Origin of the sequence: Mesorhizobium sp. M0227 (assembly GCF_040321855.1) — a bacterium.
Classification (GTDB): Bacteria; Pseudomonadota; Alphaproteobacteria; order Rhizobiales; family Rhizobiaceae; genus Mesorhizobium.
In genome coordinates this window covers 56370-113307 of the sequence record NZ_JAMYSJ010000014.1, presented here as the reverse complement: position 1 = coordinate 113307, position 56938 = coordinate 56370, and the positions used below count along the sequence as shown (strand labels likewise).

General features: G+C 63.3%; 51 protein-coding genes, 1 other RNA gene and 1 pseudogene (1 of these 53 running past the window's edge). 36 read left to right on the top strand and 17 right to left on the bottom strand.

The features are described 5' to 3' along the window. Positions 1-518: the final stretch of a cystathionine gamma-synthase family protein gene (locus tag NKJ00_RS20120; RefSeq protein ID WP_023813181.1), read on the top strand. 766 nt of this gene lie to the left of the window's left edge; only the last 518 of its 1284 coding nucleotides appear in the window; its start codon lies beyond the left edge, outside the window; it ends in the stop codon at positions 516-518. 147 nt (positions 519-665) lie between these two features. Then, positions 666-1109, top strand: a complete 444-nt coding sequence (locus NKJ00_RS20115; protein WP_023813180.1) for a CHRD domain-containing protein — start codon at positions 666-668, stop codon at positions 1107-1109. Positions 1110-1161: 52 nt separating this feature from the next. Here NKJ00_RS20115 and NKJ00_RS20110 read toward each other — a convergent pair whose 3' ends face one another. From NKJ00_RS20110 to NKJ00_RS20100, 3 genes are all read right to left on the bottom strand, one after another. Further along, positions 1162-2811: a thiamine pyrophosphate-binding protein gene (locus NKJ00_RS20110; RefSeq protein WP_023813179.1), complete on the bottom strand. Its 1650-nt coding sequence runs from the start codon at positions 2809-2811 to the stop codon at positions 1162-1164. Next, complete coding sequence (locus tag NKJ00_RS20105; RefSeq protein WP_128303462.1) at positions 2808-3983, bottom strand: CaiB/BaiF CoA transferase family protein; 1176 nt, start codon at positions 3981-3983, stop codon at positions 2808-2810. The genes NKJ00_RS20110 and NKJ00_RS20105 overlap by 4 nt, the downstream gene beginning before the upstream one ends. 99 nt (positions 3984-4082) lie before the next feature. Further along, entirely contained in the window at positions 4083-5015 is a 933-nt protein-coding gene (locus tag NKJ00_RS20100; RefSeq protein WP_352611300.1) for an alpha/beta fold hydrolase, read from the bottom strand. Between the two features lie 182 nt (positions 5016-5197). Here NKJ00_RS20100 and NKJ00_RS20095 point away from each other — a divergent pair, with 182 nt between their 5' ends. Both NKJ00_RS20095 and NKJ00_RS20090 read left to right on the top strand, forming a co-directional pair. Beyond that, on the top strand, positions 5198-6205 hold the full coding sequence (locus tag NKJ00_RS20095) for a ribonuclease T2 family protein (RefSeq protein WP_352611298.1): 1008 nt from the start codon (positions 5198-5200) through the stop codon (positions 6203-6205). A gap of 80 nt (positions 6206-6285) precedes the next feature. Further along, positions 6286-6897 carry a hypothetical protein gene (locus tag NKJ00_RS20090; protein WP_352630892.1) on the top strand — a complete coding sequence of 204 codons (612 nt, stop codon included), beginning with the start codon at positions 6286-6288 and terminating at the stop codon, positions 6895-6897. A gap of 4 nt (positions 6898-6901) precedes the next feature. Here NKJ00_RS20090 and NKJ00_RS20085 read toward each other — a convergent pair whose 3' ends face one another. Beyond that, positions 6902-8188 (bottom strand): GGDEF domain-containing protein, encoded by a 1287-nt coding sequence (locus NKJ00_RS20085; protein WP_352630911.1) that lies wholly within the window; start codon positions 8186-8188, stop codon positions 6902-6904. A gap of 265 nt (positions 8189-8453) precedes the next feature. Between NKJ00_RS20085 and ettA the strand changes: the two genes are divergently transcribed. The 4 genes from ettA (at position 8454) to NKJ00_RS20065 (ending at position 13297) form a co-directional block, all read left to right on the top strand. Then, a complete protein-coding gene (ettA, locus tag NKJ00_RS20080; protein WP_013530923.1) occupies positions 8454-10103 on the top strand; it encodes an energy-dependent translational throttle protein EttA in 1650 nt (549 codons plus the stop codon). Positions 10104-10149: 46 nt separating this feature from the next. Then, complete coding sequence (gene tam, locus NKJ00_RS20075) at positions 10150-10917, top strand: trans-aconitate 2-methyltransferase (RefSeq protein WP_352630891.1); 768 nt, start codon at positions 10150-10152, stop codon at positions 10915-10917. Positions 10918-11103: 186 nt separating this feature from the next. Further along, the gene (locus NKJ00_RS20070) at positions 11104-12225 is read left to right on the top strand and encodes a beta-ketoacyl-ACP synthase III (protein WP_352630889.1); all 1122 of its coding nucleotides are present in this window, start codon (positions 11104-11106) and stop codon (positions 12223-12225) included. A gap of 454 nt (positions 12226-12679) precedes the next feature. Then, positions 12680-13297 carry an MOSC domain-containing protein gene (locus NKJ00_RS20065; protein WP_352630888.1) on the top strand — a complete coding sequence of 206 codons (618 nt, stop codon included), beginning with the start codon at positions 12680-12682 and terminating at the stop codon, positions 13295-13297. A 47-nt stretch (positions 13298-13344) separates the two neighbouring features. Here the strand turns inward: NKJ00_RS20065 and NKJ00_RS20060 are convergent, their stop codons facing one another. Together NKJ00_RS20060 and NKJ00_RS20055 are read right to left on the bottom strand one after the other, a co-directional pair. Beyond that, positions 13345-14184: an SDR family oxidoreductase gene (locus NKJ00_RS20060; RefSeq protein WP_352551759.1), complete on the bottom strand. Its 840-nt coding sequence runs from the start codon at positions 14182-14184 to the stop codon at positions 13345-13347. Between the two features lie 132 nt (positions 14185-14316). After that, positions 14317-15279 (bottom strand): D-amino acid aminotransferase, encoded by a 963-nt coding sequence (locus NKJ00_RS20055; RefSeq protein ID WP_352630887.1) that lies wholly within the window; start codon positions 15277-15279, stop codon positions 14317-14319. A 150-nt stretch (positions 15280-15429) separates the two neighbouring features. Here NKJ00_RS20055 and NKJ00_RS20050 point away from each other — a divergent pair, with 150 nt between their 5' ends. Further along, on the top strand, positions 15430-15933 hold the full coding sequence (locus NKJ00_RS20050; protein WP_352630886.1) for a hypothetical protein: 504 nt from the start codon (positions 15430-15432) through the stop codon (positions 15931-15933). A 6-nt stretch (positions 15934-15939) separates the two neighbouring features. Here the strand turns inward: NKJ00_RS20050 and NKJ00_RS20045 are convergent, their stop codons facing one another. After that, positions 15940-16254 carry a DUF2293 domain-containing protein gene (locus tag NKJ00_RS20045; protein WP_127260329.1) on the bottom strand — a complete coding sequence of 105 codons (315 nt, stop codon included), beginning with the start codon at positions 16252-16254 and terminating at the stop codon, positions 15940-15942. After that, positions 16251-16790: a tRNA (N6-threonylcarbamoyladenosine(37)-N6)-methyltransferase TrmO gene (gene tsaA, locus NKJ00_RS20040; protein ID WP_352630885.1), complete on the bottom strand. Its 540-nt coding sequence runs from the start codon at positions 16788-16790 to the stop codon at positions 16251-16253. Before tsaA ends, NKJ00_RS20045 begins: the two co-directional genes overlap by 4 nt. Positions 16791-16912: 122 nt before the next feature. Between tsaA and NKJ00_RS20035 the strand changes: the two genes are divergently transcribed. Together NKJ00_RS20035 and metF are read left to right on the top strand one after the other, a co-directional pair. Further along, complete coding sequence (locus tag NKJ00_RS20035) at positions 16913-17935, top strand: ArsR/SmtB family transcription factor (protein ID WP_128303474.1); 1023 nt, start codon at positions 16913-16915, stop codon at positions 17933-17935. After that, positions 17932-18849 (top strand): methylenetetrahydrofolate reductase [NAD(P)H], encoded by a 918-nt coding sequence (gene metF / locus NKJ00_RS20030; RefSeq protein ID WP_352442219.1) that lies wholly within the window; start codon positions 17932-17934, stop codon positions 18847-18849. Before NKJ00_RS20035 ends, metF begins: the two co-directional genes overlap by 4 nt. 471 nt (positions 18850-19320) lie before the next feature. Here the strand turns inward: metF and NKJ00_RS20025 are convergent. Further along, positions 19321-20237, bottom strand: a pseudogene (locus tag NKJ00_RS20025) (DMT family transporter). 209 nt (positions 20238-20446) lie between these two features. Here NKJ00_RS20025 and NKJ00_RS20020 point away from each other — a divergent pair. After that, the gene (locus tag NKJ00_RS20020; RefSeq protein WP_013530936.1) at positions 20447-21667 is read left to right on the top strand and encodes an alanine racemase; all 1221 of its coding nucleotides are present in this window, start codon (positions 20447-20449) and stop codon (positions 21665-21667) included. A gap of 109 nt (positions 21668-21776) precedes the next feature. Here NKJ00_RS20020 and NKJ00_RS20015 read toward each other — a convergent pair whose 3' ends face one another. Together NKJ00_RS20015 and NKJ00_RS20010 are read right to left on the bottom strand one after the other, a co-directional pair. Further along, complete coding sequence (locus NKJ00_RS20015) at positions 21777-22958, bottom strand: lytic murein transglycosylase (protein ID WP_128303477.1); 1182 nt, start codon at positions 22956-22958, stop codon at positions 21777-21779. Between the two features lie 123 nt (positions 22959-23081). Next, on the bottom strand, positions 23082-23876 hold the full coding sequence (locus NKJ00_RS20010; RefSeq protein ID WP_352630884.1) for a glycoside hydrolase family 25 protein: 795 nt from the start codon (positions 23874-23876) through the stop codon (positions 23082-23084). 229 nt (positions 23877-24105) lie between these two features. On the opposite strand from NKJ00_RS20010, the gene NKJ00_RS20005 reads away from it, so the two are divergent. Then, complete coding sequence (locus NKJ00_RS20005) at positions 24106-25485, top strand: serine hydrolase domain-containing protein (protein ID WP_352630882.1); 1380 nt, start codon at positions 24106-24108, stop codon at positions 25483-25485. A 22-nt stretch (positions 25486-25507) separates the two neighbouring features. Here NKJ00_RS20005 and NKJ00_RS20000 read toward each other — a convergent pair whose 3' ends face one another. The 5 genes from NKJ00_RS20000 to NKJ00_RS19980 all read right to left on the bottom strand — a co-directional run bounded on the left by NKJ00_RS20000 (position 25508) and on the right by NKJ00_RS19980 (position 32071). After that, positions 25508-25816: a HigA family addiction module antitoxin gene (locus tag NKJ00_RS20000; RefSeq protein WP_023813159.1), complete on the bottom strand. Its 309-nt coding sequence runs from the start codon at positions 25814-25816 to the stop codon at positions 25508-25510. Positions 25817-25825: 9 nt separating this feature from the next. Next, on the bottom strand, positions 25826-26122 hold the full coding sequence (locus NKJ00_RS19995) for a type II toxin-antitoxin system RelE/ParE family toxin (protein WP_127296024.1): 297 nt from the start codon (positions 26120-26122) through the stop codon (positions 25826-25828). Positions 26123-26231: 109 nt separating this feature from the next. Beyond that, positions 26232-26915 carry a class I SAM-dependent methyltransferase gene (locus NKJ00_RS19990; RefSeq protein WP_352630881.1) on the bottom strand — a complete coding sequence of 228 codons (684 nt, stop codon included), beginning with the start codon at positions 26913-26915 and terminating at the stop codon, positions 26232-26234. Then, positions 26912-28210 carry a BtaA family protein gene (locus NKJ00_RS19985; RefSeq protein ID WP_352630880.1) on the bottom strand — a complete coding sequence of 433 codons (1299 nt, stop codon included), beginning with the start codon at positions 28208-28210 and terminating at the stop codon, positions 26912-26914. The genes NKJ00_RS19990 and NKJ00_RS19985 overlap by 4 nt, the downstream gene beginning before the upstream one ends. Positions 28211-28243: 33 nt before the next feature. Next, positions 28244-32071 carry a hydantoinase B/oxoprolinase family protein gene (locus NKJ00_RS19980; protein ID WP_352630879.1) on the bottom strand — a complete coding sequence of 1276 codons (3828 nt, stop codon included), beginning with the start codon at positions 32069-32071 and terminating at the stop codon, positions 28244-28246. A 195-nt stretch (positions 32072-32266) separates the two neighbouring features. Between NKJ00_RS19980 and NKJ00_RS19975 the strand changes: the two genes are divergently transcribed. From NKJ00_RS19975 to NKJ00_RS19945, 7 genes are all read left to right on the top strand, one after another. Continuing rightward, positions 32267-32527: a hypothetical protein gene (locus NKJ00_RS19975; protein WP_081734943.1), complete on the top strand. Its 261-nt coding sequence runs from the start codon at positions 32267-32269 to the stop codon at positions 32525-32527. Between the two features lie 164 nt (positions 32528-32691). Then, on the top strand, positions 32692-33411 hold the full coding sequence (locus NKJ00_RS19970) for a J domain-containing protein (protein ID WP_023813154.1): 720 nt from the start codon (positions 32692-32694) through the stop codon (positions 33409-33411). Next, a complete protein-coding gene (locus NKJ00_RS19965) occupies positions 33408-34163 on the top strand; it encodes an N-acetylmuramoyl-L-alanine amidase (RefSeq protein WP_352630878.1) in 756 nt (251 codons plus the stop codon). Before NKJ00_RS19970 ends, NKJ00_RS19965 begins: the two co-directional genes overlap by 4 nt. A 208-nt stretch (positions 34164-34371) precedes the next feature. After that, complete coding sequence (locus NKJ00_RS19960) at positions 34372-35097, top strand: lytic transglycosylase domain-containing protein (protein ID WP_127296019.1); 726 nt, start codon at positions 34372-34374, stop codon at positions 35095-35097. Positions 35098-35147: 50 nt separating this feature from the next. Beyond that, an RNA gene (rnpB, locus tag NKJ00_RS19955) (RNase P RNA component class A) lies at positions 35148-35557 on the top strand. Between the two features lie 177 nt (positions 35558-35734). Beyond that, on the top strand, positions 35735-36010 hold the full coding sequence (locus tag NKJ00_RS19950; RefSeq protein WP_023813151.1) for a type II toxin-antitoxin system ParD family antitoxin: 276 nt from the start codon (positions 35735-35737) through the stop codon (positions 36008-36010). 118 nt (positions 36011-36128) lie between these two features. After that, on the top strand, positions 36129-36308 hold the full coding sequence (locus NKJ00_RS19945) for a type II toxin-antitoxin system RelE/ParE family toxin (RefSeq protein ID WP_352442232.1): 180 nt from the start codon (positions 36129-36131) through the stop codon (positions 36306-36308). 8 nt (positions 36309-36316) lie between these two features. On the opposite strand, the gene NKJ00_RS19940 is transcribed toward NKJ00_RS19945, so the two are convergent. Next, the gene (locus tag NKJ00_RS19940; protein ID WP_352611278.1) at positions 36317-37432 is read right to left on the bottom strand and encodes a cystathionine gamma-lyase; all 1116 of its coding nucleotides are present in this window, start codon (positions 37430-37432) and stop codon (positions 36317-36319) included. 410 nt (positions 37433-37842) lie between these two features. Between NKJ00_RS19940 and mraZ the strand changes: the two genes are divergently transcribed. From mraZ to ftsZ, 16 genes are all read left to right on the top strand, one after another. Beyond that, entirely contained in the window at positions 37843-38301 is a 459-nt protein-coding gene (gene mraZ, locus NKJ00_RS19935) for a division/cell wall cluster transcriptional repressor MraZ (RefSeq protein ID WP_352611276.1), read from the top strand. After that, complete coding sequence (rsmH, locus tag NKJ00_RS19930) at positions 38298-39332, top strand: 16S rRNA (cytosine(1402)-N(4))-methyltransferase RsmH (protein ID WP_352611274.1); 1035 nt, start codon at positions 38298-38300, stop codon at positions 39330-39332. The genes mraZ and rsmH overlap by 4 nt, the downstream gene beginning before the upstream one ends. 3 nt (positions 39333-39335) lie before the next feature. After that, complete coding sequence (ftsL, locus tag NKJ00_RS19925; RefSeq protein ID WP_023813147.1) at positions 39336-39731, top strand: cell division protein FtsL; 396 nt, start codon at positions 39336-39338, stop codon at positions 39729-39731. Continuing rightward, a complete protein-coding gene (locus NKJ00_RS19920; protein WP_352611272.1) occupies positions 39728-41437 on the top strand; it encodes a peptidoglycan D,D-transpeptidase FtsI family protein in 1710 nt (569 codons plus the stop codon). Before ftsL ends, NKJ00_RS19920 begins: the two co-directional genes overlap by 4 nt. Positions 41438-41491: 54 nt before the next feature. Beyond that, the gene (locus NKJ00_RS19915) at positions 41492-42946 is read left to right on the top strand and encodes a UDP-N-acetylmuramoyl-L-alanyl-D-glutamate--2,6-diaminopimelate ligase (RefSeq protein ID WP_352611271.1); all 1455 of its coding nucleotides are present in this window, start codon (positions 41492-41494) and stop codon (positions 42944-42946) included. Then, complete coding sequence (locus NKJ00_RS19910) at positions 42943-44400, top strand: UDP-N-acetylmuramoylalanyl-D-glutamyl-2,6-diaminopimelate--D-alanyl-D-alanine ligase (RefSeq protein WP_352442236.1); 1458 nt, start codon at positions 42943-42945, stop codon at positions 44398-44400. The genes NKJ00_RS19915 and NKJ00_RS19910 overlap by 4 nt, the downstream gene beginning before the upstream one ends. A gap of 18 nt (positions 44401-44418) precedes the next feature. Further along, positions 44419-45501: a phospho-N-acetylmuramoyl-pentapeptide-transferase gene (gene mraY, locus NKJ00_RS19905; RefSeq protein ID WP_013530954.1), complete on the top strand. Its 1083-nt coding sequence runs from the start codon at positions 44419-44421 to the stop codon at positions 45499-45501. Between the two features lie 8 nt (positions 45502-45509). Beyond that, positions 45510-46910: a UDP-N-acetylmuramoyl-L-alanine--D-glutamate ligase gene (murD, locus tag NKJ00_RS19900; protein ID WP_128303493.1), complete on the top strand. Its 1401-nt coding sequence runs from the start codon at positions 45510-45512 to the stop codon at positions 46908-46910. Next, on the top strand, positions 46910-48061 hold the full coding sequence (ftsW, locus tag NKJ00_RS19895; RefSeq protein ID WP_128303494.1) for a putative lipid II flippase FtsW: 1152 nt from the start codon (positions 46910-46912) through the stop codon (positions 48059-48061). Before murD ends, ftsW begins: the two co-directional genes overlap by 1 nt. 1 nt (position 48062) lies before the next feature. Then, positions 48063-49190, top strand: a complete 1128-nt coding sequence (murG, locus tag NKJ00_RS19890) for an undecaprenyldiphospho-muramoylpentapeptide beta-N-acetylglucosaminyltransferase (RefSeq protein ID WP_128303495.1) — start codon at positions 48063-48065, stop codon at positions 49188-49190. Beyond that, entirely contained in the window at positions 49187-50593 is a 1407-nt protein-coding gene (gene murC / locus NKJ00_RS19885) for a UDP-N-acetylmuramate--L-alanine ligase (protein ID WP_023813140.1), read from the top strand. Before murG ends, murC begins: the two co-directional genes overlap by 4 nt. Then, the gene (gene murB, locus NKJ00_RS19880; RefSeq protein ID WP_031213597.1) at positions 50590-51555 is read left to right on the top strand and encodes a UDP-N-acetylmuramate dehydrogenase; all 966 of its coding nucleotides are present in this window, start codon (positions 50590-50592) and stop codon (positions 51553-51555) included. The genes murC and murB overlap by 4 nt, the downstream gene beginning before the upstream one ends. A 313-nt stretch (positions 51556-51868) precedes the next feature. After that, entirely contained in the window at positions 51869-52795 is a 927-nt protein-coding gene (locus NKJ00_RS19875; RefSeq protein WP_352442238.1) for a D-alanine--D-alanine ligase, read from the top strand. Continuing rightward, entirely contained in the window at positions 52783-53724 is a 942-nt protein-coding gene (locus NKJ00_RS19870; RefSeq protein ID WP_352442239.1) for a cell division protein FtsQ/DivIB, read from the top strand. Before NKJ00_RS19875 ends, NKJ00_RS19870 begins: the two co-directional genes overlap by 13 nt. Further along, positions 53721-55028, top strand: coding sequence for a cell division protein FtsA (gene ftsA, locus NKJ00_RS19865; protein ID WP_352442240.1), 1308 nt, complete (start codon positions 53721-53723; stop codon positions 55026-55028). Before NKJ00_RS19870 ends, ftsA begins: the two co-directional genes overlap by 4 nt. A gap of 68 nt (positions 55029-55096) precedes the next feature. Continuing rightward, positions 55097-56779 carry a cell division protein FtsZ gene (gene ftsZ / locus NKJ00_RS19860; protein WP_352611270.1) on the top strand — a complete coding sequence of 561 codons (1683 nt, stop codon included), beginning with the start codon at positions 55097-55099 and terminating at the stop codon, positions 56777-56779. Positions 56780-56938 lie beyond the last annotated feature (159 nt).

The window sequence follows — 56938 nt, the reverse complement described above, 5'->3', positions numbered from 1 at the left end:
GCGGCAAGGCGGTCACCAAGCCGATCAAGGCGCTGCGCGGCGCGATCGGCACGCAGCTCGACCCGCATTCCTGCTGGATGCTCGGCCGCTCGCTGGAGACGCTGTCGATCCGCATGGAGCGGGCCAACGACAATGCGCGGCTGGTCGCCGAATTCCTGCGCGACCATGCCAAGGTCGAGAAGGTGCATTACCTGCCGTTCCTGGGCGAGGACACGCCGGCTGGTCGCACCTACAGGGCGCAATGCACTGGTGCCGGCTCGACCTTCTCCTTCGATATCAAGGGCAGAGAGAAGGCGGCTTTCGCCTTTCTCAACAACCTGCAGATCTTCAAGCTGGCGGTGAGCCTGGGCGGAACGGAATCCTTGGCCAGCCACCCCGCGGCCATGACGCATTCGGGCATACCCTTCGAGGTGCGCGAGCGCATCGGCGTGCTGGAGACCACGGTCAGGCTGTCGATCGGCGTGGAGCACCCGGACGATCTGATCGCCGACCTGACGCAGGCGCTGGCGGCGGTCTGACGCTCCCCGTATCCGGGGTATCGCGCGGTCCATTAGTTTGCACGTAAGTGTTACTCGCGCGCAGCCATTCGCTCTTATAAGCGTTGTGCCGATACATCCGCGCGCCGGGGAGCCGTGGCTGGATGTCATCAGCAAACGGAGATCCTCATGCGTATCCAATCCTTGGCGCCGATGCTTTCGGCACTGGCCATCTCGGCGTCCTTCCTTACGGCAGCGCCGGCCCTGGCCGAGACGGTGAAGCTGAAAGCGACGCTCGACGGCGCCCAGCAGAACCCGCCGGTGACCACAAAAGGCAAGGGCACCGCAGCTCTTACCTTCGACACGGCCACGAAGAAACTCAGCTGGAACGTCAAATATTCCGGCCTCAGCGGGTCGGCGACCGCCGGGCATATTCACGGCCCAGCCGCGATGGGTGAAAACGCCGGGGTGGCGATCCCGTTCAAGGGCAAGCTCAAGAGCCCGATCAAAGGGTCGGCCGTGCTGACCGACGCGCAGGCCGCCGACCTGATGGGCGGCAAGGATTATGTCAATTTGCACACGGCAGCCAACAAGGACGGCGAAATCCGCGGACAGATCGAGGCCGCGAAATAGCGCAAGCCGCATGACGAAAAGGGGCGGGCGACCGCCTCTTTTTTTGTTTGGACTACGCCTTGTCGCGTATCTGCGTCATCGTCTTGGTCGGCGTGATCGCTTCGGGGTCGAGGCGGATTTCCACGATCGCCGGCTTGCCGCTGGCGCGGGCACGTTCGAAGGCGGGAGCGAAATCGGCGGTCTTGTCGACCGTTTCGCCATGGCCGCCATAGGCGCGGGCGAGAGCCGCGAAGTCGGGGTTCTTAAGATCGGTGGCGACGACGCGGCCGGGATATTCGCGCTCCTGATGCATGCGGATGGTGCCATAGATGCCGTTGTTGACGACGACCACAATGATAGGCAGGTCATACTGCACGGCGGTGGCGAATTCCTGCCCGTTCATCAGGAAGCAGCCGTCGCCGGCGAAGGCGACCACGGTGCGCTCCGGAAACAGCTCTTTGGCAGCGACGGCCGCAGGCGTGCCATAGCCCATCGAGCCCGATGTCGGCGCACCTTGAGTGGCGAAGCGGCGGAAGCGGTGGAAGCGATGCACCCAGGTCGCGTAATTGCCGGCGCCGTTGGTGAGAATGGCGTCGTCGGGCAGCATCTTTTCGAGGTAGTTCATGATCGGGCCCATCTGGACCGAGCCGGGGCCGCCTTCCGGTGGCGTCGACCAGTCGAGATAGGAGGCATGCAGCTTTGGTGTCTCGGCTGCCCAAGTCGGCTCAGAGGCCGGCTTGCGCTTGGCGAAAGCGTCGATGAAGGCAGAAGGCGAGGCGTTGATCGCCAGTGTCGGCCTGTAGACGCGGCCGAGCTCGCCAGCGTCGGCATGGACATGGACCAGTGTCTGGTCGGGGTAGGGGCTTTTCAGCAGCGTGTAGTCCGAGGACGGCATTTCGCCCATGCGGCCGCCGATCAGGAGCACGAGATCGGCCTGCTTGATCGCTGTGGCCAGCTTGGGGTTGATGCCGATGCCGACATCGCCGGCATAGTTCGGATGTAGATGATCGAACAGCATCTGCCGGCGGAAGGAACAACCGACCGGCAGCGACCACGCCTCGGCGACCGTGCGCATTTGCGCCACCGCCTCGGCGTCCCAGCGCGTGCCGCCGAGGATGACGAACGGCCGCTTGGCCTTAGCCAGCAGCTTTTCCAGCGCATCGAGCTCCGCTTCGCCCGGCCGTGTCTCAACCGGCGTGTGCGGCAAGGCGATAGGTGCTTCGACGATGCTGGTCAGCATGTCTTCGGGCAGCGAGATCACCACCGGGCCGGGCCGGCCCGATGTCGCCACCGCGAAGGCGCGGGTGACGAATTCGGGGATGCGCGAGGCGTCGTCGATCTCGACCACCCATTTGGCGATATCGCCGAAGAACCTCTTATAATCGACCTCTTGGAACGCTTCACGCTCCTTGGCGTGGCTGGCGACCTGGCCGATGAACAGGATGACGGGTATAGAATCCTGCATGGCGATGTGGATGCCGGCCGAGGCGTTGGTGGCGCCGGGGCCGCGGGTGACGAAGCAGATGCCGGGCTTCCCGGTCAGGCGGCCGTGGCAATCGGCCATCATCGCGGCACCGCCTTCCTGGCGGCAGACGATGGTGCGGATCGCAGAATCGTGCAGCGCGTCGAGCACCGCCAGATAGGATTCACCCGGCACACAATAGATGCGGTCGGTGCCGTTGGCTTCGAGCGCGTCGACGATGAGTTGTCCGCCGGTCTTCATTGTCCAGACTTCTCCAGTTCGGCAAGGATTTCTTGCGTGTGCTCGCCCAGGCGCGGCGAGGGGCGCTCATAGACCAGCGGCGTGCCCGACATCACCATCGGCGCACGCACCGAAGGCAGAAGATTGCCATGGCCGTCGTCGAGATCAAGCCGCATGCCGCGCGCGATCGTCTGCGGATCGGCAAACATCTGGCCGATCGTGTTGATCGGGCTCGCCGGCACGCTGGCCGCTTCCAGCTTGGCCAGCAGCGGATCGCGGTCAAAAACCTTCAGCGCCTCGATCATGCGCTCATGCAATTTCACCCGGTTGGCGACCCGGGCGGGGTTGGTGGCGAAGTCGGGATTGGCAGGCAGGTCGCCCAGTCCGACAGCGGCGCAGAATTTGGCGAACTGGCCGTCATTGCCGACCGCCAGGATGATGTGCCCATCCCGGACCGGCACCACCTCGTAGGGGGCGATGTTCATATGCGCATTGCCCATCTGCACCGGCGATTTGCCGGAGACGAGATAGTTCAAATTCTGGTTGCCGAGCGCCGAGATCTGGGTGTCGAAGAGCGCCATGTCGACGTGCTGGCCTTCGCCGGTTTGTTCGGCATGGCGCAATGCTGCCTGGATGGCGATGACCGAATAGAGGCCGGTGAAGATGTCGGAGATGGCGACGCCCGCTTTTTGCGGCTCGCGGCCGACCTCGCCGGTGATCGACATCATGCCGGCCATGGCCTGGATGATGAAGTCGTAGCCGGCGCGCGGCGCATAGGGTCCGTCCTGGCCGAAGCCGGTGATCGAGCAATAGACGAGGCGCGGGTTGATCTTGCGCAGGCTGTCATAGTCGAGGCCGTATTTCTTCAGACCGCCGAGCTTGAAGTTCTCGATCAGCACGTCCGAGGTGGCGACCAGCCGGCGCACGGTCTCGGCCCCTTCCGGTGTCGAGAAATCGATGGCGATGGAGCGCTTGCCGCGATTGCAGGAATGGTAATAGGCGGCCGACAGGTTCTCGCCGTCCTTGCCCATGACGAAGGGTGGCCCCCATTTGCGGGTGTCGTCGCCGCCATCGGGGCTTTCGACCTTGATGACATCGGCGCCGAGATCGGCAAGCAACTGCCCGGCCCATGGCCCGGCAAGGATGCGGGCGAGTTCGACGACGCGGACGCCTTTCAGCGGGGGCTCAGCCATGGATCACCGTGGTTGCCGCAATCACCGTGACTGCTGCGAAAGCAGAGCCTCTATCAAGCCCTGCAACGGCTGTCACGGCTCTTGCAATGGGCCAATCCGTCACGCTTTGAGGACTTTGTCGGCCCAGGCGGCGAAATCATCCATGATGATGTCGCGATTCACCTCGTTCAGGCTTTCGTGGCGGGTGTCGGCGTAAACCTTTGAAACCAGATTCGAAAAGCCCATCGCGCGCATGCGGCTGGCAAGATGCGTGATCCCTTTGCCATAATCCGAGGCGGGATCTCTTTCGCCGCCGACGATGCTGATGGGCAGGTCGCGCCGGATGCCGGCAAAGCCGGCATCCTTGCCGCCGTTCAGCGCCATCGAGACCACATCGCGCCACATCGACACCGAGGCATCCCAGCCGCAGAGCGGATCGGCGATGTATTTCGCCACTTCCGCCTCGTCGCGCGACAGCCAGTCGAACAATGTGCGGTGATTGGGCACCGCCTTGCCCCAGGCCTGGAAGGTGAGCTTCGGCAGCAGACGCGATGGCACGTCGGAGCCGAGCCGCATCCGTTCCCAGGCAAGGATGCCCAGCGCCACCTGTCCGAGCAGGCCTTCGGAGAAATTGCCGTTCCAGATCGCGGCGGCATGAATGCGCGGCGAATGGCGCAACAGGTAGTTCAGCGCGACCGACGCACCCATCGAATGGCCAAACAGGATGACCGGTCTGTTTGGCTGTTCGCTGGCGATGAGATCATGGATGGCGCCGACGTCGGCTATCACCTTGGCCGGGCCGTCGCTGGCGGCGAACCTGCCGAGCGGCGCGTCGGGCGCCTTGGTCGCGCCATGGCCGCGATGATCGTGGACATAGACATCGAAGCCGCGGGAGCCAAGAAAATCGGCAAAGCGGGCATAGCGCGCTGCGTGCTCGGCCAGGCCATGATTGATCTGGACGACGGCGCGTGCCCGGCCATCGGCCTGCCTGACGAAAAGATTGAGCTCGGCACCGGTTGGGGAGCGAACCACGCGCTGCTGGCTGAATGACATGCCGCTCGGTCCCGCCCTTGCATTATCGTCGTTGGCTTTGTTTGCGCCGGCCCACATTATGCGTCAATCCAGCAAACCCGCTTTTCGCGACGATGTTTCTTGCGTTTGGCCAGCAAAATATCGCAATTCTGACATGGAGACAGCTTCAGTCTGTCGCCCACTTGTCCAGCCGAGGATTTTCCATGCGCATTGGTGTCGTTTTCGGATTGGCCATGCTGGCCGCGTCGCTGGCCGGTGCCGCGCGTGCCGACGTCAAGATGAGCGGCTCCTTTGTGGCCGACGCTGCCTGTCCGGCAACGCAAGCCATCAAGAACGGCAAGAACCCCGGCAATGTCTCGACCGATGCCGGGCAGAGCTATCAGCTGCTTGCCGGCAACAAGGATACGCCGACGCATTATCTCATCCTGGTGCCGGGCGCCGATCCGGAGCGCCGCTGGGTGAAGGTCAGCTGCGGCCACGTTTCCGGCAGCAGCGCGGCGACCGTGCCGGCCGCACCTGACGGGCACGGCAAGCCGGCGGCATCGGGGAAACCCGAATACGTCTTCGCGCTGAGCTGGCAGCCGGCGTTTTGCGAGACAAAGTCGAACAAGACCGAATGCAGGGCGCAGAGTGCTGGTGATTTCGACGCCACGCATTTCACCTTGCACGGTCTCTGGCCGCAGCCGAACGGCAATTTCTATTGCCAGGCGACGGCGAGCGACAAGGCCAACGACAATCCGGCCCACTGGAAAGACCTGCCGCCGGTCAATCTGGACGCCAACACCCGCACGGAGCTCGATCAGGTGATGCCTGGAACAGCTTCGCAGCTCGAACGGCATGAATGGATCAAGCACGGCACCTGCTACGGCAAGAGCCAGCAGGACTATTTCTCGGATGCGCTCAATTTGATGCGCGCGGTGAACAGCTCGCCGGTGCGCGATCTCTTCGTCAAGAACATTGGCGGCAAGCTGACGGCGGACCAGATCCGCGGCGCTTTCGACACTGCCTTCGGGGCAGGGGCAGGGGATCGCGTGCGCGTTTCCTGCGTCATCGATCCGTCGAGCGGCAGGCGGCTGATCGGCGAACTGACGCTCGGCCTCGCGGGTCCGATCGGGCCCAACAGCTCGCTTAAGGATCTGCTGCTGGCTTCGGTGCCGACCAACAAGGCCGGCTGCCCGACAGGCAATGTCGACGCGATCGGCTTCCAGTAACTCTCAACAGAGATACCGGACTGTCGCGCTGCCGCGCCCTGGTGCTATGCTGCGAGCGCATCATTCTGGCGGGGGCGGCAATGGATGGCATGACGAGCAGCGCGCTGGCGCGGCTGGCTTTCTGGGCCAAGGGCATGGTCTCGATAAACGATGCCCGCATGGAATGGCCGGGCTTTTCGTATACCGACGCCGAGTGGGCACGCATGCGGACGCTCTCCGAACCGATCGGCGTCGGCACCTACCAGCTGTTCACGATCGTCAATGCGGCGACCTTCATCACGATCGCGGCGATCGGCATTTTCGGTGTCTTCCTGCCGCTGGCGACGCTGCTGTTTCCCATACCGGCGGAAACCAGCGCGCTGAAATTCTCGCTATTGCTGGTGGCTTGCGCTTTCCTGATAATCGGGCTCGGCCTGCCGGCCTCGATGCGCCTCTCGGCCATATTGGTGGGTGGCAAGGCAGTGCGGGCAGCACTTGTTCCCGCGTCCGGCGACGAGGCGTTGGCCTCAAAAGTGTCCTGGCAGATCAACCGCATCATGCTGGTCATGTGCGGCTTGCTGGTGCCGGGCATCCTGCTGTTCATTGCCTACGATATCCAGGCCGGGCCGATCATCACGGTGCTGAAATGGCTGGCGATCGCGCTGATGGCGGTTTCGACCGTGACGGGCTTTCGACGGCAGAGGAATTCGTAACGAACTAGATCTGTGCGGATTTGGTCCGCGCAGCGGCTGTGTCGGCTTCTTGGCCGCCCGGCTCGCCGACGACGCGATCGCGGCCGGTCGACTTCGCCTTGTAGAGACGCTGGTCGGCAAGCGCGAACAGGTCGGCAAGGCAGCGCGTGGTTTCGCTGACGCTGGAAACGCCAGCGCTGACGGTGAGCTCGAAGCGACTGGTGGCGGCCGAGCCCTTGACCGCGTGGCGAATGCTTTCGCCGAACAGCCTGGCGACCGAGTGCGGACGCGAACTGAGGATGGCGAATTCCTCGCCGCCGATGCGGAACACCTGGTCCTCGGCGCTTGCCGTCTCGCCAAGCAGGGCCGCGACCGCCTTCAACACCTTGTCGCCTTCGGCATGGCCGAAACGGTCATTGATCGATTTGAAATGGTCGACATCGATGATCAGCAGGCTGAGCGGCCTGGCGGTGCGCAGGCTGGCCTGGACGGCGTCTTCACCGTCGGCGTCGAAGCGCCCGCGGTGCAGCAGGCCGGTCAGGCCGTCCCGCCCGACATGTTCGACCAGCGCTTCGTAGCGTTCGCGATAGGTCAGCGTATCGAAGATATCGGTCAATCCGCGCGGCGTGGTGACTTGGCGCTCCTCGAACCATTTGAGATAGGCGACGAGCATGGTGCTGAACGTCACCGCCGCCGCCATCTTGGCGAACCAGCCGCCGAAAAAGACGGCTATCGGCGCGCCGGCAACGAAATGCAGGGCGGTGAAAAACCCGGCCTGGTCGAATGTCAGCACGCAAGCGACCGAAATCAGGATGCGCGCGAACGGCGCCTTGCGCAGATAACGCCCGAGCTTTTCATAAAGCAGGATGATCAGGATGGCATCGACGAACAGCAGCGTCGTGCCCCACACCATCAGCCAGCCCATCTGGTCGATGAAGCCGATGTCTGGAAGCCTGCCGTCGGGAAGTGCCGCGATGACGTGCAGGCGCAGCAGCAGCACCAGCCCGATCATCAGCGCATTGCCAAGCAGCAGGCCGTAGATCGGCTGACGCACAGTTGCAGCGTCCTCTTTCATATAGAGCAGCAAAAGCATCACCAGCTTGCCGGAAAACAGCACCGCCGAGCCAGGCGAGACCATGCCGAACGGCAAGGCGACGTAAAAAACGCTGGCGAGGTAGGTCTCGAGGAAGTGCATGACACCGAGCGCGCAGATGAACACGCCGAGGCCGATGCGCCTCCGGAAGCGGAAAAGCGTCACCATGACGCTGAAGTAGACGACCGCTTCGGCAAGGAGCAGGAAACTGTTTAGCAATGCCGTCGACCCGATCTCTTTCTCGAAATCGCGAATAGCGAGCGATTCCACTCCGATCCTGTTTTGACGCCGAAGAGTTAACCGGAGCGCTTCGTGCTGGTGGAAAACTTCGGCGGTTGGCGGACACTTCCGCGTGTGACCGGGCAGATATGGCAAAAGCGATTGCCGTTCGCCGCCGCATCGCCTACATAGCGGCCAACCTCCACTCAATTCGACAGATCCAGTCAGTTTTCTGGGCCAGTCAGTTTTTTCAGGGAAAGCGCGCGTGGCACGCCAGTTCATCTATCACATGGCCGGCCTCAACAAGGCCTATGGCACCAAGAAGGTGCTCGAGAATGTCCATCTCTCCTTCTATCCCGACGCCAAGATCGGCATCCTCGGCCCCAACGGTTCGGGCAAGTCGACGATCCTCAAGATCATGGCCGGGCTCGACAAGGAGTGGAACGGCGAAGCCTGGCTGGCCGAAGGCGCAACCGTCGGCTACCTGGCGCAGGAGCCGGCGCTCGATCCGGACAAGACCGTGTTCGAAAACATCATGGAAGGCGTTGCCGCCAAGACCGCGATCATCGAACGCTATAACGAATTGATGATGAACTACTCCGACGAGACGGCCGACGAGTCGGCCAAGCTCCAGGACGAGATGGACCGGCTCAACCTGTGGGATCTCGAACAGCAGGTCGAGATGGCGATGGAAGCGCTGGGCTGCCCGCCCAAGGATTCGGAAGTCACCAAGCTTTCGGGCGGCGAGCGGCGCCGCGTCGCGCTCTGCCAGCTCTTGCTGCGCCAGCCCGACCTTTTGCTGCTCGACGAACCGACCAACCATCTCGACGCCGAAACCACGGCGTGGCTGGAAAAGCATTTGCGTGCCTATCCGGGCGCCGTGATGATCATCACCCACGATCGCTACTTCCTTGACAACGTCACCGGCTGGATCCTCGAACTCGATCGCGGCCGCGGCATTCCCTATGAGGGCAACTACACCAAGTACCTCGAAGCCAAGGCCAAGCGGCTCAAGCAGGAAGGCCGCGAGGACGATGCCCGCCAGCGCGCCATCGGCCGAGAGCGCGAATGGATCCAGTCGAGCCCGAAGGCCCGCCAGACGAAGTCCAAGGCGCGTATCCAGGCGTTCCAGGATCTTTTGGATGCAGCCGACAAGCGGCGTCCGAGTGATACGCAGATCGTCATCCCGCATGGCGAGCGGCTCGGCAATGTGGTGATCGAGGCGGAAGGCCTGTCGAAGGGCTTTGGCGACACGCTTTTGATCGACGGCCTGGAATTCAAGCTGCCGCCCGGCGGCATCGTCGGCGTCATCGGCCCGAACGGCGCCGGCAAGACGACGCTGTTTCGTATGATCACCGGCCAGGAAAAGCCGGATGCGGGCTCAGTGCGCGTCGGCGAAACGGTGAAGCTCGGCTATGTCGACCAGAGCCGCGATGCGCTCGATCCGTCAAAGACGGTGTGGGAAGAGATTTCCGGCGGCGCCGAAGTGGTCAAGCTCGGCAAGTTCGAGGCCAACACGCGTGCCTATTGCGCGTCGTTTAACTTCCGTGGCGGCGACCAGCAGCAGAAGGTCGGCAATCTGTCCGGCGGTCAGCGCAACCGCGTGCATCTGGCCAAGATGCTGAAGACCGGCGGCAATGTGCTGCTGCTCGACGAACCGACCAACGATCTCGACACCGAAACGCTGGCGGCACTCGAAGACGCGCTGGAAAACTTCGGCGGCTGCGCCGTCATCATCTCGCACGATCGCATGTTCCTCGATCGCCTGGCGACGCACATCCTCGCCTTCGAGGGCGACAGCCATGTCGAGTGGTTCGAAGGCAATTTCGAGGATTACGAGCAGGACAAGATCCGCCGCCTCGGGCCGGATGCCGTCAACCCGCACCGCATGACCTACAAGAGGCTGACGCGGTAAGGGGTTTTCCGGGCGGCGAATTCTCAAGAAGACGTGAGGAGTTCACATGGCTGATTGGTCCGCCGCCCAATATCTGAAATTCGAGGATGAGCGCACGCGGCCGGCGCGGGATTTGGTCGCGCAGGTGCCGGTGGACTTCCCGCGCCGGGTCGTCGACATCGGCTGCGGGCCGGGCAATTCGACCGCGCTGCTTGTCGAGCGCTGGCCGGATGCTGAGGTGAGCGGCTTCGACACTTCGCCCGACATGATCGAGAAGGCGCGGGCGCGCCTGCCCGAGGTCACCTTTGATCTGGCCGATGCCTCCAAATGGCAGCCGGCGGAGCCGGTCGACGTGACCTTCGCCAATGCTGTGTTCCAATGGCTGCCCGAGCATCCCGCGGTCTTCCAGCGGCTGATGGGTTTTCTCGCGCCAGGGGGCGCGCTCGCCATCCAGATGCCTGACAATCTGGGCGAGGACTCCCACCGCCTGATGCGGGAGACCGCCGCCGAGATGGCGTTTGCCGAAAAGCTCAAGGGCGCGGCACGCGGGCCGTTGCCGCCGGTGTCGTTCTATTATGATCTTCTGTCGCCGCTCAGCGATCGGCTGGATATCTGGCACACCATCTACAACCACCCGCTTGCCGATGCGCAGGCGATCGTCGAATGGGTGAAGTCGACGGGCCTGAAACCGTTCCTCGATCCGCTGGGTGCCGATGAGCGGACGCTGTTCCTCGAATGTTACACGGCCAAGATCGCCAAGGCCTATCCGAAGACGGCTGATGGCAAGGTGCTCTTGCGCTTTCCGCGCATTTTCATTGTCGCAAAACGAGCTTGATTATCCGTGTTGCGCGGCGTCTTAGGGGCCGCTTGGCTTTGCCTGTGGCCATGTCGAGGATCGGCTTAAGTTGGCCCAGATCTTTGGTTTAAGCCGGCGTAAACCGCCTCGGTGAGAAAACTGTTGCGCCGGAGCATTCCGGCGCCCACATGAAGCCGCAGCGCCTGCGGATGGGACGGACTGGACATGCATCGCGTCATCATCAGCGGCATCGGCGTTGAAATCCCCGAGCCCACAATCACCAATGAAGAACTGGTCGCCAGCTTCAATGCCTGGGTCGACCTGGAAAACGCGCGTCGCCTGGATACTGGCGAGCCGCCGCTGCCGAAATCGGACAGCGACTTCATCGTCCACGCCTCGGGCGTGCGCACCCGCCATGTCATCGAGCGCGAGGGCATTCTCGATCCGACCCGGATGGCGCCGCGCATTCCGGCGCGGCCCGACGACGCGCTGTCGCTGGAGGCGGAGTTCGGCATCACCTCGGCGAAGAAGGCCCTCGACCACGCCGGGCTGCAGCCGTCGGATATCGACCTGGTGATCTGCTCGGCCTCGCATCACCAGCGGCCCTATCCGGCGATCGCCATTGAAATGCAGGAGGCGTTGGGGACGAAGGGCGCCGGCTTCGACATGGGGCTTGGCTGTTCCTCGGCCGCGGCCGCCTTGCACGTTGCCGTCAACCTGGTGCGGTCGGGCGCGCACAAACGCATCCTGGTGACGACGCCGGAGATCATCACCGGGCATCTCAATTTCCGCGACCGGCAGACGCATTTCATCTTCGGCGACGCTTCGGTGTCGATGGTGGTCGAAGGCCTGGCCAAGGGCGACAAGCGGCCGGGGCGCTTCGAGGTGCTCGACACGCGCGTCTGGACGCAGATGTCGAACAACATCCGCACCAATCTGGGCTATCACACCCGCACCGCCCAGGAAGATCCTTACATGATCAACCTGGAAGGCAATCTGATCAAGCAGGTCGGCAACAAGGTGTTCAAGGAAGTCACCGTCGCCGGGCAAAAATTCATCGTCGAATTCCTCGCCGAGCACGGGCTGACGCCGCAAGCCATCAGGCGCTTCTGGCTGCATCAGGCCAATGCGCGCATGAATGCGATGATCCTGAAACTGTCGTTCGGCCACGAAGTCGACCACGACCGCGCACCGATGGTGCTGGAGCGGCTGGGCAACACGGCGGGCGCCGGCGCCATCGTCGCGCTGTCGGAGAACCACGCCGACATGAAGCCCGGCGATTTCGGCCTGATCTGCGCCTTTGGCGCGGGGTATTCGATAGGCGGCGCGCTTCTCAGGATGCTGTAGAGAGCTATTCGTGTCAGACCGGTGCGAACGGCACCAGCATCGGCACCCGTCTGATATAGTCGTCATAGGCGCTGCCCAACTCGTCGTGCAGGAAACTCTCTTCCAGTCTTGCCTTCGTCACGATGCCGATGATGAGCGATGCGAGACCTCGATACCGGGCCTCCGCCCTTGAATCCGGCGCGCTGCTGGGCAGGGGCGGACCATATGGCGGCGGACCAGATCACCATCCAACCAAAGCAACGTGATTGCCGTCACGGGTCGCATGATCGGCCTCCGTGAATTGTCTGGACGTCACCATGAACGGCACGTCGGTAATGCGCCATCACATCGATGACAGGTAAGAAATGCGTGATCGCCATCATATCGATGGTGTTGATCGGACAATCAGTACTTTCGACTGGACGCCTCGAAGTCCGCCCGGCTACTTCGCTGGATGACGAAAGGAAAGAACGCCATGTTGGATCTCTTCCCCGAGGCTGAAAAGCCGACCGAAATCATCCCCGCGCGAAAGCTTGTCGCCAAGGCGGCAGCGCTTTACGTGGCGCCGTCGGATCATTTTCAGACGCGCCCGGTGGATGAATTGCGGTTGGGTTTCGACGGTATATCGGGTGATTTCCATGCCGGGCCAACGCGCCGTTCGGGCGGGCGCGAACCGTGGTATCCGCGCGGCACCGAAATGCGCAACGAACGGCAGATATCGATCATTGCAGCGGATGAACTCGCCATCGTCGCCGAACGGATGGATCTCACCGAAATCAAGCCGGAATGGATCGGCGCCAATCTTGTGATCGAAGGGGTGCCCAACCTCTCCATGCTGCCGGCCGGGACGCTGCTGTTCTTCAAGGGCGGCGTGACCATCAAGGTGGACGCGCAGAACGGCCCTTGCCGCATCGCCGGCCGGTCGATCGCCGAGAATGCCGGAATGGTCGACGTCGAAGCCGGCGCGCTACTGTTCCCAAAAATGGCGAAGCGGCTGCGCGGCGTCGTCGCCTGGGTCGAGAAGCCGGGAACGGTCAAGACCGGCGAAGAGATTTCGGTGCGCGTGCCGGAACAGTGGATCTATAAAGCCTGAGGGCGAGCTACGCCGCCCATGGAGCGGCGTAGCAAGAGTGCTGGACTTCAGCCCTTGCGGTTCTTCTTGGCGCCTTGCGCCATGATGGAGACGTCGTCCCACTTCTCCCAGGTGGCGATGCGGTTGGCGTATTCCTGTTTGATCATCGGCAGGCCGCCGTCGCCGAAGAATACCCTGAGCGGCGGCTCGGCGGCATCGACAATGGCCAGCATGGCCGGCCCGGTGGCCTCTGGATCGCCGGCGACTGAATTGGCGCGGCGCTCCGCCATCTTGGCACGGGCCGGTGCATAGGCCTCGATCGGTTGGGACACCTTGGCCGACGGGCCGGCCCAGTCGGTGGAGAAACCGCCGGGTTCGACCAGCGTCACATGGATGCCGAATTCCGCGACCTCGATGCTCAGCGACTGGCTGAAGGCCTCCAGCGCCCATTTCGAGGCGTGGTAGAGGCCGAGCGAGGCAAAGGCATTGACGCCGCCGATCGACGAGATCTGGATGATGTGGCCGAAATGCTGTGCCCGCATGATCGGCAGTGCGGCCTGAGTGACCCACAGCGCGCCGAAGACATTGGTTTCGATCTGGTCGCGGGCTTCCTGTTCGCTGACCTCCTCGATGGCGCCGAAATGGCCGTAGCCGGCATTGTTGATGACGACGTCGAGCCGGCCAAAACGCTTGTGCGCTTCGGCGACAGCGGCATCGACGGCTTTCTTGTCTGTGACGTCGAGCTTTATCGCGGCAATCCTGTCGCCGTATTTCTGGACGAGATCGGCGAGCGTGCCGGCGTCGCGGGCAGTCGCCGCGACGCTGTCGCCACGCGCGAGTGCCGCCTCGGCCCAGACGCGGCCAAAGCCCTTCGACGATCCGGTGATGAACCAAACCTTGTTTGTCATGATCTTGGAGTCCTTGCCCCTGCGGGCGTGATTTTTGGGTGAAAGCGGAGGCTTCTCCGCTTTCGGGCATATACGGTCGATCCTCTGATTTTCCAGAGCCGACGGGAATGTTTTGAAAAGACGCCTGAATTATCAGGGATAATTCACCTGGGACGACCAGGCCGCGTCATCGTGCTTTTGCCAGTAGCGCGCCATCAGCCGGCTGGTGATCGCGCCGACCTTGCCGTCGGCGATCCGAACACCGTCGATCTCCGTCACCGGCATGATGCCGCCTGCGGTCGAGGTGATGAAAACCTCGTCTGCATCGTGCAATGCGGCAACGCTGACATCGGTGGCGGTGGCTGCAAGACCTTCTTCGGCGCACAGATCAAAGACAGTGCGGCGGGTGATGCCGGGCAGCACACCGATGGAAGGCGTCGACAGTTTGCCATCCTTGACGCAGAAGACGTTGAAGCCCGGGCCTTCGGCGACATTGCCGTTGAAGTCCAGAAGCAACGCAGTCTCGGCGCCGCGATCATAGGCATCGTAGAGGCCGCGCACCAGATCGAGCCAGTGGTAGTTCTTGATCGCCGGATCGATCGAGGCCGGCGGAATGCGCACCTTGTCGCTGATGGCGACACGCAGGCCGCGATGCAGCTGCTCGGCATTGGCGACCGAGCCGAACGGCACGGCGAACGCCATGAAGCGGTTGAGTGCCTGGCGCGGGTCGCGGCTGAAAGTCGGGGAGGCGCCGCGCGTGCACAGCATCTCGACATAGGCGGCGCGATGACCCGACAGCGCCACGCAATTGTGCAGGATTTCGGCCACGCCTTTGCGGTCGAAGGGAATGGTCATGCGCAGTTTTTCCAGCCCGCCGAAGAAGCGGTCGAGATGCAAATCGAGGCGGAAGAAGCGGCCATTCCAGACATGCACGGTGTCGTAGGTTGCGTCGGAATGCAGAAAGCCCCAGTCCAGAACCGAGATCTTGGCCTGCGACATCGGCAAATATTGGCCGTCGAGGAAAGCGACGCCCTCGGGGTAGGAGTGCGGGTCGACATGGCGGTCGCCAACTATGGGCAGTTGCTTCTCGTCCTGTGTTGCCATCGTCCGGCTCATCGAGGCCTCCTGTCAAGCAGGCGAGAGGCTAGCGGCGCTGGGCAGAAGGCATAGAGCCACCCGCCCGGCGCTGTTCGGCCTCCATGACGATCTGGCCGATACATTCGATCGCGATTGCCCTATCGTTCCGGGTCTGAACGGGAGGGGAAAATGGGCAGGTTTGGGGCCGTCACAGCGGCAATGATGATGTTCGCCGCCGCGGGCCAAGCCAGCGCCCAGTGCGCACGCGAAGGCGAGGAATTGTGCCAGAGCGGCCAGACCTATCGCTGCGAGAAAACCGGCAGCGAATTGACGTCGATCTTCCAGAACGTGCCTTGCGCGGTGAATGTGCCGACGCTGAGCGGCACCTGGCTCGGCAGCGGCCACCAGAGCCCGGCCGGCGATGCCGGCGCCGACTGGCCGATCGCCATGACGATCAATGATGGGGGTGCGTCCATCGACTATCCCTCGCTCGGCTGCGGCGGATCCCTGTCGCAGACGTCCAGGGACGACATTTCGGCGGAATACCACGAGAGCATCACCTACGGTCAGGACAAGTGCATCGACGGCGGCAACATCACGGTCAGGTTTTTCAAGGGAAATCTGTCCTGGACTTGGGTCGGCCAGGCCGACGGCCAGCCTTATAATGCGGTCGCAGTGCTAAAGCGGAAGTAGCCGTGGTCATTCCTCCTCGTCGTCGGCGTCGAGCAGGCGGGTTGCGCGCCAGCGGGTGAGCACGATGTTGGTCTGCTCGATGACGAAGAAACGCGCCGAGTCGCGGTCATAGCCTTCGCTGAGCAGTTTTTCGTAATCGGTGTGCATGTGGCGGATATGGGCAATGGTCGCCAGCCATACGGCGATGCCCGGCGGCAGGGTCTTCATGTGAACCGCGCCGGCGTCGGTGCGGATCTTCTCCATATCGGCATAGGGCGCCAGCGGCAGAAGTGCGGTCAGCGCCTTGGCGATGGCGCGGCGGCGGCCGGTCGGCGCTGTCATCGCCGGATCCCATTGGGCTCGTCGCGCCCTTCGATGGTCGCCTCTGATATGGCGTCGGTCGAGGCGAAATAGGGTTTTAGGTCGATGACCGGCGTGCCGTCGAGCACGTCGATGGCGTCGAGATCGATGCGGCCGGTTTCGATGTTGACGGCAATCAGCCTGGCGATGTGCAGCCCCATGGGGTTCGGGCGGGCAGGGGAGCGCAGCGCAAATACACCTTTCGCTTCAACGGCATGGCGCGGTTTCTGCACAATCAGAGTCCGCGGCGCATGATGCAGCCAGGATAGGATGATGACGTGGCTGGCGCGCTCCAGCCCCTGCAGGCCCCTTCGGTAGGGCGCGTCGATGGTCAGCACCGCCTTCTGTCCGGTCTCGCGCGCGACGCGCATGTTCTTCGGGCAGGTTTCGCGCGTCGTCCACGGCGAGGCAATGCGGCCGATGAAGACGATGCCGCCATCAGGCGGCATCAGGGCCGGATCGTTTTCCAGCCTCTGCTCCCCTTCGCGCGCCTCGAACATCTCACGCGTTTCAGTCATGGCCCGCGTCTCTTAAAACGCCACACGAGCGGCATTTTCTGGTCCGGAAGCGACATAGCGCTTGCAAGGTTTCGAAAACCGACATAAACATATGTTTATATCTTTTCAAAGAGAATACGCTGATGCATGTCTCGCTCGACACCATGGTTGATACATTGAAGGCGGCGGCCGAATCCAGCCGATTGCGCATACTGGCACTTCTGTCGCGCGGCGACCTCACGGTTTCCGATCTTACCGAAATTCTCGGCCAGTCGCAGCCGCGCGTTTCGCGTCACCTGAAGCTCTTGCTGGAGGCCGGGCTGATCGGCCGCTACCAGGAAGGGTCCTGGGCCTTCTTCCGTCTGTCGGATGCGGATTCAGCGCGTGACTTCGTCATGGGACTGGTTTCCGGCATTCGCGGCGCCGATCCGCAGGTCGAGCGCGATCTTGAGCGTCTGGCCTCGGTCAAGCGCAAGCGGCAGGACCGCGCGGTCGCGTATTTTTCGGTGAATGCGGCAAGCTGGGACCATATCCGCTCGCTGCATGTGCCGGACCGCGCCGTCGAAGCCGCAATGTTGAAGCTGGTGGGCAAGCGGCCGTTCCAGTCGATGCTGGATCTCGGCACCGGCACCGGGCGGCTGCTTGAAATCTTCTCGCCGCTTTATCGGCGCGGTGTCGGCATCGACATGTCGCGCGAGATGCTGACCGTGGCGCGCGCCAATCTCGACAAGGCCGGGGTTTCGAACGCACAGGTTCGGCAGGGCGACATCTTCGCACCGCCGGTCGAGCGCGATGCCTTCGATCTCGTCACCATCCATCAGGTGCTGCACTATCTCGACGATCCCGCCCGCGCCATCCACGAGGCGGCGCGGCTTTTGCGTCCGGCCGGACGCCTGGTCATCGTCGATTTCGCGCCGCATGCGCTGGAATTCCTGCGCGAGGAGCACGCGCATATGCGGCTCGGTTTTTCCGACCGGCAGATCGCCGACTGGTTTTCGGAAGCCGGCCTCGATCTTGAAGACAGTCAGGAATTCGAGCCGCGCGGCGGCAACGAGGCCAGGCTCACCGTAAAACTCTGGCTTGGCCGCGACCGGCGCCTCTTGATCGCCGATCCTTCCAACGACACAAGGCAGGCCAAAGCGAACTCGATAGGGGAAATCGCATGAACCAGTTCCGCTTTTCCCGCCGCCCCGACATTGGCGACAAGGTCAGGGTTTCCTTCGAATTCTTCCCGCCGAAGACGGACGAGATGGAAGCGAGGCTGTGGGAGACGGTAACAAAGTTGGAGCCGCTGAAGCCGAAATTCGTCTCGGTGACCTACGGCGCCGGCGGCTCGACGCGGGAGCGTACCGCGCGCACTGTAAAGCGCATCCTGACGGAAACCGGTATTCCTGCAGCGGCGCATCTGACCTGCGTCGGTGCAACACGCGACGAGGTCGACGCGGTCATCCAGGATTACAGGTCGATCGGCATCAACCGGTTCGTGGCGCTGCGCGGCGACCCGGCCTCCGGCGTCGGCGAACCGTATCGGCCGCATCCCGGTGGCTACGAGAACGGCGCGGAGCTGGTCGCCGGGCTCAAGGCAATCGCGGACTTCGACATCTCCGTCGCGGCTTATCCGGAAAAGCATCCGCAAAGTCCCGATTTCGCCACCGACATCGAGATGCTGAAGCGCAAGGTCGACAATGGCGCGACGCGCGCCATCACCCAGTTCTTCTTCGACAATGATCTCTACGAGCGCTATGTCGAGCGCGTCCGCCGCGCCGGCATCTACATCCCGATCGTGCCGGGAATCCAGCCGGTTCACAGTTTCAGGCAGGTCGCGAACTTTTCCGCCAGGGCGGGCGCGCATGTGCCCGGCTGGCTGGCGGAGCGTTTCGAAGGCCTTGACCGGGACCCGCAGACGCATGCGCTGGTGGCGTCGGCGGTGGCAGCCGAACAGGTGATGGATCTGGTCGAGCGCGGTGTCGGCGATTTCCACTTCTACACCATGAACCGCGCCGATCTGGTCTTTGCCATCTGCCATATGATCGGCATCCGCTCGCACGAGGCGGCGGCGGCCGGATCAGCCGCGGCTTGAGGTCGGGTTCAAACAAAAGGCCGGGAAAAACCCGGCCTTTTGAATTGGTTGGACTATTTGGGTGCTGGTCTTCCCCGCTTTGGCGGTCAGGGAAGGAAGCCCATAATAAGGGCTCCGATAAAGGCGAACGCAGCACAGATCATCAATGCGTTGATAGGCCTCGTAAGTCCCATGACATAGCCTCCTCTTAAAGAGCTATGTCATGGAGTCTAGGTTCATTTGTGCCACAGGCAAGCGGAAAATGTGCTGCATTGCGACGTGATTGTGAAATCCGCGACATGTCTTTTGCCGTTAGGCTTTGAAACTCCTAGGCAAAAACCGGCTTCAGACCTGTGAACAAAATGTGGCCCGCTCGTGTCGCTGCTGTGTCATGGCAGCGCTACCCCCGCGAAAGCCGAATTCGGCTTTCGCGATGCGGGGGCAATTAGGCGGTTAGAGCATTCTTTGCGCGTCCAGTGGACGCGCGGCTCTCTAACGTCGGCCGAACAACCGCCCGTCGATGGTGACGAGGCCGAGCGCGATCAGCACCACGCCGCCGATTTCGAACAGCTCCAGCCGCTCGCCAAGGAACAGGAAGCCGAGCAGCATGGCGCTGGCCGGCACGACAAGCGTGACCAGCGAGGCGTTGGTCGCGCCGGCCGAGGCGACGAGGTTGAAATAGAGGATGTAGGCGAAGGCGGTGGACAGAAGCGCCAGCGCCAGCACCGCCGCCCAGACCGGGGGCGAGGCCGAGAACAGGCCGGATGGACCGTAGGTGAAGAGCACGATCGGGATCATGATGATGGTCGACGCCGTCAACTGTCCGGTGGCGATGACCGGTGAGGGCACGCCCTTGAAGCGGCGGGCGACCATCAGCGCAATACCATAGGACAGCGAAGACCGATCAGCGCGAACTTGGCCCAGACCGGGCCGCCGAGCCCGGTAAGCAGGCCGGGGCCGATCATGACGGCCGTACCGGCGATGCCGAGCGCAATGCCGGCGAGCTTGTTCCAGGAGAGCTTTTCGTCGGATGTCAGCGCGTTCGCGAGGATCAGCGTCCAGAACGGCGTCGTCGCGTTGAGCACCGAGGCGACGCCGGCGCCAAGCTCCGTCTGGCCGACGAAGATCAGCGAGAAGGGCACGACATTGTTGGTGAGCGCCAGCAGGAAGAACAGGCCTGCATGCGGAAGCGCGAGGCGGAAGGACGGACCGCGCAGACCGAGATAGATCTGCAGCGCAATGGCGGCGATGGCGACGCGAAACAGCACCAGCACCAGCGGGGGGAGTTCCGCCACCGCGATGCGCGCAAAGAAGAACGAGCCGCCCCAGATCGCGCCGAGCAGCAGGAGTTGCCCCCAATCCTTGAGCACCATCGGCCCGCGTGGTGCGGATGTCGCGGCCATTGCCATGTGAGTCGCCCTCCCAGACTGCCTGAATGCCAGTCACTCAGGCAGAAGCCATATCGGCGCCAGTGACAAGGGCCACCCGAAACCTGATCGCTGGCAAACGTTGCTGGCAAAGACCTAGCGCCGCTGCGTCAGCCGCACGAGACACAGAATTGTTTTCATTAGCCGCTAGCTTGGATTAATTGTGCGCAGGCTAGGTCAAGGATTCGTCGATGCAGCGATTCGAAAATGCCCGCGAGGCGGCACTGGCGCTTCGTCCGGACGATCCGGTCTATTGCTTCCGCCCGCAAGTGCTGATGGCGGATGCCAGGCAGTTCATGGGCATGTTCCCCGGCAAGACCGCCTATGCGGTCAAGACCAATGGCGAGCAGATCGTGCTGAAGACCCTGGTCGAAGCCGGTGTCAAGGCTTTCGACGTCGCTTCGCCGGGCGAGTTCGCCGCCGTGCGCGCGGTCTCTCCGGATGCCGAGATGCTCTACATGCATCCGGTCAAGGCGCAGTCGGACATCAAGCTGGCGCTGGAGAAATACGCCATCCGCGTCATTTCGCTGGATCACGAGGACGAGATCACCAAGCTGACGCGAGTGGTGCGGGCGCTCGACATCGATCCGGGCTCGATCAGCGTGTTCGTGCGGGTGCAGACCAAGGGGCATGCCGCCTACGAATTGTCGAAGAAGTTCGGCGCCGGGCCGGCCTATGCGGTCGAACTGGCCGAGCGGCTCAACCGCACCGGCTACAAGGTTGGTCTGTGTTTCCATGTCGGCAGTCAGATCGAGGATCCCGACACCTATGAGCGGGCGCTGGCTTCCGCCGATTGGGTGCGCAACCGGCTGACCTTCGATATTGCAGGGCTCGACGTCGGCGGCGGTTTCCCCGCCGAATACGGCCACGATCCCAACCGCAAGCAGATCGAGATGCCGTCGCTCGGCCAGATCATGTCGCGGCTTTCGGGCGATCTGAAAGAGTATCAGTTCGACCAGATGCCGCTGGTGGCCGAGCCGGGTAGGGTGATCGTGGCGCGCTGCCTGTCGCTGATCGTGCGGGTGCTGCTGCGCAAGGGCAAGCGGCTTTACATCAATGACGGCATCTGGGCGTCGCTGTCGGATTCATGGACCGGCAAAATCACGCTGCCGGCCCGCTTCATTCCCGATCCTGCGATCCGCTCGCGCAATGGCGAGGAGAAGAACATCGTGCCGTTCAAGGTCTGCGGCGCGACCTGCGATTCCGTCGACATCCTGTCGCGGCCATTCTGGCTGCCGGAAACGGTCGATACCGGCGACTGGATCGAGATCGGCCATATCGGCGCCTATTCGCTGTCGCTGAGGACCCGATTCAACGGGTTTTACCCCGACACCTTCGTCGAGGTGACGACGCCGTTCGACGAGGGCGACGCGCCGCAGGGGTTTGCGAGTCTGGAGACGATGGCGGATTAGGGAATAGGGAATAGGGAATAGGGAATAGGGGTGGCAGGCACGGCTTTCGGAGTAATTTTCTACTGCCTACTGCCTACTGCCTACTGCCTACTGCCTACTGCCTACTGCCCTAAAATTTCCCCAATAGCTCCGGCGTCGGCCAGCCATCCACCGGCAGGCCTAGCCGCATCTGCTCCTTGCGGATCGCCTCGCGGGTGTTGGTACCCAAAATGCCGTCGACAGTGCCGACATCGTAGCCCCTGGCTTCCAGCTTGGTCTGCAACGCCTTCATCTGCTCGTTGTTGAGGCCGGTTTCGGGATTGCGCGGGTCGAGCGGCGGCGCGCCTGCGAGTCGTGCGGCAAGGTTGGCTGCCGTCAGCGCATAGGTGAAGGACTGGTTCCATTCGAGATAGACGTCGAAATTGTCGTAGGTGAGGAAGGCAGGCCCCTTGCGGCCCATCGGCAGCGCCAGGCCTGCTTTCAGGCCGTTGTCGACCAGCGGCGCGCCGCTAGGGTAGGTGACGCCCCATTGCGCCCACTGCGACAGCGGCAGCTTGTTGGTGCGGCCGGTCTGGTCCCACGGCATGTCTTCGGGCGCGCGGACTTCCTGGATCCAGGGCTGGTCGCGTTTCCAGCCGCGCGACAGCACTTTGTTGGCGGTGGTCATGATCACATCGGGCACGCTGCCGCGCAGGTCGATCTTGCCGTCGCCGTCGCCGTCGACGCCGCGTGCCAGATAGTCGGAGGGCAGGATCTGCGTCTGGCCGATCTCGCCGGCCCAGGCGCCCCTGACATCGGCCGGCAGCACGCCGCGATCGATCAGCTCCAGAAGCGGCACCAGCTGCTGCCGGAAGAGCTGCGGCCGGCGGCAATCATGGGAAAGCGTCACCAGGGCGCTCAGCGTGTGGAAGTCGCCCTGCACGGCGCCGAAATCGGTCTCCAGCGCCCAGAAAGCGGCGATGATCGGCGCCTGGACGCCGAACTGCTGGTCGGCGCGGGCGAAGACGTCGGCGTATTTCTTCAGGTTTGCCGCACCTTGCTTCAGGCGATAGGCCGAGATCATGCGGTTGGAAAACTCGACAAAGGTTTGGGTGAAGACGCCCTGGGCGCGGTCGCGTGCCAACACCTTGTCGTCGAAGGTTGCCGCTCCAAGGGCGTCGAGACCCGCTGTACCTACGCCAGCCGCCTTGGCTTCCGCAGCGACGCCCTGCTTCCAGGATTCGAAGTCGCCGCCGCATTCCTGCGCCATCGCCGGCAAGGCCGTGGCGCACAGGGTCAGCGCAGCCGCGAGGACTTTGGAACGCAGTCGCATCAGCTTCCTCTCGAAACGAATAGCGGGCAGTTGTTGTGCTCCCCGGAAGCCCAACGCCCTGAATTACTGGCGGTTGCACTTTTCACCGCTGGCTGTGTCGAAAAGCAGGCGGCAGGCCCGGTGTCAACGGGTGTTCTGCCGCAGCCACTTGTTCCAGTCGGCTTCACTGCCGTTGAAGACGTTGATGTCGGACTTGCCGCTTACGCCCGGAACGATGCCGGTTCCCGTGTATTGCCAGAAGGTGAAGGGGTGGCTGCCGTATTTCTCACGCGGATGGCCGGCGACGGAGCGCAGCCAATAGGGATAGCCGCGAAAGCTCGACAGCTCGTTATCGTCGAAGAAGTCGATCGAGGTGTAGATGATCGGCTTCTTGCCGTAGTGCCGTTCGACGATTTCAAGGAAGGTGGTCATCTCCGCGCGCACCGTGGCAGCGTCGGGACGCAGCCTGCAGGTCGGCGATTGCGGGTTCCATTCCATGTCGAGGACCGGCGGCAGCGCCGAGCGGTCGACGGGGACGTTGCGGATGAACCAGCGCGCCTGCACGGCAGCCGGGGTGCAGAAATAGTAGAAGTGATAGGCGGCTCGCGGAACGCTGGCAGCTTTCGTGCGGGTCCAATGCTCGTTGAAATACTCATCGAAGCGATCGCCGCCCTCGGTCGCCTTGATGAAGGCGAAGGAGATGCCGCTGGCCTTGGCCGCCGGCCAGTCGACCGAGGTCTGGTATTTGGAGACGTCGGTGCCGTGAACGGCATAGTTCCATGGCGCTCCGCTTTCCCATTCATGCGGCTTGGAATCGGCAAAGCGCGGCGCGCGCACGGCAACCGTCGGGCTGCTCGACGGCGACAGCGGCGAGAGATCGTCCACGGTCGAGCAGGCGCCAAGCAGCGTCAGCATGATGAGGCCCGCAAGACGGCGCATCGCAATTCCCGAGCCGGATTCAGCCGGTCGCTGATGGGTCTATACACTGATGGCCGGTTTTGTGATCGGGCCCCCTCCGAGCGATCGCCCCACAGCATCGCTCAGCATATCCTGTGATCGCCCATCATGGTTGATAATCCGTTGATGGCGCTCGACAAGCATTGTGATTTGCGGAAGCAATGGCGGCAAATCGATGACATAAGGGTCGCGCAGGGCCCGGAGGAAATAAATGCGGATCGTGGTCAAGATCGTCAAATGGCTGCTTGGCCTGATCGTTCTGGCGATCGCCGCCCTTTTTGCCTGGCTTTATATCGCGCCGCCGGAGTTGATCAGGGTCGGCTCGGGCTACTCGGCCAAGATCGTCTGTTCGAACGTCTTCATTGCCGGCCGCGATCCCAATGAGGTGCTTGCCGTCGACGTGCAGGCGCCCGGGCATCCCCTGCTGCGGCTAATGCGGGTTTCGGTGGACAAGAACAGGGGAACGGTGTCGGCGGGCCTGTTCGGCTTCCTCGGCAAGAGCATCGCCGTCGCCCGTGACGGGCTGGGCTGCGCTTCGGTTCCGGACGGCGATGTAGGCAAGGCGCGGCGGACCGCGATCCAAGCGGAGCCGTCGGCGGCCACCATGGGCGACCTGTGGCCGCAAGGCGAGCGCGTCGAGGCATCACAGGATCCGGTGATTGCCAAGCTGCTGGACGATGCGGCGCTGGCCGGCACCGGCATGCGCGCGGTGGTGGTGGTCAAGAATGGCCGCGTCGTCGGCGAGCGCTACGGCGATGGCTTTTCCGCCAAGACGCCGCTGCTCGGCTGGTCGATGACCAAGACGGTGAACGCCGCCATCGTCGGCACGCTGGTCAAGGACGGCAAGATGGCTTTCGACGACAAAAACCTGTTTGCGCCGTGGAAGGCGGACGGCCGCACTGCCATCCGCCTCGCCGACATGATGGCGATGTCGAGCGGGCTGGAGTTCAACGAGGATTATGGCGACGTCGCCGACGTCACGCGCATGCTCTATCTCGAACCTGACATGGCGGGCTTCGCCGAATCCAAGCCGCTGGCTGCAGAGGTCAGCAAACAGTTTTCCTATTCGAGCGGCACGGCGGTGATGCTGTCGCGCCTCTGGCAGGACGCGATCGGCGACAAGGCCAAGGCGCTGACGTGGCCGCGCACGGCGCTGTTCGAGCCGCTCGGCATGCACAGTGCGGTGCTCGAGACCGACGAGCAAGGCACCTTCGTCGGCTCATCCTATCTCTACGCGACTGCCCATGACTGGGCGCGCTTCGGCCAATTCCTGCTGCAAAGCGGGGTGTGGAACGGCAACCAGATCCTGCCGGCCGGCTTCGTCGACTGGATGCGCGAGCCGGCAGCTGCCTCGAAAGTCTACGGCAAGGGCCAGTTGTGGATCGAGGCCCCTGGCGATGAGGAAAACCCCGGCGCCGGCGTCGCCGCAGGCCTGCCCAAGGACACCTACTGGATGGAAGGTCATGACGGGCAGACGGTAGCCATCATTCCCTCGGAGCAACTGGTGGTCGTGCGGCTGGGGCTAACGCCGGCCAAGCTCGGCTACCGGCCGCAGACGATGGTGGCGGCGTTAATCAAGGCGTTACATTAGACTAGCGCGCCGTAACTCTTGTCTATGCAGCTGTCGCCAAAGGCTTGGCGCGGTCAACTCGCGCCCGCTCGTCGGGCGAGTTCATGACCTGCCAAAGATCGCTGCGGCGCTGGACGTTCAACCAGAAGTCCGGGCTGTTGCCGAACACCCGCGCCAGAATAAGCGCGGTCGCCGCCGTCACGTTGCGGCGGTCGTTGCACAATTCGTTCACATGCTTGCGCTGGACCCCCATCGCCTCGGCCAAAGCCGCCTGCGTCAGGCCAAGCGGCTGCATGAATTCTTCCGTGAGAATTTCGCCAACCGTTGCCGGCTTGCGTGCGGTCATCAACATGTTCTCACCTCATCTATAGCTGTGGTCGTCGAGATAGATGTCCGACGCCTCACCGCGGCCACCGTCCCAGTGGAAGATCAGCCGCCATTGCTTGTTGACGCGTATTGAATGGAAGCCTTCGAGAATGCCGCGCAGCTTCTCGAAATGATTGCTGGGCGGCACACGCAAATCCTGATCGATCATCGCGTCGTCAATCATCTGGAGCTTGCGGAACAAACGGCTTTCGAGATCGGACGGAATGTTGCGAGAATGGGTGTCTTCCACGAAGAAGGCCCGCAGCCATTCATCCCTGAAGCCGATGATCACCACATGCTTCATGCATGTGAGATAGTGTACCGCTCTCGGGGTCATAAGGCAACGTTTATCCAACGGATCGTGGCTGCTTCGCCTTTATGTGCCTTTCCCACGGCAATATTCAGGAAGTTATCTTGATAACCGCCAGCCAGGCATAGCCGCGATAAAGCGTGCGGAAACGGAAGCTTGCGCTGGTTCGCCGAGATTCCGATTCCAGCACTTCGCGCAACGATTCACGCGGCGCGACGTGGAATTTTTTCAGCCAGCCGCGCAGCAAGGTCCGGAACCAGCCGGGTAGGCCTTCCTGCTGGCCGAAATCGACGATGTGCAGCGAACCGTTCGGCGACAGGGCGGCAAGCGCTGCCGACACAGTTTTTTCCCAACCGGGGATCATCGACAGCGAATAGGACACGAAGACGCGATCGAAGCCGTTGCGCCCGAACAGCGCCTTGGCATCGAATCCCGTGGCGTCGCCCTGGGCGAGCGTGACACGATCGACCAGGCCCTCGCGGGCAATCGCGGCGCTGGCCGTCTCCAGCATTTCGGCTGAAATGTCGAGGCCGAAGAAGCCGGCGTCGGGGTAGCGACGCGCGGCCAGGATGATGTTGCGGCCGGTGCCGCAGCCGAGCTCCAGCACGGTGCCACCGACAGGCACGTCGAGCCCCGAGATCATTAGGTCGCGGCCGAGCAGGTAGTATTTGCGGGTCAGGTCGTAGATATGGCGCTGCCAGCGGTAGACGCGGTCCATCAGTTCGGCATGGTTGGCCTTGAATTCGGGGCTGGCCGGCAACTCGCTGGTGCTCATGCCGCACGCTTCACGTAGAGGTGGAAGCCGCCATAGATGGCCGAGCGGTCGCGGGCCAAAAATTCGCGCGAAGCCTGGTCCTGATAGTCCCACTGGTCGAGCAGCGAGCTGGAGACTCGGCCCGGCAACAGGCTGGGTTCGGCGGCGGTGCGGAAGATGACGCGGGCGTCGGCCGATGCGGTGCGGGTGATTTCCGCCCACAGCGCGTTGAGCTGATCGTCGGTCATCCAGTCCTGCGCATCGAGCAAGACGAAACGGTCGACCGCGCCGGCGTCCTTGCCGGTGAGAAATTCGATCAGATTGGCGTGGTGGATGGCGACGCGGTCGACATTGCCGCGGATGGTCTGGTAATTCTGTTTTTCGAGATAGGCGGGCAGGGCGGCCTCGCCGGGGTTCGGATAGCGCCGAGCGAAGGCCTGCCAGGCGAAGTAGTTGTTCTCCAGCGGAAAATCGCAAGCGAGCTTTTCCAGCCGGGCTTTCAGCACGCTGGCCATGGTGCCGTCGCCAGAAGTGATCAGCGAATCGTACTGCGCCGGTGGAATGCCGAGGCCGAACAGCGAAGCCTTGCGCGACGTCGCCCATTTCAAAAGCTTCTTGTCGAAGACCGGCGCCAGTTCCTCGTTGAAGAAGCGGCGCTGCTCGCCGATGTTGCGGGCCTGCATGATGCCGGCGGGGTCGACGCCGAAGAATTTTGCCGTGCGGTGGCCCATGGCGATGAACAGGCCGAGCAGGCCGGTCTGGTAGAAATTGCGGTCGAACACAGTGACGCGACGGCGGCCACGCCAGTTGCGGCGCTCCCAGTAGTGACGGCTTACCGGATCGAGATGCGGTGCGATGAAGCGGTCGTAGGCCGCCGAATTGTGGCTGGTGTCGGCGGCACCGAAGAAGCGGAACAGGTCGCCCTGTGAAGGCAAATGGCGCACCGCCTCCAGCTTCATGCGGTTCAGCGCGATGTGCGCGGCGTTGAGATCGACGGCGTCGACCCGGGCCGGCGAGCGCGTGAGGTAGGCCAGGATGTTGCAGCCGCCGGAGGCGATGGTGACGACGCGGTGGCCCTGGCCAAGCTGCATCGCCTCCATGTCGACATCGGGGTCCTCCCAGATCTGCGGATAGACGAGGCCGGAAAACAGGAAGGCGAACAGCCGCTCCGAAATGCCTGCCTTCGACAGCGGGCGGTTCTGGTAGACGGCCTTTCCAACTTCCTTGCCGCGGCGAAAAACCAGATCAGCGGAAACGTCCGTCATGGCAAGATGATTCCCCATTTGCTTTGCCGCAAGCGGGTAGCTCAGGGTCATGACAGGCCGGTGACAGCCTGTTGACGCATCTTTTCACGGCTTGCCAAATCCGCCCGGCGTCGGCGTCGTCAGGATGACGGCGTCGCCGGCCTGCAGCACTGTCTGGTCGCAGGCTTTCAGCATGTCGATCGTGCCATCCTTGCGGCGGACCTTGGTCGAGCCGACCTCGCCATCGCCGCCACCATCCAGCCCTTGCGGCGGGCGGTTGCGGTGCGAGGACAGGATCGCGCATTCCATCTTTTCGAGGAAGCGGATGGTGCGTTTGGTGCCGTCGCCGGCGCTCCATTTGCCCTTGCCGCCGGAGTTTTCCCGAATGTGGAAATCCTCGAGCAGCACGGGAAAGCGCAATTCCAGCACTTCCGGGTCGGTGAGGCGCGAGTTGGTCATGTGGGTATGGACGCCGGAGGTGCCGGCAAAGCCGCGGCCCGAGTTCATCTGGCCGGCGGGCGAGCCGGAACAGATCGTCTCGTAGTATTGGTAGGTCTTGTTGCCGAAGGTCAGGTTGTTCATCGTGCCTTGCGCGTTGGCCATGGCGCCCATGGCGCCGAACAGCGCATTGGTGACATGCTGCGAGGTCTCCACATTGCCGGCGACGACGGCGGCGGGGTAGGCGGGTTTCAGCATGCAGCCGTCGGGAATGATGATGTTGATTGGCCGCAGACAGCCGGCATTCATCGGGATCATGTCCTCGACCATGACGCGGAAAGCATAGAGCACGGCCGCTCGGGCGACGGGTTCGGGCGCGTTGAAATTGTTCTTCATGACCGGCGACGTGCCGGTGAAGTCAACGGTCGCCTCGCGCTTTTGCCGGTTGACCGTGATCTTCACCTTGATGATTTGGCCGGTGTCGGTCGGGTATTCGTACTGCGAACTATCGGGCAGCCGCTCCAGCACGCGGCGCACGCTTTCAGCCGCATTGTCCTGGACATGGCCCATATAGGCCTCGACGACATCGAGGCCGAAATGCGCGACCATCTTGCGCAGTTCCGCGACGCCCTTCTCGTTGGCGGCGATCTGCGCTTTGAGGTCGGCGATGTTCTGGTGCGGATTGCGGGCCGGGTAGCGGTGGTCGGTGAGCAGCGTTTCCAGCTCCTTCTCGCGGAATTTTCCACGATCGACGATGCGGAAATTGTCGAACAGCACGCCTTCCTCGTCGACCGTGGTGGCAAGCGGCGTCATCGAGCCGGGTGCCGTGCCACCGATATCCGCATGATGGCCGCGAGAGGCTGCCCAGAACAGGATTTCGCGTTGGGCGTCGTCGAACACCGGCGTCACCACGGTGATGTCGGGCAGATGCGTGCCGCCATTGTAGGGCGCGTTGAGGGCAAAGACGTCGCCGGGGTGGATGTCGCCGGAATTCAGCCGGATGATGGTTTCGACCGAGCGGTCCATCGAGCCCAGATGCACCGGCATATGCGGCGCATTGGCGACCAGCGCGCCAGTGCGATCGAAGACGGCACAGGAGAAATCCAGCCGTTCCTTGATGTTGACCGAATAGGCGGTGTTCTGCAGCGTCACGCCCATCTGCTCGGCGATCGACATGAAGAGGTTGTTGAAGACCTCCAGCATGACCGGATCGGCCTCGGTGCCGAGCGCTGCCTGCCGGCGCTTTTTCTCGACACGGCGCAGGAGCACATGGTTCCTGGCGGTGATTTCGGCCTGCCAGCCCGGCTCGATGACGATTGTCTGGTTCGGCTCGATAATCAAGGCAGGTCCCGCAACCCTGTTTCCCGGCTTCAGCGCCTCGCGGCGGAAGATGGGTGAAGTGCGCCACTCTCCTTCGGTGAAGATTTCGCGGGTTTGCGAAGGGCTTACGGCAAGGTCTTCGGTTCGCGATTCAGTTTCGTCGCGCCCGGTGCCGCCGGTGTCCGCGCCTTCGACGCCGACGGTCTCGACGATCATCGGCTTGTCGTCATAAACGAAACCGAACTGCGCCTTGTGGGCGATTTCAAAATCGCGCCTGGCCTGGAAAATCGAATCCGCCTCGAAATTCACCGGCAGTGTCGTGTCGGTGCCGTCATAGCGAATGTGCAGCACGGGCTTTGTGGCGACCGTATCCTCGCCGATGCCTTGCGCCGCGAGTTCGGCGATGACGGCTTTTCTCAAGATGGCGATGAGGTTGCCGATCTCCGTTCTGGACTCTTCGGCAAGCGGTTTCAGCAGCGCCTGCTGGCGTGAGGCAAAGACCGAGGACAGGCCGATGCCATAAGCCGACAGCAGGCCAGAGAAGGGATGGATCAGCACCGCTTCCATGCCGAGCGCATCGGCGACTAGGCACGCGTGCTGGCCGCCGGCGCCGCCAAAACAGTTCAGGAGATATTCGGTGACGTCGTAGCCGCGCTGCACGGAGATCTTCTTGATGGCGTTGGCCATGTTCTCCACGGCGATGGTGACGAACCCTTCGGCGACAGTCTCAGGCGACCGGCCATCGCCGATTTCGGCGGCGAGTGTTGCAAATTTTGCTCGCACCGTCTCGACGTCGAGCGGTTCGTCCTGGCCGGGTCCGAATATTGCCGGAAAGAAATCGGGCTGCAGCTTGCCCAGCATGACGTTGGCGTCGGTGACGGCGAGCGGGCCGCCGCGCCGGTAGGCTGCCGGGCCGGGATTGGCGCCGGCCGAGTCAGGTCCGGCGCGAAAACGGCCGGCCTCATAGTGCAGAATCGAGCCGCCGCCGGCGGCGACGGTATGGATGCGCATCATCGGCGCGCGGATGCGCACGCCGGCGACCTCGGTGTCGAAGGCGCGCTCATATTCGCCGTCATAATGGGCGACGTCGGTGGAGGTGCCGCCCATGTCGAAGCCGATGACCTTGTCGAAGCCGGCGAGCCTGGCCGTCTCGACCATGCCGACGACGCCACCGGCGGGCCCCGACAGCAGTGCGTCCTTGCCCTGGAACATGTCGGCGGCGGTGAGACCGCCCGACGACATCATGAACATGAGGCGAGGCGATTGGCCGATCTCCCCCCTTGTGGGGGAGATGCCCGGCACGGCAAAGGGGGGCGTGACAGAATAAGGCGTTGGCGGGACAGCGCCCCCCTCTGTCGGCTTCGCCGACTGCCCTTCGCTATGGCTCCGGGCGTTCGTCGCTGAAAAAGCCAAATCGTTGGTTTTTTCTCGGCCTTCGGCCGATCGCTCCTCACCTCCCACAAGGGGGGAGATTGGCGCCACGCCCAGCTCGCCCGCCACCCTTTGCACATAGCGCGACAGGATCGGCGACAGATAGGCGTCGACCACGGTGGTGTCGCCTCGGCCGACCAGCTTGATCAGCGGCGAGACCTCATGGCTGACCGAAACCTGGCTGAAACCAAGCTTTCGGCAGACCTTTGCCACGGCCTTCTCGTGGTCGGGGTATTTCCACGCATGCATGAAGACGATGGCGACGGCGTCGATGCCGTCGGCCCTGGCCTGTTCGATCGCCGGCCGGCAGGCGGCGATGTCGAGCAATTGTTCGACGCGGCCATCGGCGCGCACACGCTCGTTGATTTCGATGACGCGCTCGTAGAGCTGTTCGGGAAGGACGATCTCCTTGGCGAAGATGTCGGGGCGCGCCTGGTAGGCGATCTTCAGCGCATCGCGAAAGCCCTTGGTGATGAGCAAAAGCACGCGGTCGCCCTTGCGCTCCAGCAGCGCATTGGTGGCGACCGTGGTGCCCATCTTGATGTCGCCGATCAGGCCGCTTGGGATCGTGTCTCCGGACGACAAGCCAAGGAGGTCGCGAATGCCCTGGATGGCGGCATCGTTATAGGCTTCGGGATTTTCGGAGAGAAGCTTGCGCGGGTGCAGCCCGCCTTCCGGATCTCGGCCGATGATATCGGTGAATGTGCCGCCGCGGTCGATCCAGAAATCCCATTTTTCGGTCATGACAGCCCCTGTCGCTCTTCTGTTCGATCGGTGGTTCGGCACATTCTGTTAGTTGGCCACGGCCCGAGCGGCAATCGCAAATGAACCAGACGATGTTACATGCGGAAACGCAACGTTACGAAACTCATGGTCGTCTGACGCATTTGTCCTTCGACCGCTCACGGCAACGTGAGCGTGTGTTGAAGGAGAGACAAAATGAAAAAGCTCATTCTCGCGTCCGTTTCCGCTCTGGCCTTGCTTGGCGTCGCCGCCTGCAGTGACAGCGGTACGGACAATACCACCACCCAGAGCACCAATCCGCCGGCCGCCGAGGAACCGATGAAGCCGGCTACCCCGGAAGCCACGCCGCCGGCCGCGACGCCTCCGGCAACGGATAATTCGACCACGAAGAGCATCACACCCGAGAAGCCTGCCGAGCCGGCTCCGGCAACACCAGCTCCTGCGCCCGCGCAGTAGTGAGCAAGCAGTACTTCGTGTGATGAATGAGAAAGGCCGGCTCGCGCCGGCCTTTTTCATATTGTCCGAGCGCCGTGGCGTTCGAGTCCGATCTATTTGTCGCGCAAAGCCTGCGGCACTGTCCCGGCTTGATAGGAGCGGGCGGTGGCTCTAAGAAGCAGGCCATGTCGATTTGGGATCGCCTCGGCGAATTCATCACCCGCGTTTCATCCTCAGCCTCGTCGGGTGTCGCCGACGTGGTCGAGGCCGTGCGCACGGTTTTCGCCGGCGATGCGGATTTGCGCCGGCGTGTCGCCTTTTCGGTGGCGATGATCGCGCTGTCGGCCAAGATGGCCAAGGCCGATGGCATCGTCACCCAGGACGAGGTGCGCGCGTTCCAGGAAATCTTCGAAGTGCCGCCGAAGGAGACGCGCAATGTGGCGCGTCTGTTCGATCTCGCCCAACGCGACGTGGCCGGTTTCGAGACCTATGCCGAGCGGATGGCGCAGATGTGCGGTTCCGGGCATTCCAATTGCGTGATGCTGGAAGACATACTCGACGGTCTGTTCCACATCGCCAAGGCCGACGGGCTGGTGCACGAGCGCGAAGGCCACTTCCTGCACCGCATCGCCGAGATTTTCCGCATCGACGAAGCGCATTACGAGGCCATCATGGCGCGGCACGTCAATCTCGGCGCCGGGGATCCCTATGTCGTGCTTGGCATCGAGCGCGGCAAGCCGTTCGAAGAGGTCAGGAAACGCTATCGCAAGCTGGTTTCCGACAATCATCCGGACCGGCTGATCGCGCGCGGCCTGCCTCAGGAATTCATCAAGATCGCGACCACCAGGGTGGCGGCGATCAACGCCGCCTACGAGATGATCGAGCGGGGCCTGCGCCACGCATGAGCGGCTTTCTGCCCGACGAGCCACGTGCCGAAGTCAGGGTATCGCCGAATTTCGGCCCGCGGCGCGAGACGCCCAGGCCTGACATGATCGTGCTGCACTACACCGGTATGGCGACCGGCGCCGGGGCCGAGGCTTGGCTTTGCGACCCGGCCAGCGAGGTCTCGTCGCATTATCTCGTCCACGAGAATGGCCATATCGTGCAGATGGTCAGGGAAAGCGACCGCGCCTGGCATGCCGGCAAGAGTTCGTGGTTCGGACGCGCCGACATCAATTCCTGTTCGGTCGGCATCGAGATCGTCAATCCGGGGCATTCGCTGGGCTATCCCGGTTTTCCCCGGCGGCAGATCGATGTGGTGATCGGGCTGTGCCGTGGGATCGCCGGTCGGCATTCGATCGCCGCCGAGCGGGTACTCGCGCATTCCGATATTGCGCCGGGGCGCAAGATCGATCCCGGCGAGAAGTTTCCGTGGCGAACGCTGTTCGAGGCCGGTGTCGGTCATCTCGTGGCGGCCGCACCCGTCAGGCGAGGCGCCACTCTGACAACCGGCGACACCGGCGGCGACGTCGAAGCGTTGCAGTCGATGCTGGCGCTCTACGGTTATGGCGTTGAAATATCCGGCGTTTTCGACCGGCAGACCGAGGCGGTGGTCGAGGCCTTCCAGCGTCATTTCCGGCCGCGCAAGGTGGACGGCGTTGCCGACGGCTCGACGCTGCGGACGCTGCAAAGGCTGCTTGCTTCCGTGAGGCGCTGACCCCCGGGAAGCCTCTTCCAAGCAATTCTTTCCAATCCTTAAGTTACAAGCTGTCACTCAAAGTGACTTGCCTGGCCTTGTTTGACACCAATTCGGGCGTCAAACGGCTGACGTGTAGATGTCGGACCCCAAGCCCCCGGGTTGTTCCGACGTTGGTTAGGCGTTGCTGCGCGAACATCTTCGCGCGGTTCAGACAGAACAGGATCACATGCAGAAATTTACCGTTTTAACGGCAGCTCTTGCTGCCGGCGTAATGACCTTTGCCTTCAGTGCCGCAGATGCCGCGCCCCTCAGCCCGCGAGCCGATCAAGGGCCTGTCGTGGCATCCGCGAAAAGCGGCAAGGCCCCACAGGCCAGAAGCGGCAAGGCAGGCCAGGACGCCAAGGCGACGAAGCGGGCTTCCGCGAAAATGGAAAAAGCAAGCTGGTCCAAGCCGAAGAAGTCCGCCAGAAAGCAGACGAAGCGTGGCCGAAAAACCGTCGACATGACGGCAACGGCGTCGATCGGTGTCCGGAACGCGGCAGCCTCGGCGGCCGCGGTGGCCAGCAGCGGGCAGTATTCCGCAATCGTTGCCCGCTATGCGGCGATCGAAGGCGTTCCGGTATCGCTCGCCTCGGCGGTTATCCAGATCGAAAGCAACTATCGGCCCAACATCGTCGGCGGCGCCGGCGAGATCGGCCTGATGCAGATCAAGCCGGCCACGGCTCGGATGATGGGCTATAGCGGCTCCGCCAAGGGTCTGTTCGATCCCGACACCAACATCAAATACGGGATGAAATACCTTGCCATGGCGCGGAGCCTCGGCGGCGGCACGACCTGCGGCACAATTCTGAAATACAATGCCGGCCACGCCGCAACGCGGATGAACCCGGTGTCGGCAGCCTATTGCGGCAAGGTGAAGGTGCAGATGGCTGCGCTGGGATCGCCCGCATAAGTCTGCTTTTTCGTTTGCGTTTTCGGGCGTGAACCCCTTTATACGCTCTGCCAGCTGGCTGGGCGGCCGCACCCGCAAACGCCGAAAGGTCGTGGGTGAGGAAAGTCCGGGCTCCATGGAAACACGGTGCCGGTTAATGGCCGGCGGGGGCGACCCCAGGGAAAGTGCCACAGAAAGCAAACCGCCACGATCCGGCTTGCCGGATTCGGGGTAAGGGTGAAAGGGTGGGGTAAGAGCCCACCGCGCGACTGGCAACAGGAGCGGCACGGTAAACCCCACCGGGAGCAAGACCGAATAGGGGCGGTGCGGGGGGAAACCCTCGAGGGCTGTTTCCGGCTCACCGTCCGGGTAGGTTGCGTGAGGCACATGGCAACATGCGCCCAAGATGAATGGCCGCCACGTTCTCGCCTCGCAAGGGGCGAGGGCCATACAGAACCCGGCTTACAGGCCAGCTGGCAATTTTTTCTCCCGCGATATCGAAGAGAAGTCTCTTGATATCAACAGGTTGCGCCCTCGGGCGCGCCTGCTGATTCAAGTTTGTTCACCGATCCATCCATGCGAGCGAGGGCCGGCTATTGCTTGAAACTGGTGCGATTAAATCGTACCATGGATCAGCTGATAGCATCGGGAGCCTCTCATGGGACAGGTCGACAAACGCAGCATCACGCTGTCGCCGGAACTGGCGGCGGCGGTGGACGATGTAGTCGCCGCCGGCGAATATGCATCGGCCAGCGAAGTGATCCGCGACGCGCTCAGACAGTGGAAAGACCGGCGCGACCTGCATGGCTACACGGTCGAGGAATTGCGCAAGCTGGTGCAGGAAGGGATCGACAGCGGGCCTGGTCGATTTGCGTCAATGGATGACATCAAGGCTGAAGCGAGGAGACGCCTGCGATCTGACGACGCGGCATGAATCTGCTGCCCATCGTCCGGAATGCGCGCGCAGAAGACGATTTGATCGCGATCTGGCTTCATGTTGCACGCGACAGCGAGGCTGCGGCCGATCGGTTGCTCGATCGCATCGAGGCGCGGTGGCGGCAACTGCCACCTATCCCTTCTTAGGCGCACCGCGCGACGACATCGCGCCAGGCATCCGTCATCTGGTCGTTGGCGACTATCTCACCTTGTACCGGGTCGATGACGATGCGATCGAAATAATCCGCGTGCTGCATGGCAAGCGCAACATCGAGGCCGATGACGTCGGCGCGTAGCCGTTTCGTCAGCCGCCGATCTTGTCCAGTGACGCCTCGATCGCCTTCCAGAGCTCGTCCACCGGCTCGCAGCCGACCGAGAGGCGAACGAAGCCGGCGGCAACGGCATCGCCTCGCTTCAAGCGCCGCTCGGCGGAGGTGTGGACGCCGCCGAAGGATGTCGCGGCCTGCATCAAGGCGCAATTGTTGATGAAATCCTCGGCCTCGTCCTCCGAGGCGAGCTCGAAAGAAATGAGAAAGCCAAAGCGCTCCATCTGGGCGCGGGCAAGGTTGTGCGACGGATCGCCTTCCAGTCCGGGATAACGCAGACCGCTGATTGCCCGATGGCCCTGCAGCCGCCGCGCGATGACTTCCGCCGAGGAACACATGCGATCGAAGCGCACATCCAGTGTCTCCAGGCCGCGGTGCACCAGCCAGGCTTCGAATGGTCCGGGAATGCTGCCGGAAACTTCGCGCCAGCCGGTCACGGCGGCGATGATATCGGCATTGCGGCTGGCCACATGGCCGAACAGCACGTCGGAGTGGCCATTGGGTGCCTTGGTGTCGGCGGCAACGACGATATCGGCGCCATGGTCGAGCGGCCGCTGGCCGAAGGGTGTCATGGTCGTGTTGTCGACGACAAGGATCGCGCCGGCTTTGTGAACAGCATCGGCAACGGCGGCGATATCGCAGATATCCAGCCCCGGATTGGCAGGGGTTTCGACAAACGCCAGCCGATAGCCATCGAAGCCGCCATCGAGGAAGGTCGAGGTCGGCCTGACATCGTAGGTGATGCCGAGCGGCTTGAGGAAGCGATCGGCCAAAGCCCGCGTCGTGTGATAGCCGTCTGAAGGCAGCAGGATACGGTCGCCGGCCTTGAGCATGGCAAAAAACGCCGCCGAGATTGCCGCCATTCCTGAAGGGAAGGCAACGCACGGCGCACTCTCCAGATGAGCCAGCATATGTTCGACCGCGTCCCAGGTCGGGTTGCTGAAGCGGCCATACTGGTTGAAGCCGGTGGCGTCGCCGGGCGCATGAAAAATGGCGGCCATGGTCAGGGGCAGGGGAATGGAATCGCCCATGGCAAGCCCGCTGCGACGCAGATGAGGAAGTGCTGCAGCGCGTGACTTTGCTGTTTCAGACATCGAATTTCCAACCCTGTTTGCGACCGACGAGATGTGGCGAGACGCTATGCCCGGCAGCGGCGCGCGGCAAGGCGCGTCCGGTTGGGCCAAGCGGCTCTAAACGCTTCGTTAGGCTTAATAGACGATAAAGACGAGACGTGTCGTCGAGGCTGTTCTCATTGGTCGCGGCGCGCGTGTTTGTGAAGCCTAATCCCGTTGACGCCCATAGTGCCCCATGATATCCCATCCAGACATCAAAGCCTTCGTTCCGTGTCAGGGTAAAGCGTACGCCAATCGGGCAGCCGCGGCGGCTGCGCGTTTGCCGGTTTTTGCCCGTGCGGACGAGACTGATACGGGCCAGGGAAGGCGCCGCGGCGGCGCCGGCGACAAGATGGAGAGGGGTGCGGCGGCGCAAGCGGCCGTAGCGTGTAATGGACCGGTTTCTGTCAAACTCGGTGAGCAGGATCGATGCGAAGGGGCGGGTGTCCGTTCCCGCGCATTTCCGTGCCGTCGTGCAGAAACGCGGCTATTCGGAACTCTATGCGCTACGCTGCCTGGATCTGCCGGCGATGGATGTCGGCGGGCTCGATCTGCTCGACCGCTACGAGCAGCGCATAGCGCTCGAGGATCCCTTCCTGCAGACGGCGGACGATATGTCGTTCTTCTGCCATGGCGAAGGAGCCTTCTTGAAACTCGACCAGGATGGCCGCATCACGATGAGCGATTTCCTTCGCGAACACACGGGCATTTCGGCCGAGGTGGCCTTTGTCGGGCGCGGCAATTTCTTTCAGATCTGGGAGCCGGGACGGCTTGCCGCCTATGGGGCGCAGGCGCGGGCACGGCTTTTGCAGCTTCGGCAGGGGACGAAGCCTGGGGAGCGACCGGAATGACGGCAGGCCACGGCGATGACCTTCCTCGCGCCGTAGGTGGGCACGCCGTTGGCGGATCGGCCCGCCACATTCCGGTCCTGCTTGCCGAAGTGCTTGAAGCACTGGCGCCGGCGCAGGGCGACATCATCATCGACGGCACGTTCGGCGCCGGCGGCTACACCAGGGCCATTCTGGCGACGGGCGCCTCGGTTGTGGCGATCGATCGCGATCCGGATGCAATCGATGCCGGGCGCGATCTGGAAGCGCAGTCCGGCGGCCGGCTGCGGCTGGTGCAGGCGCCGTTCTCGACGCTGGACGAACATGTCGAGATCGCCGAGGGCGTCGTGCTCGACATCGGCGTGTCCTCGATGCAGCTCGACCAGGCCGAGCGCGGGTTTTCGTTCCGCGCCGACGGGCCACTCGACATGCGCATGGCGCAATCGGGCCTCAGCGCCGCCGATGTCGTCAATTCCTTCAAGCCGGGCGACCTTGCCCGTATCTTCGGCTTTCTCGGCGAGGAGCGCCATGCCGGACGCATCGCCCGCATGATCGAGGCGCGCCGCGAAAAGCGCCCGTTCGAACGGACGCTGGAACTGGCCGACGCCATCGAGACGCATATCGGCCGGGCGCCGAAGGACAAGATCCATCCGGCGACGCGCGTCTTCCAGGCGCTGCGCATCTTCGTCAATGACGAGCTTGGCGAACTGGCCAAGGCGCTGTTCGCGGCCGAACGCGCGCTGAAGCCGGGCGGTCGGCTCGCCGTGGTGACGTTCCATTCGCTGGAAGACCGCATCGTCAAGCGCTTCATCGCCGACCGGGCCGATGTTGCGACCGGCTCACGTCACCTGCCCGAGGCTCATGCGCGCACCGCGACGTTCCGCAAGGCGGGCGGCGGCGTGACTGCCGGCGACGCCGAGGTGGCGGCCAATCCGCGCGCCCGTTCGGCCAGGCTGCGCGCGGCGATCCGCACCGAGGCGCCGGCGCGCGGCAGTGATTTTTCGATTTTCGGCCTTCCAAAGCTTCCCGGTATCGACCGGCCGGGGGAGAGGTAACACGTGTTTCGTACCAGCGACATTGTCCTGATCGCCGTCATGGTTGCGGTCGCGGCCCTTACCTACAAGGCCAAGCGCGAGGCCGAGGAACAATTGGCTTCGGTGCAGAAGATCCATGCGCAGATACGCTATGAGGAGGACACGATCGACCTGCTCAAGGCCGACTGGAGCCTGCTTACCCAGCCCTCGCGGCTGCAGAAGCTGGCTGAACTCTACAAGTCGCAGCTCGAACTCGAGCCGGTCAGCGCTCGTCAGATCGGCGGCATCGGCGACCTGCCGGCCAAATCCCTTGACATCCAGGACATCCTGTCGGGACGCCAGGGCGGCATGGCCGACAATTCCGACCAAGCGCCTTCGGACAGTAAGGATCCCGTCGTGACCGGAGGCATCGCCCAATGATCGGCAAACTGCTGAAGCGTCGCGCCAGGACGAGTGAGGATGGATCGATCGTGGTCGAGGGCGCCCGCAAGGCGACCGGCGGCAAGGGCAGGACGCGCATCGTCATGACGATGGCGGTGTTCTTCGGCATCTTCTCGACCATATCAGGGCGGCTGGTCTATCTCGGCTTCCAGACCCCCGATATGTCGGGCGGTCCGCAGAGCCGGGTGACGGCATCGCGGCCCGACATCGTCGACCGCAACGGCGAAGTGCTGGCCACCGATATCAAGACGGCGTCGCTGTTTGCAGAACCGCGCCGCATTGTCGACGCCGACGAGGCGATCGAGAAGCTGTCGACGGTGCTTCCGGACATCGACTATGAGCGGACCTACCATAAGCTGAAGAGCGGCGCCGGTTTCGTCTGGCTGCAGCGGCAGCTGACGCCGAAGCAACAGTCCGACATCATGCAGCTCGGCATTCCCGGTTTCGGCTTCCGCACCGAAAAGCGCCGCTTCTATCCGAGCGGCGAGACCTCGTCCTACATTGTCGGCCTCACCAACATCGACAACCAGGGCATCTCCGGAATGGAGAAATATGTGGACGAGCAAGGCTTGAGCGACTTGCAGGCATCGGGCCTTGCCATTGCCAAGGATCTCAAGCCGGTAAAGCTTTCGATCGATCTGCGCGTGCAGCATGTGGTGCGCGACGAGATCGCCGCCGGCCTTGAGCGCTATCGTGCCATGGGGGCCGGCGCCGTCGTGCTCAACGTCAAGACCGGCGAAGTGGTGGCCATGGCTTCCGTGCCGGATTTTGATCCGAACAATCCCTACAATGCACAGGACAAGGACCGGCTGAATCGCATGTCGGCGGGCCTCTACGAGATGGGCTCGACCTTCAAGAGCTTCACATCCGCCATGGCGCTCGATTCCGGCAAGGCGACGATGGCGAGCCGCTTCGATGCTTCGCATCCAATCCGGGTCGGCCATCAGGCCATTCACGATTTCCACGGCAAGAACCGTGTGCTGTCGTTGCCGGAGGTGTTCCTCTATTCGTCCAATATCGGGTCGGCCAGGGAAGCCGAGATGGTCGGCATCGAGGGGCATCGCGAATTCCTGCACCGCCTTGGCATTCTGGACAGGATGCAGACCGAATTGCCGGAGACTGCCCGTCCGACTGAACCGAAGGTCTGGAAACAGGTCAATTCATTCACCATCGCCTTCGGCCATGGCGTGTCGACGACGCCGCTGCAAGCGGCTGTGGGCTGCGCGGCGTTGATGAATGGCGGCTTCCTGATGAACCCCACCTTTTTGGTGCGGACGCAGGCGGAAGCGATGGCCACCGCCAAGAGAGTGGTGAGCGAAAAGACCGTCGAAGGCATGCGCTACCTCTATTCGCTCAATGCCGAAAAGGGCTCTGCCAGAAACGCCAGAGTCCCCGGCTACCGCGTTGGTGGCAAGACCGGAACGGCCGAGAAGGTCGTCAATGGCCGTTACTCCAAGGACTTGAATTTCAACACTTTCGTCGCCGCCTTCCCGATGGACGATCCGCAGTATCTGGTGTTTACCATTGCCGATGCCCCGCACCCGGAAAAGCCTGGTATGACGGATGTTGCGGCCGCAAATGCGGGGGTCATGGCCGGCAATATCATCAGGCGTTCAGCTGCCATGCTTGGCGTGAAGCCAGATTTCAGCCATGAAAATGGTGCAACGCTGGTTTCCTATCAGTGATTCTTAGGGCGCGCCGGCAACAGCGCGCTATTTTGTTGCGGTGAACGGGACTCGATGAAGCTCAGAGATCTAGCCGGTATCCTGCCCGTCGAGGGAATAGCTTCCGTCGATCTGGAGGTTACAGGGATTTCTTCGGATTCCCGCCAGGTAAAACCGGGCGTTGTCTTTTTTGCGCTCGCCGGAACCAAGGCCGATGGTGCCGTTTATGCCGCAGATGCCGCTGCGCGCGGTGCGGCCGCGATCGTGGCGGGCAAGGGCAGCACCATTGCAGGGCTGTCGGTTCCGGTATTGGCGGTCGACGATCCCCGCCTGGCGCTGGCGCTGAGTGCCGCCCGTTATTCCGGCAAGCAGCCTGAGATCATGGTCGCGGTGACCGGCACCAGCGGCAAAACGTCGGTCGCCGCCTTCACCAGGCAGATCTGGGAGCAGGCCGGTTATGCCGCCGCTTCGATCGGCACCACCGGCGTGGTGGCGCCTGGGCGCAACGATTATGGCTCGCTGACGACACCCGATCCGGTCGCCCTGCATCAATTGCTGCGGGAATTGGCGGGTGCCGGCGTCACCCACGCCTCGATGGAAGCCTCCAGCCATGGACTCGACCAGCGCCGCCTCGACGGCGTGAAGCTGGCCGCCGGCGGCTTCACCAATCTCGGCCGTGACCATATGGACTATCATCCGACCATCGAGGACTATCACCGCGCCAAACTGCGTCTGTTCGACACGCTGCTGCCGAAGGGCGCACCAGCCGTGATCTTCGCCGACGATCCATGGTCGGCGCCGACGATCGGGGCCGCACAGGGCGCCGGGCTCAATGTGCTGACGGTCGGCCGCCATGGCGATTTCCTCAGGCTGAAGCGGGTCGAGCACGAGCGCCACCGCCAACGCGCCGAAGTCGAGGCCGATGGCGTGCTCTACGAGATCGACCTGCCGTTGGCCGGTGATTTCCAGATTTCGAACGCGCTGGTTTCGGCGGGTCTTGCCATCTCCACGGGAACACCTGTCGCCAAGGCCTTGATGGCGTTGGAGAAACTGAAGGGCGCGCCGGGCCGGCTCGACCTCGTCGGCACCACCGCCAGCGGCGCGCCGGTCTATGTCGATTATGCCCACAAGCCGGACGCGCTGGAAAACGTTCTGGCCTCGGTCCGGCCGTTCACCACCGGCCGCGTCATCGTCGTGTTCGGCTGCGGCGGCGACCGCGACCGCGGCAAGCGACCGATCATGGGCGAGATTGCGACGCGACTTGCAGATGTCGTCATCGTCACCGACGACAATCCGCGCTCCGAAGTGCCGGAAACGATCCGCGCCGCTATTTTGGCCGCCGCTCCCGGTGCCATCGAGATCGGCGACCGGCGCCAGGCGATTCATGAGGCGGTCGCCATGCTGCATGCCGGCGACACGCTGATCGTGGCCGGCAAGGGGCACGAGGAGGGCCAGACGATCGGCTCCGAGACCTTGCATTTTTCCGATCACGAGGAGGTTCGCGCGGCACTCGTGGAGCGTGCCGCATGAGCTTGCTGTGGACCTCCGAGGCGCTGGTTGCCGCCATGGACGGGCGGCCGCTCGGGCCGATGCCGGAAGGCATTTCAGGCATTTCGATCGACAGCCGCAGCCTGCAGCCGGGCGACGCCTTCTTCGCTATCAAGGGCGAGGCGATGGACGGCCATGACTTCGCAACCGCCGCCATCAAGGCTGGCGCCGGCGTGCTGGTGGTGGCCGAAGGCAAGCTGCCGTCGCTCGGCCGGCTGACGGCGCCGATCATCGTCGTCGAGGACGTGCTGGTCGCGCTGGAAAAGCTTGGAGTTGCGTCGCGCGCCCGCTCGAGCGCGAAAATCATCGCTGTGACCGGTTCGGCCGGCAAGACCACCACCAAGGAAGCGCTGCGCCATGTGCTGCAAGCCGCCGGCAAGGTGCATGCCTCGGCGCAGTCCTTCAACAATCACTGGGGCGTGCCGCTGACTTTGGCACGCATGCCCGATGATTGCGACTATGCCGTGTTCGAGATCGGCATGAACCATCCCGACGAGATCCGTCCGCTGGTCAAGATGGTGAGGCCGCATGTCGCCATCGTCACCATGATCGCGGCCGCCCACCTAGGTTTCTTCCGCAATCTGGACGAGATCGCCAAGGCCAAGGCCGAGATTTTCGAGGGGCTGGAGCCCGAGGGGGCCGCCGTCCTCAACCGCGACGATACGCGCTTCAAGCTGCTCGACAAGATGGCCCATGCAGCCGGTGTCGAGCACGTCTACGGCTTCGGCGAGAATGCGCGCTCTACCTTCAAGCTCACCAAATGCGAACTGCATGCGGATCATTCCGATATCATCGCCAGGATCGGCGGCCACGAAGTGACGGCGCGGATCGGCGCGCCCGGCCGCCATATGGTGCAGAACGTGCTGGCGGTGCTGGGGGCGGCACATCTGGTCGGGGCCGATCTCGACAAGGTGACACTCGCACTGGCCGATCTTTCGGCCGAGCGCGGGCGCGGCAAGCGCCATGTGCTGCGCCATCCCGGTGGCTCGACTTCGAGCCACCCAGGTGGACCGATCACGCTGATCGACGAAAGCTACAACGCCAATCCGGCATCGATGGCTGCTGCCATGGCATTGCTCAACGCGACGCCTGTGACGGGCGAGGGCCGCCGCATCGCCGTGCTCGGCGACATGCTCGAACTCGGCGACCATTCGGCCAAGCTGCATGCAGCCCTTGCCGAACTCATCGTCGGCACCGGGACACAGACCGTCTTCCTCGGCGGCCCGGAAATGCGGGCGCTGGCCGAAGCGCTGCCGGCTGAGATCAAGACGGAATACCGCGCTGGTGTCGAGGAGCTGAAGCCGGTGCTGCTTGCCGCGCTTAAGCCGGGTGACGTGGTGATGATCAAATCGTCGAAGGGCATCGGTTTTGCAAAACTGGTCGATGCGCTGCTGGGCAAATTCCCGGCTGAATCGACAGCTAGAAAACAGACCTAGGTCGGGGGACGAAAACGCATGTTTACACTGCTCGTCGATTTTGCGGACAAGGTCTCGGTCTTCAATGTCTTCCGCTACATCACCTTCCGCACCGGCGGGGCGCTGATCACGTCGGCGCTGATCGTCTTCATCTTCGGACCGACCATCATCAATTCGCTGCGGCTGCGGCAAGGCAAGGGTCAGCCGATCCGCGCCGATGGGCCGCAGACACATTTCAAGAAGGCCGGCACGCCGACCATGGGCGGCCTGATGATCCTGTCGGGCATCATCGGCTCGTCGCTTTTGTGGGCGAACCTGTCGAGCATCTATGTCTGGGTGGTGCTGCTGGTGACGCTGGGCTTCGGGTCGATCGGCTTCTACGACGACTATCTCAAGGTAACCAAGCAGTCGCATCTCGGCTTTTCCGGCAAGGCACGCCTTGCGCTTGAATTTGTCATTGCCGGCATCGCCGCCTGGGTGATCATGCACAATGGCCAGGCGCCGTTCTCTTCGTCGCTGACATTTCCCTTCGCCAAGGAATTCATCGTCAATCTCGGCTGGTTCTTCATTCCGTTCTCCTGCTTCGTCATCGTCGGCGCCGGCAATGCTGTGAACCTCACCGACGGTCTGGACGGACTGGCGATCGTGCCGATCATGATCGCGGCGGCTTCCTTCGGTGTCATCGCCTATCTCTCCGGCAACGCCGTGTTCGCCGAATATCTGCAGATCCATTTCGTGCCCGGCACCGGTGAACTGGCGGTCGTGCTCGGCGCGGTCATCGGCGCTGGTCTGGGCTTCCTCTGGTTCAATGCGCCGCCTGCGGCGATCTTCATGGGCGACACCGGCTCGCTGGCCATGGGCGGCCTGATCGGCACCGTTGCGGTCGCCACCAAGCACGAGATCGTTCTGGTCATCGTCGGCGGATTGTTCGTCGTGGAAATCCTGTCGGTCATCATCCAGGTCGGCTACTTCAAGATGACCGGCAAGCGGGTGTTCCTGATGGCGCCGATCCACCATCATTTCGAAAAGCTCGGCTGGACCGAAAGCCAGGTGGTGATCCGCTTCTGGATCATCGCCGTCATCCTGGCGCTGGTCGGCCTGTCGACCCTCAAGCTGAGATAGGAAGCCCCTTGATCCCCGCCGCATCCTTTTCAGGCAAGCGCGTTTCGCTCTTCGGGCTCGGTGGCTCGGGGATCGCGACGGCGCGCGCACTGATCGAGGGCGGCGCGGACGTGCTGGCTTGGGACGACAATCCCGAAAGCGTGGCCAAGGCAACGGCTGCCGGCATCGCAACCGCCGATCTCCGCGGCGCCGACTGGGCGAAATTCTCGGCCTTCGTGCTGTCGCCAGGTGTGCCGCTGACGCATCCCAAGCCGCATTGGACGGTGGAGCTGGCGCGCGGTTCGGGCGTCGAGATCATCGGCGACATCGAGCTTTTCTGCCGCGAGCGGATGCTGAGCGCGCCAAATTCGCCTTTCATCGCCATCACCGGCACCAACGGCAAGTCGACGACGACCGCGCTGACCGCGCATATCCTGAAAGCCGCGGGACGCGACACCCAGATGGGCGGCAATATCGGCCGCGCGGTAATGACGCTCGATCCACCCGAGCCCGATCGGCACTATGTGGTCGAATGCTCGTCCTACCAGATCGACCTCGCGCCCTCGATCAATCCGACGGCAGGCATCCTGCTTAACCTGACGCCCGATCATCTCGACCGCCACGGCACCATGCAGCACTACGCCGCGATCAAGGAGCGGCTGGTGGCCGGCAGCGAGACGGCGATCGTCGGCATCGACGATTCCTGGTGCGCGCAGATCGCCGAGCGGTTGGAGCGGGCGGGCCGGCCTGTCATCCGCATTTCCAAGCGCCTGCCGCTGACCGATGGCTATTTCGCCGATGGCAGCAATCTGATGGAAGCCGTGCACGGCCGTTACAGCCGTGTCGCCTTCCTCGAAGGCATCGGCTCGCTGCGTGGCCAGCACAATGCCCAGAACGCTCTGGCGGCGGTCGCCGCTTGCCTCAAGGTCGGGCTGGAGCTTGGCGAGATCCAGTCGGGGCTGGAAAGCTTTCCCGGCCTCGCGCACCGCATGGAGCAGGTCGGCCGCAAGGACCATGTGCTGTTCATCAACGATTCCAAGGCGACCAATGCCGATGCGGCGGCGCCGGCGCTGTCCAGCTTCGCGCGCATCTACTGGATCGCCGGCGGCCTGCCCAAGGAAGGCGGCATCGAACCCTTGCGCGGCTTCTTCCCGCGCATCGCCAAGGCCTATCTTATCGGCGAGGCGGCGCCGGCTTTTTCGGCGACGCTGGGCGAGGCAGTTCCCTACGAGATTTCAGGCACGCTGGCCGCGGCGGTCGAGCACGCCGCGCATGATGCGGCCAAGGACGACAGCGGTGAGGCGGTGGTGCTGCTGTCGCCGGCCTGCGCCAGCTTCGACCAGTTCAAGAATTTCGAAGTCCGCGGCGAAGCCTTCAGGCAAGCTGCGAATGCTATCGAGGGTGTGAAACCCATCGGAGGGGCACGATAATGCAGAGCCGTCTCGACAAAAGTCCGGTTGCGACCTGGTGGTGGACGATCGATCGCTGGTTCCTGGCGGCGTTCCTGTCGCTGATGGGGCTTGGCATCGTCTTGTCCTTCGCTGCCAGCCCGGCGGTGGCCGAACGCATCGGCCTCGACAGTTTCCACTTTGCCACCAGGCAGATCATCTTCACCGTGCCGGCGCTCGGCGTGATGCTGGCCGTTTCCTTCCTCGATTCCAGGCAGATCCGGCGCATGGCGCTGGTCATCCTGTGCCTGATGCTGGTGCTGATGGTGGCGGTGCTCTACATCGGCGTCGAGGTGAAGGGTGCGCGCCGCTGGGTGTCGCTTGCAGGCCTGTCGATCCAGCCGTCGGAATTCCTGAAGCCGGCCTTCGTCATCATGTGCGCCTGGCTGTTCGCCGAGCACAAGCGCCAGCCTGACATTCCGGGCAATCTGTTTGCCATGCTGCTGCTGGTGCTGGTCGTATCGCTGCTGGTGGCGCAACCGGACCTCGGCCAGACCATGCTGACGACCGGCACCTGGGGCATCATGTTCTTCATGGCCGGGCTGCCCTGGCTGTGGATCGTCGCGCTCGGCGCGGCCGGCGTCGGTGGCGTCTTTGCCGCCTATACGGTGTTCCCGCACGTTGCCTTGCGCATCGACAAGTTCCTCACCGGCGAGGGCGACACGTTCCAGGTCGACATGGGGCGCGAAGCGCTGATCAATGGCGGCTGGTTCGGTGTCGGGCCGGGCGAGGGCACAGTCAAGCGCGTCATTCCCGATAGCCATGCCGACTTCGTCTTCTCGGTCGCGGGCGAAGAGTTCGGGCTGATCATGTGCTTCTTCATCATGTCGATCTTCGCCTTCATCGTGCTGCGCGGCCTCAACACGGCGCTGAAGGAGCATGACGATTTCACCCGCTATGCGGTCGGCGGCCTCGTCACCGTGTTTGGCCTGCAAGCGGTCATCAACATGTGCGTCAATCTCCAGCTTGTGCCGGCCAAAGGTATGACGCTGCCGTTCATCTCCTATGGCGGCTCCTCGCAGATCGCCATCGCCATCTCGATGGGCATGGTGCTGGCGCTGACACGCAAGCGGCCGGAAAAGCGCAAGCAGATGGGCTTTGGCCTGTCGCAACGCGCCCTGCCGGCGGAGTGATATGGCCAGAGGCGTCATCCTTCTCGCGGCAGGCGGCACCGGTGGGCATCTTTTCCCGGCCGAAGCGCTGGCGCATGAGCTGAACGAGCGCGGCTGGTCAGTGCATCTGGCGACCGACGACCGTGCAGAGCGTTTCGCCGGCCATTTCCCGGCCGCAGCCGTCCATCCGATCCAGTCGGCGACGATGGGCTCGAAAAACCCCTTTGCCCTGCTTGGTGCCTTCTGGAAAATCTGGCGCGGCGTGCGCCAGGCTTCCGCCGTCATCGCCAGGATCAAGCCGGATGCGGTCGTCGGCTTTGGCGGCTATCCGACCTTGCCGCCGCTCTACGCGGCGACACGGCGCAAGGTGCCGACCCTGATCCATGAGCAGAACGCGGTGATGGGGCGCGCCAACCGGGCGCTGGCCGGCCGTGTCGATGCCATCGCCGGCGGCTTCCTGCCGCAGGACACCAGTGCTGCCGGGGTCAAGACGGTGACGACAGGCAATCCGGTCAGGCCGGCCGTGCTGGAAGCTGCCAGGACGAATTATGCGGCATCGACCGGGGAACAGCCGTTCCGCCTGCTGGTGTTCGGCGGCAGCCAGGGCGCTCAGTTCTTTTCCGATGCCGTGCCGGGGGCGATCGCGCTGCTTTCCGATGCTCAGCGCAAGCGGCTGGTCATTACCCAACAAGCTCGCGCCGATGATGTGGCGCGGGTCAAGGCGGCCTATGCGGCACTGGGCGTTGCTGCCGAGGTCTCACCCTTCTTCACCGACATGGCGCAGCGCATGGCGGCTGCGCACCTGGTGATCTCGCGCTCCGGCGCCTCGACCGTTTCGGAGATCGCCGTCATCGGCCGGCCGGCGCTGCTGGTGCCTTACCCCTACGCGCTCGACCACGACCAGGCGGCGAACGCGGCGGCCCTTGCCGCTGCCGGCGGCGGCGAAGTGCACCCGCAATCCTCGCTCTCGCCCGAACGCATCGCAGTGCTCCTCGGCGGGCTGATCGACCAGCCTGAGCGGCTTGTGGCGATGGCGGCGGGCGCGAAATCGGCCGGCCGGCCGAACGCGGCACGGTTGCTCGCTGATCTTACAGAGGCTATTGCGTCCAAAAAAACCATTTCGGATTTCAGGAAGGGGACGCAAGCATGAAGATGCCGCAGACCATCGGCCTTGTGCATTTCATCGGCATTGGCGGCATCGGCATGAGCGGCATTGCCGAAGTGCTGCACAATCTCGGCTACAAGGTGCAAGGGTCCGATCAGGCCGAAAGCGCCAATGTGCAGCGGCTGCGCGACAAGGGCATCGAATGCTTCGTCGGCCATAGGGCCGAGAATCTCGGCGATGCCGAGGTTGTCGTCGTCTCGACGGCGATCAAGAAATCCAACCCTGAGCTCAAGGCCGCGCGCGAAAAGCTGCTGCCGATCGTGCGCCGGGCCGAAATGCTGGCCGAGCTGATGCGCTTTCGCCAGGCGGTGGCGATCGGCGGCACGCATGGCAAGACGACCACGACCTCGATGGTGGCGACCTTGCTCGATGCCGGTGGGCTCGATCCGACCGTCATCAATGGCGGCATCATCAATGCCTACGGCACCAACGCGCGCATGGGCGACGGCGAATGGATGGTGGTCGAGGCCGACGAAAGCGACGGCACTTTCCTGAAACTGCCGGCCGAGATCGCGGTCGTCACCAACATCGATCCCGAGCATCTCGATCACTATGGCAGCTTCGACAAGGTGCGGGAGGCGTTCCGCCAGTTTGTCGAGAACGTGCCGTTCTACGGTTTTGGCGTGATGTGCACCGACCATCCCGAGGTGCAGGCGCTGGTCAGCCGCATCGAGGACCGCCGGGTCATCACCTATGGCGAGAATGCGCAGGCCGACGTGCGCTTTACCAATCACCGCATGGCAGGTGCCATTTCGGAATTCGACGTGGTGATCCGCGACCGCAAGACAGGCGGCCAGACTGTCATAGCAGGCCTGCGCCTGCCGATGCCCGGCCGCCACAACGTCTCCAACGCGACGGCAGCGATCGCGGTCGCGCATGAGCTCGGCCTGTCGGCCGAGGCGATCAAGAAGGGCCTGTCGTCCTTCGCCGGCGTCAAGCGCCGCTTCACCCATACCGGTTCGTGGGACGGCGTCGAAATATTCGACGATTACGGCCACCATCCGGTCGAGATCTCGGCGGTGCTGAAGGCGGCGCGCAGCGCCACCCAGGGTCGCGTCATCGCCATTGCCCAGCCGCATCGCTTCACCCGGCTGCATGATCTGTTCAACGAGTTTTCCACTTGCTTCAACGACGCCGACACAGTGATGGTGGCGCCGGTCTACGCGGCCGGCGAAGAGCCGATCGACGGCGTCAGCTCGGACGCGCTGGTGTCGCGCATCCGCGCCGGCGGCCATCGCGACGCGCGCTACATCGAGGGTCCGGCGGCGATCGCGCCCGTCATCCGTGATCTGGCCAAGCCGGGTGACTTCGTCGTCTTCCTGGGCGCCGGCAACATCACCCAATGGGCCTATGCGTTGCCCAAGGAGCTTGGCGGGACCGTCTCATGATGCACGGCCAGGCCCTGATCGACAGACTTGGCGACCGGCTTGCCGGCCTGCGCGGCCGCCTCACGCCGAACGCCGAGATGGACAAGATCACCTGGTTCCGTGCCGGGGGCCTGGCTGAAGCGTTGTTCCAGCCGGCTGATGAGGAGGATCTTGCGGTGTTCCTCAAAGCCGTTCCTGAAGAAATACCTCTTACCGTCGTTGGCGTCGGCTCGAACCTTTTGGTCCGCGACGGCGGCATCGAGGGCTTTGTCATCCGCCTTTCGGCCAAGGGCTTCGGCGAGGCCGAGGTGATTTCGCCGATCAGGATCAAGGCGGGAGCTGCGACCCCCGACAAGCGTGTCGCAGCGGTGGCGCTCGAGGCCGGCATTGGCGGCTTTCATTTCTACCACGGCATTCCGGGTGCAATCGGCGGTGCGCTGCGGATGAATGCCGGCGCCAATGGTGTCGAGACGCGCGAGCGCGTCGTCGAAGTGCGGGCGCTCGACCGCAAGGGCAATGTGCAGACGCTGAGCAATGCCGATATGGGATACGCCTATCGCCATTCAGCGGCGCCCTCCGGGCTGATCTTCACCTCGGCCGTGTTCGAAGGCTTTGCCGAGGAGAAAACGGCGATCAAGGCGGCGATGGAGGCCGTGCAGAACCATCGCGAGACCGTGCAGCCGATCCGCGAGAAGACCGGTGGCTCGACCTTCAAGAATCCGGAAGGCACGTCGGCCTGGAAGGAGATCGACAGAGCGGGCTGCCGCGGCCTGATGATCGGCGGGGCCCAGATGTCGCCGATGCATTGCAACTTCATGATCAACACGGGAACCGCGACCGGCTACGACCTTGAATATCTCGGCGAGACGGTGCGCACGCGGGTGCTGGAGAATTCCGGTATCCGGTTGCAATGGGAAATCAAGCGAATCGGCAATTTCCGGCCGGGGCATGCCGTGCAGGAGTTTCTCGGGCAGCTCCTTTAAGGTGCACTTTGGCGCGCGTTGAAGTTCATGTGATGCATGAACTTCAACGAGGCCGAAACGGTCCGCGACCGTTGCCGCAAAGACTCAACGACACGCTTTTCGCATCCATTTTCTCAGAAAGTGAATCTCTCGGAATCGTAAGCACTTGCCAGTGAATCAACTCTCTGATTCTCTGCTCGAAAGCGTTTCCTGATTTGAGTCGTTCGACGCGTTTTCAGCGTTTTCCGTCTGGGGGGCAACCTGCCGGGAGACTCTGACTCAATGTTGCGGAAAATCTGGTTTTGGTCCGCCGTGAGAGAGGGGATGCCGGGGAATGAAAAACAAGCATGTGGCCGTCCTGCTGGGTGGTTTTTCGTCCGAGCGGCCCGTGTCTCTTTCGTCGGGAAGGGCTTGTGCCGATGAGCTCGAGAAGGAAGGCTACCAGGTCACCCGTGTCGATGTCGGGCGCGATGTCGGCTCCGTGCTTGCCGAGCTCAAGCCGGATGTCGCCTTCAATGCGCTGCACGGCCCTTTTGGCGAGGACGGCACCATTCAGGGCATCCTTGAATATCTCGGCATTCCCTACACCCATTCTGGCGTGCTCGCCTCGGCTCTGGCCATGAACAAGGAGCAGGCCAAGCGGGTTGCCAAGTCGGTCGGCATCGTGGTCGCCGAATCGAAGGTCGCCAGCCGCTTTGCCATCCAGAACAAGCATCCGATGAAGCCGCCCTATGTGGTCAAGCCGGTCAATGAGGGTTCGAGCTTCGGTGTCGTCATCGTGCATGAGGGCCAGTCGCATCCGCCGCAGGTTCTTGGCTCGTCGGAGTGGAAATATGGCGATACCGTCATGGTCGAGCGCTACATCCACGGCAGGGAGCTGACCTGCGCGGTGATGGGCGATGTGGCGCTGGGGGTCTGCGAGATCATCCCGACCGGCCATTCCTTCTACGACTATGATTCAAAATATGTCGCCGGGGGATCAAAGCACGAATGCCCCGCAAAAGTTTCACCGAATATTTACCAAAAAATACAAACACTGGCGCTCAAGGCTCACCAAGCGATCGGCTGTCGAGGCGTTTCCCGTTCGGACTTCCGTTATGACGATCGTCATTCCGAAAACGGCGAGATTGTCTGGCTCGAGGTCAACACCCAGCCGGGTATGACGCCGACGTCTTTGGTGCCTGAAATCGCCGCCCAAGCCGGGCACTCGTTTGGCGATTTGTTGAGTTGGATGGTGGAGGACGCTTCGTGTCTGCGTTGAAATGGGGACAAGGTAGGGAGAGGGGCGCGGCCGGGCCGGCGCTGTTCGGCCTGTCATTGTCGTTGGACCATTTCGTACTGCCGCGCATGCTTCGCCGCCCGGTGCGCATTCTGGCGCGCCTGGGCGTTGGGGAATTCCAGGCGCCGCGCTTTTCCGCGGCCATGATGTCGGCCGTGCTGATTTTCTCGAGCAGTGCCTATGGTGCCTACCTTGGCGGTCACGTCGACGGTATCGTGCAGAGCATCACCGCCCGTACCGGCTTTGCCGTCGATCAGGTCAAGGTGGTCGGCAATCGCCAGACCTCGGAAATCGATATACTCGACAGGCTTGAACTTGATGGCTGGACGTCGCTGATCGGCTTTAATGCCGAGGCAGCGCGCGAACGGATCTCCGGCCTGCCGTGGATCGAGGTTGCGGCGGTGCGCAAGGTCTACCCGCATACGCTGGAAGTACGTGTCGAGGAGCGCGAGGCTTTCGCGCTCTGGCAGCAGGGCGACGAGCTTTCGGTCATCGAGAGGAATGGTGCCATGATCGCGCCGTTCTCGGGCGGCAAGCAGGTGCTTCTGCCGCTGCTGATCGGCGCCGGCGCGCCGGCGAGCGCGCCCGATTTCCTGGCCAAGGTCGAAAAATATCCCGAGCTCGCGAGCCGGATCAAAGGGTATATCCGCGTAGGCGAGCGGCGCTGGGACCTGAAGCTGGACAATGGCATCACCATCAAGCTTCCCGAGGATGACGAGGAACAGGCGCTCGCCGAACTCGTGAAGATGGATCATGACAGCGGCTTGCTGTCGCGCGACATCGCCGCCGTCGACATGCGCCTGACGGACCGGCTGGTCGTGCAGTTGACGGCGGAAGCGGCGACGCAGCGCGAAGCCGCCCTCAACGAGAAACCCAAGAGCCTGAAGCGCAAGCCGGAGACGAAGATATGAACTGGCTTGGCGGTCCTGGCGATGCCGCGTCGCGCCGGTCCGGCACCCTGACGGTGCTGGATGTCGGTTCGAGCAAGGTCTGCTGCATGGTGGCCAAGCTGAAGCCGTGCGATGACGGCAAGCTGCTGCGCGGCCGCTCGCACCGGATCCAGGTGATCGGCATCGGTCACCAGAAGTCGCAAGGCGTGAAGTCGGGTGTCATCGTCGATCTCGACCGCGCCGAGCACGCCATCCGCCTTTCCGTCGACGCGGCCGAGCGCATGGCCGGGCTGACGGTCGATTCTCTGATCGTCAACATGACGGCCGGCCGGCTCAAGAGCGAAGCCTTCTCCGCCACCATCAATCTTGGCGGCCATGAGGCCGACGAGGCCGACATCAAGCGCGTTCTCGGTGCTGGCGCCAAGCAGGCGCTGAAGGCCGAGCGCGAGGTGATCCATTCGCTTCCCGTCGGCTTCTCGCTGGATGCCGAACGCGGCGTGCGCGATCCGCGCGGCATGGTCGGTGACGCACTCGGCGTCGACATGCATGTGCTGACCGGCGACGCCGCGCCGATGCGCAATCTGGAGCTTTCCATCAACCGCTCGCATCTGTCGGTCGAGCGCATGGTGGCGACGCCCTATGCCAGCGGTTTGGCGGCCCTGGTCGACGACGAGCTGGAAATGGGTGCGGCCTGCATCGACATGGGCGGCGGCACGACAACGATTTCGGTGTTTTCGGAAGGCAAGTTCGTCCATGGCGACGCCATCGCCATCGGCGGCAACCACGTCACGCTGGACATGGCCAAGGGGCTGTCGACCTCGCTCGATGCCGCGGAACGGCTGAAGGTGATGCATGGCTCGGCGCTGCCGGGCAGCGCAGACGACCGCGACCTGGTCTCGGTCCAGCCGATCGGCGACGATGGCGACGTGCCCTTGCAGATCCCGCGCTCGGTGATGACGCGCATCGTGCGCGCCCGCATCGACGAGACGCTCGAACTGCTGCGCGACCGGCTCAACAGGTCCGGCTATGGCAATGCAGTGGGCAAGCGTGTGGTTCTTACCGGCGGTGCCAGCCAGCTTGCCGGCCTGCCGGAGGCGGCGCGCCGCATCCTGGGACGCAATGTGCGCATCGGCCGCCCGCTCGGCGTGGCCGGCCTGCCGGAAGCGGCGAAGGGGCCGGCCTTCTCGGCCGCGGTGGGGCTTCTGATCTATCCGCAGATGGCGAGCTTCGAGAGCCATCCTGCGAAAGGAATTTCCGGTCTCAAAATGACCGGAACGGGCGGAAAACTGCATCGCATGAGTCAGTGGTTGAGAGACAGTTTCTAAAATTGACGGGGACAGCCCCATAGGCGGCCGCGGCGGCGAAGCGGCGTGAAAGGCAAAGGACGGAGACAATGACCATCAATCTGCAGAAGCCGGACATCACCGAGCTTAAGCCGCGCATCACCGTGTTCGGTGTCGGCGGCGGCGGCGGCAATGCCGTCAACAACATGATCACCGCCGGTTTGCGCGGTGTCGAGTTCGTGGTGGCCAACACCGACGCGCAGGCGCTGACCATGTCGAAGGCGGGCCGCCTGATCCAGCTCGGCGCGCATGTCACCGAAGGCCTTGGCGCCGGCTCGCAGCCGGAAGTCGGCCGTGCGGCGGCGGAAGAGTGCATCGATGAAATCCTCGATCACCTGACCAACACCCATATGTGCTTCGTCACCGCCGGCATGGGCGGCGGCACCGGCACCGGTGCTGCTCCCGTCGTTGCCCGCGCGGCGCGCGAAAAGGGCATCCTCACCGTCGGCGTCGTCACCAAGCCGTTCCACTTCGAAGGCCAGCGCCGCATGAAGACCGCGGATTTCGGCATCGAGGAATTGCAGAAATGCGTCGATACGCTGATCGTCATCCCCAACCAGAACCTGTTCCGGCTGGCCAATGACAAGACCACCTTCGCCGACGCCTTCGCCATGGCCGACCAGGTGCTCTATTCCGGTGTCGCCTGCATCACCGACCTGATGGTCAAGGAAGGCCTGATCAATCTCGACTTCGCCGACGTCCGTTCCGTCATGCGCGAGATGGGCAAGGCGATGATGGGCACCGGCGAGGCTTCCGGAGAGGGCCGTGCGATGGCCGCCGCCGAAGCGGCGATCGCCAACCCGCTGCTCGACGAGACCTCGATGAAGGGCGCCAAGGGCCTGCTGATCTCGATCACCGGCGGCCGCGACCTGACGCTGTTCGAAGTCGACGAAGCCGCGACCCGTATCCGCGAGGAAGTCGACCAGGACGCCAACATCATCCTGGGCGCCACTTTCGACGAGGAACTCGAAGGCGTCATTCGCGTCTCGGTGGTTGCCACCGGCATCGACAAGTCGGCGGCTGAAATCGCCGCCGCGCCGATCTCGATCCGCACGGCGCCTCCGAAGCCGGCCAGCCGCCCGGCGGCTCAGATCGCGGAGGTTCGTCCGGCGCCTGTCCAGCAGGCGGCATACGAGCCACGCGCTGTCGACCCGGTCGCGGAAGCCATCCATCTGGCCGAAGCTAATGCCGCGGCTATGGCGCAGGCGCGCCCGGCCCCGGTCGCCCACGCTGAAGATTTCCGCCCGCAGAGCAAGATCTTCCAGGCACCGCCCGCCCAGCCGATGCCGCAGCCGGTGGTCCAGCAGATGCAGCCGGCCCCGCAGCCGCGCGAGATGCTGCAGCGCGAAGCGCCGCAGCCGGTTGCCATGGCGCCGCAGCGTATGCCGCGCGTCGAGGACTTTCCGCCGGTCGTCAAGGCCGAGGTGGACGCCAAGAGCCGCCCGGTCGACCACGAGAACAACAGCGGACCGATGGGCCTGCTGAAGCGCCTGACCAATGGCCTGACCCGCCGCGAGGAGGAACCCGCAAGGCTGCAGCCGGCGCAGCCGCGCGAGCCCAAGCTGCGCCAGGCAGCGCCCGAAGTACGCCGTCTCGCCAGTCAGGATGCGCAGCTGTATGCGCCGCGCCGTGGCCAGCTCGATGATCAGGGCCGCCTGACGCCGCAGGTGAGGACGACTCAGGAAGACGATCAGCTGGAGATTCCGGCGTTCCTGCGCCGCCAGGCCAACTGATTGGTAAACGGACTGTAACATTTGTTAACAGGCAAGCGAGGAATCGCTTGCCTGTTAACGTTTTAAATGGTGGGATTTCAACGACTTACCAATTCGTACTCATTCCATTTCGCGGTTACACAGAGTAAGAAACCGTGATTTGGAGTCTCCCTGACGGGA

Bases quoted from the DNA above. Each gene is read 5' to 3' on its own strand.
- NKJ00_RS19920 (WP_352611272.1), top strand. From the start codon at position 39,728: ATGATCGGCAAACTGCTGAAGCGTCGCGCCAGGACGAGTGAGGATGGA.
- mraZ (WP_352611276.1), top strand. From the start codon at position 37,843: ATGGACCGGTTTCTGTCAAACTCGGTGAGCAGGATCGATGCGAAGGGG.
- NKJ00_RS20055 (WP_352630887.1), bottom strand. From the start codon at position 15,279: ATGAGCCGGACGATGGCAACACAGGACGAGAAGCAACTGCCCATAGTT.
- NKJ00_RS20095 (WP_352611298.1), top strand. From the start codon at position 5,198: ATGCGCATTGGTGTCGTTTTCGGATTGGCCATGCTGGCCGCGTCGCTG.
- ftsW (WP_128303494.1), top strand. From the start codon at position 46,910: ATGCAGAGCCGTCTCGACAAAAGTCCGGTTGCGACCTGGTGGTGGACG.
- NKJ00_RS20020 (WP_013530936.1), top strand. From the start codon at position 20,447: ATGCAGCGATTCGAAAATGCCCGCGAGGCGGCACTGGCGCTTCGTCCG.
- NKJ00_RS19950 (WP_023813151.1), top strand. From the start codon at position 35,735: ATGGGACAGGTCGACAAACGCAGCATCACGCTGTCGCCGGAACTGGCG.
- NKJ00_RS19875 (WP_352442238.1), top strand. From the start codon at position 51,869: ATGAAAAACAAGCATGTGGCCGTCCTGCTGGGTGGTTTTTCGTCCGAG.
- NKJ00_RS20050 (WP_352630886.1), top strand. From the start codon at position 15,430: ATGGGCAGGTTTGGGGCCGTCACAGCGGCAATGATGATGTTCGCCGCC.
- tsaA (WP_352630885.1), bottom strand. From the start codon at position 16,790: ATGACTGAAACGCGTGAGATGTTCGAGGCGCGCGAAGGGGAGCAGAGG.
- NKJ00_RS20100 (WP_352611300.1), bottom strand. From the start codon at position 5,015: ATGTCATTCAGCCAGCAGCGCGTGGTTCGCTCCCCAACCGGTGCCGAG.
- NKJ00_RS19970 (WP_023813154.1), top strand. From the start codon at position 32,692: ATGTCGATTTGGGATCGCCTCGGCGAATTCATCACCCGCGTTTCATCC.
- NKJ00_RS20045 (WP_127260329.1), bottom strand. From the start codon at position 16,254: ATGACAGCGCCGACCGGCCGCCGCCGCGCCATCGCCAAGGCGCTGACC.
- murB (WP_031213597.1), top strand. From the start codon at position 50,590: ATGATGCACGGCCAGGCCCTGATCGACAGACTTGGCGACCGGCTTGCC.
- tam (WP_352630891.1), top strand. From the start codon at position 10,150: ATGGCTGATTGGTCCGCCGCCCAATATCTGAAATTCGAGGATGAGCGC.
- NKJ00_RS20010 (WP_352630884.1), bottom strand. From the start codon at position 23,876: ATGCGCCGTCTTGCGGGCCTCATCATGCTGACGCTGCTTGGCGCCTGC.
- NKJ00_RS20115 (WP_023813180.1), top strand. From the start codon at position 666: ATGCGTATCCAATCCTTGGCGCCGATGCTTTCGGCACTGGCCATCTCG.
- ftsZ (WP_352611270.1), top strand. From the start codon at position 55,097: ATGACCATCAATCTGCAGAAGCCGGACATCACCGAGCTTAAGCCGCGC.
- NKJ00_RS20005 (WP_352630882.1), top strand. From the start codon at position 24,106: ATGCGGATCGTGGTCAAGATCGTCAAATGGCTGCTTGGCCTGATCGTT.
- NKJ00_RS19960 (WP_127296019.1), top strand. From the start codon at position 34,372: ATGCAGAAATTTACCGTTTTAACGGCAGCTCTTGCTGCCGGCGTAATG.
- NKJ00_RS20015 (WP_128303477.1), bottom strand. From the start codon at position 22,958: ATGCGACTGCGTTCCAAAGTCCTCGCGGCTGCGCTGACCCTGTGCGCC.
- metF (WP_352442219.1), top strand. From the start codon at position 17,932: ATGAACCAGTTCCGCTTTTCCCGCCGCCCCGACATTGGCGACAAGGTC.
- NKJ00_RS19980 (WP_352630879.1), bottom strand. From the start codon at position 32,071: ATGACCGAAAAATGGGATTTCTGGATCGACCGCGGCGGCACATTCACC.
- NKJ00_RS19910 (WP_352442236.1), top strand. From the start codon at position 42,943: ATGAGCTTGCTGTGGACCTCCGAGGCGCTGGTTGCCGCCATGGACGGG.
- NKJ00_RS20060 (WP_352551759.1), bottom strand. From the start codon at position 14,184: ATGACAAACAAGGTTTGGTTCATCACCGGATCGTCGAAGGGCTTTGGC.
- NKJ00_RS20105 (WP_128303462.1), bottom strand. From the start codon at position 3,983: ATGGCTGAGCCCCCGCTGAAAGGCGTCCGCGTCGTCGAACTCGCCCGC.
- NKJ00_RS20000 (WP_023813159.1), bottom strand. From the start codon at position 25,816: ATGTTGATGACCGCACGCAAGCCGGCAACGGTTGGCGAAATTCTCACG.
- NKJ00_RS20065 (WP_352630888.1), top strand. From the start codon at position 12,680: ATGTTGGATCTCTTCCCCGAGGCTGAAAAGCCGACCGAAATCATCCCC.
- NKJ00_RS19990 (WP_352630881.1), bottom strand. From the start codon at position 26,915: ATGAGCACCAGCGAGTTGCCGGCCAGCCCCGAATTCAAGGCCAACCAT.
- ftsA (WP_352442240.1), top strand. From the start codon at position 53,721: ATGAACTGGCTTGGCGGTCCTGGCGATGCCGCGTCGCGCCGGTCCGGC.
- NKJ00_RS19985 (WP_352630880.1), bottom strand. From the start codon at position 28,210: ATGACCCTGAGCTACCCGCTTGCGGCAAAGCAAATGGGGAATCATCTT.
- murC (WP_023813140.1), top strand. From the start codon at position 49,187: ATGAAGATGCCGCAGACCATCGGCCTTGTGCATTTCATCGGCATTGGC.
- murG (WP_128303495.1), top strand. From the start codon at position 48,063: ATGGCCAGAGGCGTCATCCTTCTCGCGGCAGGCGGCACCGGTGGGCAT.
- NKJ00_RS19915 (WP_352611271.1), top strand. From the start codon at position 41,492: ATGAAGCTCAGAGATCTAGCCGGTATCCTGCCCGTCGAGGGAATAGCT.
- NKJ00_RS20070 (WP_352630889.1), top strand. From the start codon at position 11,104: ATGCATCGCGTCATCATCAGCGGCATCGGCGTTGAAATCCCCGAGCCC.
- NKJ00_RS20110 (WP_023813179.1), bottom strand. From the start codon at position 2,811: ATGAAGACCGGCGGACAACTCATCGTCGACGCGCTCGAAGCCAACGGC.
- rsmH (WP_352611274.1), top strand. From the start codon at position 38,298: ATGACGGCAGGCCACGGCGATGACCTTCCTCGCGCCGTAGGTGGGCAC.
- NKJ00_RS20090 (WP_352630892.1), top strand. From the start codon at position 6,286: ATGGATGGCATGACGAGCAGCGCGCTGGCGCGGCTGGCTTTCTGGGCC.
- NKJ00_RS19975 (WP_081734943.1), top strand. From the start codon at position 32,267: ATGAAAAAGCTCATTCTCGCGTCCGTTTCCGCTCTGGCCTTGCTTGGC.
- mraY (WP_013530954.1), top strand. From the start codon at position 44,419: ATGTTTACACTGCTCGTCGATTTTGCGGACAAGGTCTCGGTCTTCAAT.
- NKJ00_RS19965 (WP_352630878.1), top strand. From the start codon at position 33,408: ATGAGCGGCTTTCTGCCCGACGAGCCACGTGCCGAAGTCAGGGTATCG.
- NKJ00_RS20035 (WP_128303474.1), top strand. From the start codon at position 16,913: ATGCATGTCTCGCTCGACACCATGGTTGATACATTGAAGGCGGCGGCC.
- NKJ00_RS19940 (WP_352611278.1), bottom strand. From the start codon at position 37,432: ATGTCTGAAACAGCAAAGTCACGCGCTGCAGCACTTCCTCATCTGCGT.